Consider the following 57,671-nt stretch of genomic DNA (forward strand, 5'->3'; position numbering starts at 1 on the left):
ACTCATTGTGTCATGCCTCCTTTTTGTTATAACTGATAATATAATTCAGTTAGGCAGTTTCTGAAAATATACTTTCCAAAAAATGCTCTCTAATTAGACTTCATGACACAGTTTTTTGAACACTCTCAGATTTAAGCATAATATGGAAATTAAATATGATGAAAAACAAGAAAATAGAATAATGTAAGAGATTAAAGACAGGTAAATCAAAAAATTTCCTTAATTGGAAAATACTCCTTCTCAGTTCTGAGGATTTCGCAACGGTCTCTAATTGGTATTAGGGGAGGGACAGAGTCCCTCCCCTGACGTATTATCTAATGTTCCTTATTCAGAAGGTGTCCAGCTTGCCCAGTGTTTAAGGATATTCCATCTCCTCTTGACATCGGCTTCGGCTTCTTTCATAAGCTTTGCTGCAATCTCAGGCTTCGATACCCTCAGTTGCTGGTATCTGTTCTGAGCATAGCAGTAATCGGCCAGTGAGCCAGCCGGTTCTTTGCTGTCTAACTGCATAGGGGTTTTACCCTCAGCCTCAAGTGCAGGGTTATACCTGTATAACGGCCAATAACCTGTGCTGACTGCTTCTTTCATTATTTCTACTGACTTAGTGGTGTTTATTCCCTGTGCGATACAGGTTGAGTAGGCAATTATAAGCGATGGGCCTTTATACGCTTCAGCCTCAACAAATGCTTTTATTGTCTGAGCCGGATTGCCTCCAAAGGCCACCTGTGCAACATAAACATGGCCGTATGTTGACATGATTAAGCCTATGTTCTTTTTGCCTGTTCTCTTACCACCAGCGGCAAACTGTGCGACAGCTCCCCTAGGTGTTGCCTTTGACATCTGTCCACCGGTATTTGAATAAACCTCGGTGTCCATTATAAGAATATTTATGTTTTCACCGGAGGCCAGCACCTGGTCAACTCCGCCATAACCGATGTCATAACCCCAGCCATCTCCGCCAATCACCCAGACAGATTTTTCAATAAGATAGTCGGCAAGTGATATGAGACTCTTAGCCTCATCGGAGGTATCTCCTGCAAGGATTTTTTTAAGATCGGCAACCCTTGCCCTTTGTGCCTCAATACCCTCTAAGTTGGTCTGGTCGGCGTTTTTGATTGCATCAATGAGTGGCTTCTGCCCGGAAAACTTAGGGCTTAATGTGTCAAGAAGTTCGCCTGCCTGTGCGTTAAACTTATCAACTGTCTGCCTCATACCGAGACCAAACTCGGCATTGTCCTCAAACAGGGAGTTTGCCCAACTTGGTCCTCTGCCGTCTGCTCTCTTAGCATAAGGCGTGGTAGGCAGGTTACCGCCATAGATAGAGGAACAACCGGTGGCGTTAGCTACCATAAGTCTGTCGCCAAAGAGCTGAGTGAGAAGTTTAAGATATGGGGTCTCGCCGCAGCCTGCACAAGAACCGGAGTACTCAAACAGCGGTCTTACGAGCTGACTTCCCTTAAGGGTATTGATTTTGTATTTTGAGGGGTCTGTTTCAGGGAGATTTAGGAAGAACTTGTAGTTGTCGGCCTCTTTATAACGAATTGGCTCTTGCAAACCCATGTTGATAGCTTTAACCTCGGTGCGTTTCCCAGCTGCATCTTTCTTACGGCCAGGGCATACCTCTACGCATGACCCGCAGCCAACGCAGTCCTCAGGCGCTACCTGAACTGTAAACTTCATACCGGCAAATTCCTTACCTGTAGCATCCACCGATTTGTACTCTTTAGGCGCACTTGCCAGATTGGAGGGATCATAAGCCTTTATTCTTATAGAAGCATGCGGGCATACAAACGAACACGTGCCGCACTGAATGCAAGCGTCCGGTTCCCACACAGGGATATGCAGCGCTATGTTTCTCTTTTCGTACTGGGTGGTTGCAGTGGGCCACGTACCGTCAATCGGCATCGCAGATACTGGGAGTGCATCACCGTATCCCTCAATTATTTTAGCCGTTACGTTCTTAACAAACGCCGGAGCATCGTCAGAGACGGCTTTACGCATCGTTAACTTACTTGTGGCCTTAGCAGGCACCGGTACTTCTACAATATTGGCGATAGCCTTGTCCACTGCCGCATAGTTCATTTCAACGACTTTATCGCCTTTCTTCTGATAAGTCTTCTTGATTTCCCGCTTGATGGCTGTGATAGCCTCATCTTTGGTTACAACGCCGGAGATTACAAAGAAGGCTGTCTGCATTATCATATTGATTCTGTTACCCAGTCCTAGTTCCTCTGCCAGCGCTATAGCGTCAATTATATAAAACTTCATTTTTTTGGCAATTAACGCCTCTTGCACTTCTTTAGGTAAACTATCCCACACTTCATCTTTACCGTGGGAGGTGGTCAACAGAAATATGGCGCCCTCCTCGGCATTGCCAAGCATGTTGTATTTTTCGAGAAATGACGTGTTATGGCAGGCGATAAAGTTCGCTTTGGATATAAGGTAAGGGGATGTGATATTGCCTTTACCGAAGCGGACATGCGAGGTGGTAATAGAGCCTGACTTCTTAGAGTCGTACACGAAATAGCCCTGAGCATGATTAGTGGTCTCGCTGCCGATAATTTTAATTGTATTTTTGTTAGCTCCGACAGTGCCGTCTGCTCCAAGGCCATAGAACATCGCACGTACTGTCCCCTCGCCTTCTATGTCAAATGACGGGTCGTACTTAAGGCTTGTGTTTGTAACATCGTCGTTAATACCGACGGTGAAGTGGTTTTTGGGTTTGCTCTCCGAGAGGTTGTCAAAGACAGCTTTTGCCATAGCAGGCGTAAAGTCTTTGGAACCAAGGCCGTAACGACCGCCTACGATTACCGGATACTTCTTAAGTTTGCCGATACCTTGTTCTATAGCCTCACCGACGGCTGTTCTGACGTCAAGGTATAAGGGTTCGCCGGTAGCGCCTGGCTCTTTCGTTCTGTCCAACACGACGATGGATTTCACTGAGGCAGGTATTTCGGATGCAAATGCTGCCGTATCAAAAGGTCTGTAGAGTCTTACATGTATAACACCGACTTTTCCGCCCTTAGCGTTTAAATAGTCAACTGTACTTTGTACAACCTCACCGCCGGAGGCCATAACAACAACAATTCGCTCGGCATCAGGAGCACCGTGATATTCGAAAAGCTTGTACTGACGGCCAACTAGCTTAGCAAACTTATCCATAGCTTTTTGGACTATGCCAGGCACTGAGTTATAGTACTTATTGACAGTTTCACGACCCTGGAAATAAACATCCGGGTTCTGTGCGGTACCGCGCATAGAGGGTCTGTCAGGAGTTAGACCTCTCATGCGGTGCTCCACAATTTTGCTGTTGTCAATCATGGCCTTCATGTCGTCAAAAGTGACCTCTTCAATTTTTGCAAGCTCATGTGAGGTTCTGAATCCGTCAAAGAAATGCAGAAAAGGAATACGTGACTCTAAAGTGGCGGCCTGAGCGATGAGAGCAAAGTCCATAGCCTCCTGAACGTTTCTGGAAGCGAGGAGGGCAAAACCTGTGCCTCTTGTAGCCATAACGTCTGAGTGGTCACCGAATATGGAAAGACCCTGACAGGCAAGTGAACGCGCAGTGATGTGAAACACGGTGGGGGTCAGCTCACCGGCTATTTTGTACATATTTGGAACCATGAGAAGGAGTCCCTGGGAGCATGTACATGTGGTGGCAACAGCGCCGGCAGCAAGGGAGCCGTGCACAGCACCGGCCACACCGGCCTCAGATTGCATCATACCGACTTTTGGCACAGAGCCCCATATGTTGAGCTGTCCGGCGGCTGATTTAGAATCGCAAATTTCCGCTATCGGTGATGACGGCGTAATCGGATAAATTGTTATTATTTCGTTTGTAGCATGAACAGTATGTGCGCAAGCCGTACAACCGTCCATAGTTACCATCTTTCTACTCATATACTTCCCTCCATCATTTTAATTTGTTATTCGTTTTGACTGTCAAATCCGCCAAAATTACTAAAGCCTTTTCGTGCTTTGGTTCCCCGCTTTAAACGGCAATTATATCATGCCATTTTTAACTTAATTCAAAATACAGTTGACAAAAGTATAAATTATCACTACAAATAATTTCAAGTAATCATAAATATAAATTTAGGTTTTTAGCGTTTTTTGTTGGGTAAAATGATTACGTGTTTTTACTCAGCTATTTTAACCACTCTGCCTTCAAAAGAAAGTGCACCATCAGCAAAAAGTTTAATTGCACGGGGATATATTTCATGTTCATACTTAAGTATCCGTTCTGACAGAGTATCCTCCGTATCATTAGATAATACAGGCACTGCAGCCTGAATTATTATTGGCCCCGTATCTAATCCCTCATCTACAAAATGCACAGTGCAGCCAGATATCTTTACCCCGTACTTAAGGGCTTGTCTCTGAGCGTGGAGCCCTTTAAAGGACGGCAAAAGTGCAGGATGAATGTTCATAATCCTCATCGGAAAGGCCTCAATCAATGCTTTACCAACGAGTTTCATAAATCCGGCTAAAACGACAAGGTTGACCCCTAATGTTTGAAGTTCGGTTGTTATTTTTCTATAGTAATCGTCTTTAGTTCTAAAATCTTTCTCTAAAATGGCCATTGAGGTAATGCCGTAGGCTTTTGCCCTTTCTATGGCAAAGGCATCTGCGTTATTTGTAATAAGACACTCAATAGAAACATTCAGATATCCGCTTTTGACGGCATCTATTATAGATTGAAAATTAGAGCCGCGCCCTGAGGCCAGCACTCCCACTTTTGTCATACTATGTTCACTCCGTCAGTTTCTAAGCTTTCCTTATACAGAAGTTTCTTACTGATGCCGGTTGCAAGAGAGACCTCTTCAACTGCCTCTTTTCGTTTTGCTCCGGCACTGATTAGCCCTCTGACTTCTTTCAGTGCATCAGCAAAGGAAACGCTTACCGGCTCTATGCCAGCTACCACAGCTACATACTCACCTGCTATCGTGTGCTCTTTAATTTCCTCCAGCACATATGAAACCGAACCTCTCAGCGTTTCCTCGTACATTTTTGTGATTTCTCTGGAAAGGGACATTTCCCTGTTACCAAAGACCTCAAGCAGATCATCAAGGAACTCCAAAATCCTGTGCGGTGCCTCATAAAACACCAACGTGTTGTCAATCCCCTTAAGCTCAGCAAGCTGCTTTTTCCTGTGTGTGGGTTTACTGGACAGGAAACCGGCAAAGGTGAACCTGCCTGTGGGAAGCCCTGAGATGGAAAGAGCCGCCGTATGTGCTGTGGCTCCTGGTACTGCTATAACGTTAATTCCGGCAGCTATAGCTTCTTTTACAAGTACCTCACCAGGGTCAGATATTCCTGGAGTTCCGGCATCGGTCACAAGTGCTGCGCTGAAACCGTCATTTATCTTATCTATAACCTCCTGCGACCGTACCCGTTCCTTTTCCCTGTAGTAGCTGATCATTGGTTTAGAGATGTCGAAGTGGTTTAAGAGTTTTATCGTGCGTCTTGTGTCCTCTACCGCTATAATGTCCACCTCTTTCAGCACCCTAAGAGCTCTGAGTGTGATGTCCTCAAGGTTGCCTATCGGAGTGGATACTACATAAAGGTCGCCTTTCATCTTTTAACAGTTAGCCTCTGACATAGTGTTCTTTAAGTTTAGAAAGCCACAGGATGTGTTTTTTCTCTTCATTTATCACCTCATCCAGTATGTTCTTTTCTGTGACAGCATCTCTGAGAGCATGGAAAAAAAGCAGGGTTTCCTTTTCAAATCCCATAGCAAGCAACACAGCGCCCATAGGTTCGGTTACATTAGTCATGTGGAGCATTGCCTTGTCTTTGCCAAGAAAAAACGCAGACTCTACATAAGCCCGCATATACTCTGAAACCTCCTGCCAGCCCTCGGGCTCGTCATTTCCCAGTTTTTCCCGCAACGCTGTAAAAACCACTATGTGGGACTTCTCAGCATCTGCCAGTTTTGTAAAAAGACTGTTAAATTCAGAATCGTTTTTAAATTTAGCCGCCAACTCGGTATAGTACGAATTCCCAAGCATCTCAGTCCTCACTGCCATCTCCAGCACTTCTCTTATCGAATAACTTTCCATTCTTACCTCCTTTAGTTAATGCCTCAGGGAATGACTTTCGCATCTCCCTGTCCAGTTTTATTATATCCTTTATATCATCGCCGCTGAGTTCCCAACTGTAGGAGCCCTTGGCGTCCTTTCTGACCTTTACGTGAGTTGATTTCTTCTGAGGCGGTATGGCAGTCAGCTGGGCGTCCTTTCTGACTTCAAACGGAACACTCTGTGCAGTCGCATTATCTTGTATTGCCTTTACCTCAGCGCTTCTGTTATCTACATTTACAGATGATGCGTTTCCCCCTCCTCCTCCTTTGCTGCAAGCAGCTGAAGTTATAGAAAAGCAGCAGAGGCAAATAATTAAAAATCGTGCCATTTATAATCCTCTCACACACCACGGTAACCGTTAGTGATGGGAAAACGCCTGTCTTTACCAAAGGCACGTCCGGTTATCTTAACTCCGGGGGGTGACTGTCTCCTCTTGTACTCGCTTCTGTCTATGAGGCTTATTGCCCTCTTTACCGGCTCTGCCCCAAAGCCATGTGCTGTTATCTCCTCAAAACTCATATCATTTTCTATGTAAGCCTCAATGATTGGGTCAAGTGTTTCATAGGGAGGCAAACTATCAGTGTCTTTTTGATTAGCCCTTAGCTCTGCTGTAGGAGCTTTGGTTAAAACTGACTCAGGAATTACCGCAGTGTTTTTGTTTTTCCATATACACAGCCTATACACCATAACTTTCGGCACATCTTTGATGACGGCAAACCCTCCTGCCATATCCCCATATAAAGTGGCATAACCCACCGACATTTCAGACTTATTGCCGGTTGTTAAAACCATGCTGCCAAACTTGTTTGAAAATGCCATAAGCAGGTTCCCGCGCACCCTTGCCTGCAGATTTTCCTCTGTTATGTCACGCGGTTTATCCTTAAAAAAACTACCAAGCGAATTGAGATATGAATTAAAAATATCCGCTATCGGAATCTCATCAACCGATATATCAAGCCGCCGTGCCAAATCATACACGTCAGCTCCTGACTCATCTGATGTAAACATGGAGGGCATAAAAACTCCCCGCACATTTTCCTTTCCCAGTGCATCCACTGCAATTGCAGCAACCAGCGAGGAGTCAATCCCTCCGCTTAACCCAATCACGACGGAGTTAAAACCGTTTTTTTGTATGTAGTCACGGGTGCCGGTAACAAGAGCGGTATATACCTCCTCTTCTTCCGTATCCATTTGCGGCTTTTGAATCTGTGGCAGAACAGTCCTGGAATCAGCTTCATTGTCAGATATAAAAACATGCCTGATTTCAAAGTTATTCCCTGAATGTGCAGCTCTTTGCCTGTTTCGCGGATCCTGAAGCCTAAGGTGAAAGACGCTTTCCAAATCAAGATCGGCTACAATCAACTCCTCGGAAAATGCCGCTCCAGTCATTATTATATCGCCTCTTGGGCTGACAATGAGGCTGCGACCGTCAAACACGAGCTCATCCTGCCCCCCTGTCATGTTTAAGTATGCCACAAAGGAGCGGCAGTCAAAGGCGCGGGTTTTTAGCATTGCCTCTTTCATTTTAAATTTATTTAAGCCATACGGAGAGGCGTTAATGTTGATAACTACCTCAGCCCCGTGCAGGGCTTGTGTGTAGGGAGGCCCCTCCGGGTACCATATATCCTCACATATACTGACCCCTATCTTACACCCTGCCACCTCATAAATTGGCAGCGAACTGCCCTGTTTAAAATACCGTATTTCGTCAAATACGCCGTAGTTTGGAAGATACAGTTTATGGTAAACGTCACATAGGTTATAATTATAAAAAATTGCGGCGGCATTATAAATATCCTCTTTCATGTCAACAAATCCAATAATGGCAGCTATCCCCTGCGTATGTTTTTGAATTTCCTGAAGCGACTTTACGTTATCTCTGATAAAGCCTGGTTTAAGAAGCAAATCCTCCGGAGGATATCCAGTTATGGCAAGCTCAGGAAAAGCAACAATATCGGCACAGAGAGTCTTAGACCTCTCGATGTAATCAATGATTTTTTCCGTATTACCCTTAATATCCCCAACTGTGGGATTAATCTGGGCAAGGGCAACCCTGAGCGTCTTCATCCGTTAATTATACATCATTTTGAGAATATTAATCCGCAGATGACACAGATAAACGCAGATGAAAAAAATATAAATCTGCGAAAATCTGGGCAATCTGCGGAAAAAATCTCTATTTTTCGTCCTTTATTTATAATTTCTATGATGTGGAAAATAATCTAAAAAGCAATTACGAGAAAGTTTATAGAAACGAAAATAAGTTTACAGTTTACGCACTCAGCGCAGTTTCATACGAGCTGGATTCAATTTTTTCCACAACGCTGACAAGTTTTGGAATATCCATTATTAATGCAACAGTGCCATCGCCTAAAATTGTAGCGCCTGATATTCCCTCCACATCCCTGTAAATCCGGCCAAGAGTCTTTATAACCGTCTGGTGTTCACCTATTACGTAGTCAACAACAAATCCAACCCTCTTGTCCTCAACCTCGGTAACCACAATTTGCTCAACCTCCGGCCTGGGACCATCCACCAAAAAGTGCTCTCTTACCACTATGTAGGGTACAATGGCGCCTCTTACATTAGAAATGTGCCTGTTGTGCATTCTCGCAATGTCTTCTTTTGTTAACTCTACGCACTCTTGTACCACAGAAAGCGGAATAACAAAGAAATCATCTGCAACCTTTACCAAAAGTCCGTCTATTATGGCAAGCGTCAGTGGCAGCTTTAACGTTATTGTTGTTCCAACTCCAAGTGTGCTCTTTATATCAACAGTGCCCCGAAGTGCCTCAATATTTCGCTTCACTACGTCCATACCCACACCGCGCCCGGATACGCTTGTCAGCTTCTGTGCGGTTGAAAACCCTGGCGCAAATATTAACGAAAATATCTCCTTTTCACTTAGCTCAGCATCCGGCTGGATAATGCCCTTTTCCACGGCTTTTGCAAACAACACGTCCTTATCAAGCCCTTTGCCGTCATCCTGTATCTGAATCAACACGTTAGCGCCGGAGTGCCCGGCTGTCAAATGCACTGTCCCATATCTGCTCTTTCCGGCAGCAACTCTGACATCCGGCTGCTCTATGCCGTGATCCACACTGTTTCTTATAATATGTACTAGCGGATCATTGAGCTTCTCTATCACAGTCTTATCCAGTTCCGTATCAGCCCCGTCTGTGGTCAGGTTGACCTCTTTGCCAAGGTCTGCCGACAAGTCCCTGAGCAGTCTTTTAAACTTACTGAATGTCGAGCCTATCGGAAGCATTCTTATACTCATTGTATTGTCTCTCAGTTCCCACGTAAGCCGTTCTACCTCTTCTGAAATAGACATGAGCACGCCGTCACTGAAATCCGTAACTGTCTGGCTTAAACGAGCTTGCACTGTAACAAGCTCCCCTACCAAATCCACAAGTTTATCCAGTTTTTCCGAGGGAACCCTGATTGAAGCAGCGTCTGTCTTTTGTTTCTGTTCTTTTACCTCCTTAATGTGTTTTTGTTCGGCAAGAGCAGATGTTACATGTGACTCATCAGTAATCCCAAGCTCTACTAAGATCTGTCCTACCTTCTTTTGCTTACCCAAAACACCCTTAAGGTCATCCAGACGGACATCTCCCCTGGAAAGCAGTATCTCACCAAGTTTCAGATGCCGCTCATCCTCGTCAAATACTCCGCCCTCATCTATTGTCTCTATTTTTACCTCACATAAGTCCTCTACAAAAATAAATACATCTTTTATAGCATCAATTCCCTTATCGGTTGTAATTACAATATCCCAGTAGGTAAGACACGTCTCAGGGTCAAAGTCCTCCAAAGTCGGAATGGCATCGGTTTGGGCTACAATGGTAGCCTTGCCGACCTCCCTGAGTTCATTCAGCAGCAGGATGGGATTTGTGCCGGTAGCAAACAACTCCGGTGCCGGACGAAATCTCACCCGGTATGTGACAATGGATACGCGCCCTATTGGTGCCTCCTTCTGCGCGGTAGTGCTTGTATCGGTAGCGGTTACACTTTCAGCGCTGGCAACCTCTTTTTCATCACTGTCTTTGGCCATGACGAGCTTAAAGCCGGATATGATTTCTTTTGATCTGGCCTCATCAACCTGAGGCCCTCCCTGAGAGGCCTCTATCATTGTTCTGATTTGGTCTCTTGCCATAAGGGTTAGATTAATCAGATTCGTAGTTACCGGTATCTCACCGTTTCTAACCATGTCAAAAGTTGTTTCCACCTCGTGGGTAAATTTAGCGATATCGTCATAGCCAAACATGGCGCCAGAGCCTTTTATCGTGTGCATTGCTCTAAAGACGCGTCCCACAAGCTCAGTATCAGCCGGGTTTTCCTCAAGCTCAAGCAATGCAGACTCAAGCTCGGTTAAGAGCTCCTGAGCCTCCTCTATAAATATCTCCCGTCCCTTATCTAATCCCTCATCGCTGCTCATCCAAGCACCTTCTTAACAACTCCTAACAGTTGATCAGGTTTAAACGGTTTCACTATCCAGCCGGTAGCACCTGCCGATTTACCCTCCTGCTTTCGTGTATCCTGAGACTCTGTCGTAAGCATTATGATAGGGATAAACTTAAAGTCGGGAAGCGCTCTTATTGCCCTTATCAGACCGATGCCGTCCAGGTTTGGCATGTTAAGGTCGGTAATCACCATATTTACCGGTGCTCCCGTTATCTTAGTGAGAGCATCCTTACCGTCCACCGCCTCTACAACCGTATATCCGGCGCCTTTTAAAGTGAAGCTCACCATCTGCCTGACGCTCGCAGAGTCATCCACTGTCATTATTGTTTTACTCATATTTAAGCCTCCACGCCTATTTTTCTGACAAAGCAATGCACCATGTCAATGTGCAAAACCAGACTCATCGGCCAGCTCTTGATACCGCTTAGGCACATTTTCAAGTGTCAGTGTTTTTTCCCTTATTTCACACGATTTTTGGGCTGCTCGCAACAGTTGCAAAAACGAGAAATCCACATCAGCCACCCTGCTTAAATTCAGTGTTACTGCGCTTGCTTTATTTATCGCATTAAGCAGTGCATCCTTTACATCTTTAATGTTTTGTAAAGTTAAATCGCCTTCTAAAGCCAGCTCACCGCTTTTGTCCAACTTATGAGAAAACATAATTGCACCACCTTTTTACCTGAGAATGTGAAAGTATAACAAATCATTATTTGTAAAGTCAAAAAAGTTCAATATTATCACCAAGGTCATCTTCTTTTTGAGAATCTGAGCCGGCGGCACTTTCCTCACCCCATAAAAGCGCATCAGCCCCCTCCTCATCTTGTCCCAACGTGTCTTTATGAATCAACCGTTCCGAGTCCATGGTGTAGCGCTGAAGCATGTCGTTTAAATCAGGGGTATAATCAATATGATCGTAAATATGATCAGGGATTTTCTCTCTAACCTCATTAAGCACACTCTCTATTTCAGCGGCAACAGCGGTTAATTTGTCTCGTATTATTTTGTCAAAATTAATACTTGAGATTACGTGTGCTATTTCTGTTTCTAAGTTCTTTGCACTATGAGAAATTCCGCTCATTGCCGTCATGAGTTCCTTATCGCCTTCAAGAAGTTTTTCAAGCGCCTTATTGGTCTCCCTTGTAATCATCTCAGATGAGCTTACCTGTTGCTTAAGTCTGATGTTAAGGGATTTTGTAAAGTCTGCCGATGTAACTAAAACATCGTTTATTATTTTTGCCCCTTCATCTATCCTGTTCTGAGCGCTTTTTGATTGCTTACTGATTTCCTCTGCTAACACCCCCAGTCCATGTCCGGCTGAGCCTGTGCGGGCCACCTTGATTATGGAGTTGAGGGCTAACAAGTTCATATTGTCGCTGATGGTTCGTATATTGGTAACCTGGACTGTCATCCCATCAAGCTTGGATGAGGTTCCGGTTATGTTGTTTATCATTGAAGTTGTAGTGTAATTCACAGTGGTAAGCACATCTAAGAGCGCCTCAAGCACATGGCCCATTCGCTTTATCCTGTCTTTACCAGACTGCTCCTCATCCAAAATGGTAGTGGCATCCTCGGCCTGCGCCCCCTGAAGCTCAGACACTTTAGACAAAGAGGAGGAAATCTTATGTGCTGCTTTTTCGGTCTCTGAAAGCACAAACTGTAACTGCGAAATCTGGATCTTCAGAGCATCGTGCATCCATCGAATCAGGGTATATTTCCCCTTTTCGTCCAAATTGTAAAAGTCTGTCATTTTAGCATTTATTTCGTGCATGACCTCAGCCACATGCTCCATCTGCTGCCGTGTTATATCGTGAAACTGGATAGCCGTTACAACCTCACCCAGTTCTGGCGATATTTTGTATGCCCGGTGGCTTATTCGTTCGCAAAGCCATTTGGCCTGATCTGCCATAGCGTGGATTTTTTCAAGTATTCCTTTAATACGGCCTTTGGCGCTGGCAAGCTCATGCTCATACAGACTGACGAAGGGGGCCCTGAGGTTGTTTATCGCATCAATTGCCGTGTTTGCCTCCTTTATGCTTAACACCATGTCAGCAGTGCCTTTAATTATCTGCCGGGCAAGGCTGTCAACGACATCGGTGGTTACATTAAAGTCAGCATTACCGGCCCTTGCAGACTCTATACGCATCAGTGTCCCTATTATTGATATGGTGCGTGATAATTTTTTAAGAAACTCCTCAAGCTGCAGGATGTTATTAAGGTTCCCTAGTATATCGGTTATGCCCCTTGAGCCTTTAACAACTATATCAGCCGTTTTTTCTATTTCATTATAAACCTTTTCAAACAGCTCTCCTATCATAACGACATTAAATGCCTCACCGCTTTCCAAAGCCTGAACCAATGTGGCGGCGTGGGAGGCATTTTCAATGCAGGTAAAAGAGAAATTCTGTAAATTAGCCCCGAGCTCAAGAAATTCATTTTCAGTTTCTTTGGATACGTCAAACAAAACGGCTGCAGCGGCGTCTAAACGCGACGCCCATAAGCTGTTTAACACTAAATCTTCGCTCACTCCTGTGCCGTTTTTCCCTTTTTTTGCAGAATCATGAAACAGAATTGCAGGACTTATCGGTTAACAAAAATCCGTTAAGGTTAATTAAAATCACTTTGAAAGGCTATATCTCGCCTTTTTTGATTTTCTGGTAAAAAGTGCACTCCTTGCAGCTTTTCAACTGTTTAGCCCTTTCACATTCAGGCTCAGAACCGCTAAGAGTCCCTACGACAAGCCAGCACCTTCTACCCGCTGATTTTGTAAAAGCAGAACACTTTCTGCTTTTTTCCACTCCACAGTCATAGTACTCCCAGCAATTTTTTCTTTCTGCTCTTACCTCGTCAAATTCCTCAAGCGCCTTAGAGAAGGCCTCAAAAGCTGCAGCCGCCGTCAAAGGAACCTTTTTTACGGACATAACGCTACTCTGTTATAAACACAAAACGCTGTCAAAACAGACCCTCCATAACATAACTTTAATTACATCCTGTTAGTTACGCTATCAATATTAAAGGCATTTTGTCAAGCTATTTTTATAGTTTTCCATGTAAATCCATCATTAAAATGATTAAAGCGATTTATTCTGGTTCTATTTTACTAGCAAAGGGGCAGTTTTGAAACAAAAAAGGCACCGCCGCATCAACAAGCAGTGCCTTTCCATTAAGTGAGTATTATGTATAGTCTTACTTTATTTATTTAAGATCTGGCTGACCGATTTCTTTAAGCAGATTAGTAAACCAGCCTAATTTTGCATTAAACGGTTTGCCGCCTTTAATGCGTGTAAACTCAATGCAGCGCAGCACTCCCTTTTTCTCCTCGTCGTGGCCGATAATCCCCGGGATGCCCTTTCCAGCCATCTCTACGGCAAGGTCAGTCATGGCTTTAATCAGCATCAGGTCTTGTAGGATTGGACGTGCTGCTCTTGCATAGTAGCCGCTTTTTTGCACAAGGGTTTTACCGGCATTTGCCTTAGATAGCAATGAGTCGGCGTGCCATTGGCCTACATTTACTTTATCAAGTTTAACATGGCCAAATGCATCCCGCGGTACCTCAAGTCCTTTTGACTCAAGCTCCTTAACTATACCAAGAGCCCCTGCCCCCTCTGAGATAAATATGTTGGCACAGTCGTTGTCAGTGAGTTTTTTATCTATATAAGCGGCCAGTTTATCAATGTCGTATTCCACCTCTGGGATTAAAACGGCATCAACGTCGTATCTTTCTTTTGAAAGCCCAAAAGAATCCATATAATCCAGATGCTTTAGTTTTTCGTGGTATACCTCGGCTGTCTTAGCTGTCAGGTATCCGCAGTTACGCCCCATAACCTCGTGCACGATGAGCATACGGGGGTTTGCCGATGACTCTGCTGCAACGTTTAGAAAGAAATTAGCGCCATGCTCGGCTGCGGTGTAAGCGCCCAGAGTTTGAACTATTGGCACGATGTCGTTATCAACAGTTTTGGGGAGACCGATTACAGTAAGCTCATAGCCGTTGTCATGAAGGTACTTTGCCAAATCAGCAGCGGTTAAACTTGTATCGTCACCGCCTATTGTGTGCAACACCTCGATGCCAAGCTCTTTAAGGTTTTCTGCCGCTACCTTAAGAGGATCCTGTCCTTCTTTGACAAGCCCTTTCTTTACACAATCTTTTACATTTGTGAGTTTTACCCGGCTGTTACCCAGCGGACTGCCGCCAAACTCATAAAACACATGCGCCTTTTCCCGCACCTTCTTATTTACGGTCATAAAGTTTTTTCTTAAAAGTCCGTCATAGCCGTTGGTAAATCCTATAATTTCCGTTTTTGGGGAAATCTCCGTATAACGCTGTATGAGACCTCCCACGGCTGCGCTTAAGCAAGGGGCAAGCCCGCCTGCCGTCAGCATTGCTACTTTTTTAGGCATGTTCATCCTCCTTATTGGCTCTCTTTATGTGCTATCCCTTAACAGGGATTGATTTTCAATAATCAATATAAAAACAACGCCTAATTATACATGTTTTTTTTTATTTAGTAAAACATCTTAAACTTTCATTTTGAACGGTTTGGTCAAAGGTTGTTTCATACTCAAAGGCCGGATGTGTTGTACTTTTATCCAAGATAAAACAAAAACCTCTGCCATTATCTATATACTTTACTTCTGTGCCTGATGGCAATTACATCCAGTGCTGTATTGAAGTCGTCTATCGAATAGATAACCCTATAGTCTTCTATACGGATACGCCAAAGGTGATTGTTACCTTTTAGTTTGACGCAGCCTTTTGGCCGTGGTTCTTTTGCCAGCGACTCTATCTTAAGGAATATCCGTAAGACGAGTGGTTCGTCAAAAGATTCAAGTTCTTTACGGGCTGAGCGAGTAAGCGTAATAGAGTAATCACCCAAGAAGTTTTCCTTTTTGTATCAGTTTCCTTTTAACCGTATCGAGGGATTCTCTCGGCTCATCCTTACGCTCAGACGCTGTGAGGCTGTCATAGAAGTCCTCCCACACATTGCCGTATTTTTTAAGGTCTATGACAACAGCTGTTCTATCACCATTGTCGTCCATCATGTACTGTATCCCTTTCATGTTACACCTCTTCTAATCTTTTCAATCCCGAACTCTAAAGCACCACATAAGGTATTATAGCAATCTCTTAATTAAAAAAAATCCATGGAAATTTCATTTTGCCAAACATTCTCAAAGGCTGAAAGGCAGGTTAAAGAGTTCTACTCAACACTGTCTGATAGTTCGTATTTTTTTAGTTTTCGCCAAAGAGACACCCTGTCAAGGCCAAGAGCTTCCGCGGCTATGGTTTTGTTGCCGTTTAATTCTCTTAACACCCATTTAATGTAGGCCATTTCCTGTTCCTCAAGAGTGAGAATTCGTCCCTGCTTTTTCCTGAAGGTTTTTATACTAAGCGAACGGATATCCTCCGGCAGATGATGTTCATCGAGGATATTTCCGTTTGCCATGATAACGCCGCGCTCTATAATGTTTTCAAGTTCCCTTACATTTCCAGGAAAATCGTAATCCATTAAGATATCCAGTGCCTCTTGTGAGATTTCCCTTATGTCCTTTTTAAACATGGATGCGTATTTCTTCAGGAAATAATAGCTAAGCAGCGGGATATCGTCTTTTCTTTCACTCAGGGGTGGTAAATGAAGAGTTACCACATTCAGGCGATAGTACAGGTCCTGGCGGAAATCCCCGCTTTTTATAGAATCGGCTAAATCTCTGTTTGTTGCCGCTATGAATCTTGCATTTATTGTAACCGGCTCGGTGCCGCCTATCCTTAAAATCTCCTTTTCCTGAATAGCCCTCAAGAGCTTTGCCTGCATAACAGGAGGCATCTCCGTGATTTCATCCAAAAACAGTGTCCCATCCTCTGCTATTTCCATGAGCCCCTTTTTGACAGCAGTGGCTCCTGTAAATGCCCCTCTTTCGTGGCCAAAAAGTTCGTTTGCAAGCAGCTCTCCGGTAAGTGTGCTGCAATTGAGACCTACAAACGGTCCCGCACTTCTTGTGCTGTTTTTATGTATGAACCTTGCAAACAACTCCTTTCCTGTGCCGCTCTCCCCTATTATCAAAACGTTACAGTCTGTTGGGGATACCCGATGAGCCGTACTTAACAGTTCCTCTATGCTCTTGCTTTGAGTTATTATCCGCCTTCTTCCTGTGATATTTTCTATCTGCTCTTTCAAAGCCTTATTTTCTCTTTTAAGTAAAACCTTCTCCATCGCCTCTTTAACTACCTTTCGTACCTCATCCAGTCTGAATGGTTTTGCTATGTAGTAAAAAGCCCCCTCTTTTATTGTATTTACCGCCGACTCAAGGGTAGCATAACCGGTTATTATTATCACCTCGGTATCAGGATACTGTTCCTTACACCTTTTCAGTATCTGCATTCCATCTACAGATTCCATTTTTAAGTCTGTAAGGACAACATCGAAATCGTTCTCAGCTAAAAGCTTAAGTGCATGGGAGCCGCTTTGGGTACTCATCACATCATACGATTCCTTTTTCATTACGTGTTTAAGGTTTTCCATTGCTATTTTTTCATCATCTACAATTAGTATTTTCCGGATACGTTCCATGCTAACACCCCTGTGTTTTAATTAAATTACCCTTTGACGGAATTCTTATTTTAAATGTTGTCCCCTCGCCGGCAGTGCTTTTTACACTTATACAGCCGCCGTGGTCCCCTACTATTTCATGTACTATATAAAGTCCCAGCCCCGCCCCTTTACCCACATCCTTAGTTGTGAAAAACGGATCGAATATCTTGTGCAAAACCTCTTCAGAAATACCCTGTCCCGTATCTTTTATTTCAATATCAACAGATTCCCCCCCATAGATACATTTCTTACGCCCGGTTTTTATACACTCCCCCTCATCTAATCCCATAAGCGGTAATACAGCAACCGGGTTAAGAGCGTTAGATTTGGCACTTATTGAAATTTGCCCCTGTTCATTTATAGCATCTGCCGCATTGCTTATAAGATTTAGAAACACCTGCTGAAGTTTCTGTTTGTCGGCCAAAACTGTTATATCCTCCGCAATATCAATAACTACGGATATTTTATTGAGTAACCGGTTTCTTATAAAAACAATTACCTCCTCCACCAATTCTTTAAGAGGGATCGGGTCTTGTGAAAAATCCTTGTCCCTTGAAAAGTCAAGCAGAGACCTTACTATGTTTCTGGCTCTTACCGTTTGTTCATCTATCTGACAGATGAGTTGTTTCTTATAATCCAGGTCTGTCTCTTCAATTTCCTCTGACAGTATCTGGCAGGAGGTTGATATGTTTGAAAGGGGATTGTTAAGCTCATGGGCAACTCCGGAAAGGAGGGTCCCAAGGGAGGCAAGTTTCTCGGAATGAATCAGATGCTGGTGTTTTAGTTCTATGTCCTGAAGCATTTTATTAAAGGTGTCTATTAAAGAAAGGATCTCGCCGTCGTTTGAATTAACATAGAGCTTTGTAAGTCCTCCCTCCGATATTATTTTCATGCTGTCCTCAAGTTGTTTCAGAGGTTTTACCACCATCTTTGAAATTATGTGCCCTATGGCCGCTAACATCAGAGTTATTGCTATTATTAAGGCGGCTATAAATACCCGGGCCTTTGCAAGAGTACGCTTATGATTGGTTTTTTCAATTATTGATATATTACCTGCAGCCGTCATTATGTTTTTACCAAGAGTCCTTATCTTATTTTCTAATGCATCACGCTCTGGAAATTTGGTATCTGCGATAAACAGACTGTAAAAGTTTTCACTTAACTTGTTGTACTGTCTGAGTTTGTCCTCAATCTCATTAATTTTATCTTTGCTTACCACTGTTTCAAATATTTCTTTATTGCTATTTAGCAAGTCTAATGCCTTAAAGGTATATTTGACATTTTCCTCCCTGTCGGCAGACTTACCATAGAGAAAATAGTTTTTTTCAAAACGCCTGATCTCAAGTGTTGTATCTACAAATTCAGACACTGTCTCAAGGGAAACTATCTTTTTTTCCATAAACCCGATTTCTACAAAGGCAAATATGGAAATCAAAAAGAGCATAGCCAGAATTACAATGTAGCTGGCCACTATTTTTCTTCTTATACTGGATTTCTTTTTAAATATACCTAACATGATTTAGATTAAACCACATTCGTTGCAAAATGCAACAGGGGCTCTGGAAATGCAACAGGGGTATTTTCCCTGATTTTATTAGGTACTTATATCGGGCATTGCATAATGCAACAACCGATTGCCCCGTATTATCCCATAAATTTCAAAACATTTACAATAATCGTTATATATCAGCCAGTTACACCTTTGGCACGGTTTTTGAAATACATATAATCAGAAGAAACTTAAAGGAGGTAAAAAAATGGTATTAAAAAAGTTTTCAGAGAAGATGGATAAAATGTTTACAGCTATAACATTTGCAGAGGAGGGTGAATTCGATTCGGCAAGAGAGTTTATGGCTGACAACAGGAAGGTGCTGCTTGCCCTCACCGATAGAGGGATTGACAGGAAAACCCTGTTGTACACAATAAATACCTGTAAGAGAATAAATGCCGAACTCGATGTCCTGTACTTAACTAAAACAAAGGAAAAGAGTGCTTTTCTGGACAAATTCTTCTCGGAGCTGGATAGTGAGAGAATCAAACACAAGCTCATGGTAAAAACCGGAAGCCTGAGAAAGGAGATAGTAGCTTACACGGAATCCAACAAGGAAATTCTTTATGTCATCGTGGACTCATCAGATAACTGGGACACGGCAGATGAAGAGAAGGAAAGAGAATTCCCCGATCTGTTTAAAAATCTGAGATGCCCGCTGGTTGTAATAACAGAAAGTGCGGTAAGGACATAGTTTAATGCCAATCGGTTCTTGTGGCTAAAAACGGTAACTGATAAGAGACAAACACTATTTACAGAGGAGAGAGTAAATGTTGAAGTAAAGATTTTTCTGAAAAATAAATTTGATATATAGATGATGGCAGAATGATTTCATAAAAAAGCTGCCATCTCTATATGCGTGAATCTAACAAAATCAATCTGTTAGGTTCATATTTTAAAAGTAGTAGAAAGAATTATGGGTGTCCTTCCATTCGGTTTTTTTGATATAGGGGTAGTTTGTAAAAAAAATATTGAAAAAACTATCAAATTTGTTTATACTAACCAAAAATTAGAATAAAAGTATTTAAAACAGATTTTATCAACTGTTTTTAATACTTTTATATGTTTTTTTAAGCTAATCTTGTTACCGGGGAGATAAAATGCTCAAAAAAACCTAAAAAAATAATTTGAGGAATAATAAGGTTACGTATAATTACAAAATACAAGTAATCCAATAAGGAGGCCAATGTAGATGCCGTTTTTGAAAAAGTTTCTGTTGGTAACAATGGTAGTTGTAGTAGTGCTTAGTGTATGTACCTGTGTATTTGCGTCATCAGGAGTGGATGAACCAGTTAAAAAAGCAGCAGATGTATCCTGGTGGGTGTGGCCGCTTTCCCTGTTTGTATTAACCTTTGTGCTTGGGATTGTAGCGGTGCTTGGAGGTGTAGGGGGCGGAGTGCTTTTTGTACCAATTGTGGGAGGGTTTTTCCCATTTCACCTTGATTTTGTAAGAGGTTCAGGGTTGTTGGTGGCATTAGCCGGGGCATTGGCAGCAGGTCCGGGGCTTTTAAAAAAAGGTATGGCTGATTTACGGCTTGCCCTGCCAGTTGGGCTTATTGCCTCTGCATGTGCTGTAGTGGGTGCGATGATAGGTCTTGCTCTGCCAACTAATGTTGTTCAGATATCTCTCGGTGTAACAATACTTGGCATAGTAATTATTATCATCATGGCTAAGAAGTCTGAATTCCCTGAGGTTAAAGAGGCTGACGCCCTTTCCACAGCTCTGAGAATAACCGGTGTGTATCATGAAGTGTCAACAGGACAGCAGATTAACTGGAAAATCCACAGAACTTTTAAAGGATTTCTTCTGTTTATCGTAATAGGTGTAATGGCTGGCATGTTTGGCCTTGGCGCAGGATGGGCAAATGTGCCGACACTGAATCTCCTTATGGGAGCGCCTCTTAAGGTGGCTGTATCGACAAGCAAATTTCTGCTTTCCATAACCGATACATCGGCTGCCTGGATATACATTAATAACGGCGCCGTGCTGCCTATGATAGTGGTTCCCTCAATTATAGGAATAATGCTCGGCTCTATGGTGGGTGTTAAGATATTGGCAAAGACCAAGCCTTCTGCCGTAAGATATGTTGTTATCACAATGCTTCTTTTTGCAGGTTTAAGGGCATTGTTAAAAGGCCTTAACGTATGGAAATAATTTTTCAAATAAAGGAGAGCTAAGTTATGGGAAAAGAAGTACATGCAACTGAGGAACAACTAAGATATGCTAAAATCCTTGACATAGGAATGAAAGTTGGAATGCTTATGTTGATAGTATCTTTTGCACTTTATTTAACGGGGATATTGCAGCCTCAGGTACCGGTGGATGAACTGCCTAAGCTGTGGGGACTGTCAGTGCATAAGTATCTTGAGGTGAAGGGGTTACACGGCGGATGGTCGTGGCTGCACCTTCTTAACAAGGGTGATTTTCTAAACTTTACAGGTATAGTTTTCCTCGGAGCAGTAACAATTATGTGCTTTCTGGCAATAATCCCCATGTTGTTTAGAAAGAAAGACATTGCTTATGGGATTATTGCCCTGACAGAAGTGACAGTGCTAATTTTGGCGGCATCAGGATTGTTAAAGACAGGAGGTCACTAATATGGGAAACGATAAGTACAGAATGCACCTGATGGGAGATTTAAAATCCATCATTTTGGCTACCGATGGTTCCGATTTTAGTAAAGGCGCAATAACTGAAGGAATTAATTTTGCCTCAGCCTGCATGACCCGGTTGACGCTTTTGAGGGTTTTTGAGTTTAATCCCGAATTTGAAACATCAGGGATGGCATATGTTGATAAAATGGAGGAGGAAGCCGGTAAACATTTTGATGCTATTCGGGATTTGGCTGCCGAACAAAATGTTGAGTGCGATATAGTGGTAAGAAGATCAAATCAGCCCTATGAGGCTATAGTAGATGAGGCAAAAAAGAGAAAAGCCGACATAATAATAATGGGAAAGCACGGCAGAACCGGGCTAACCCTGATGATGATGGGGAGCCAGACGGCTAAAACCATCGCCTACTCTCAGTGCAAGGTACTGGTCGTACCTAAAGCCGCAGAAATAAAAGGTGAGAACATTATGTTTGCCACAGATGGCTCAAAGTTTAGTGAAGCTGCCGAGCTTGAGGCCATCAATATGGCTGCCAGATGTCCTTTTGTTAAGAATTTCCTTGCCGTTTCAGTTGCAACCGGTAAAGATAAAATAGCGGAGGCTGAGAACAATCTACTAAGAGTCAAGGATAATTGCGCAAAGCGTGGTGTAGCTGTTGAAACCCTTGCTCTGATTGGTGAGCCATATAAGGCAATTGTTAACGCATCCATGGAGTCAGGCGCTGATCTGGTTATAATGGGCTCACACGGCAGAACCGGACTACAAAGACTCCTTATGGGAAGCGTTGCCGAGCGTGTCGTATCACTTGCGCAATGCTCGGTGCTTATTTCTAAAATTTCGTAATATTTTGTTATACAGAAAAAGGCACTGCCCATTCATTGGGCGTGCCTTACTGTTTACTTTGCCTTCAGCACTCTTATCATATTTAAATAATAACAATTGCAACATAATAGGTGCATTATGTAACAGTGGTTTAAAAAATAAGTAGTGTCTCAGTTTTGTCCCATAGATAGGCGGAAGCTTCATATGATATAATAAAAACATGTATAGATATGGGGAATTTGACTATACGATAGTATTATAGGTAAGTTATAGCAATGAAATATAAATATGAAGATATGTCCCATAATCAATTCGAAGATTTGGTCATTGTAGTTTGTCAAAAACTCCTTGGTATTGGTGTTCAAGGGTTTTCTGAAGGACCTGATGGAGGACGTGATGCTAAGTTTATTGGCGTTGCAGAACTTTATCCAAGCAAAGCGAAACCTTGGAGCGGAACAGTGATTATACAGGCTAAACATACAAATAACCTCAACAGTAAATTTTCGGACACTGATTTTTTCAGTCCAAATGATGATTCCTCCATCATTGCACAAGAGATTCCCAAAATGATACGACTACGTCAAAACAATGAACTTGATCATTACATGCTCTTCTCAAACAGAAAACTTACGGCAAAGGCTGAATCTGATATTCGTAAGTACATATCACAAAAAATAAACCTTCAAGAGGAGTCCATCTGTCTTCGTGGTGTTGAGGAACTTGAAAGATATCTTAAACAGTTTCCTGATATTGTTGAAATAGCAGGCATTGACCCCGTCGACTCACCACTAATTGTAAGCCCTGATGAACTCGCAAAGATTATATTAGCACTTGCCGATCATCTGAGAACCGGACAGGTTGTATATAGTAACCCACCTACATCCCGTATTCCTTATAAAGATAAGAATAATATAAACAACATGACTCCAGAATATGCTAAAGCACAGCTCAAATGTTATTTGAAAGAGACCAGACAAATCGAAGATTTCCTTGCTGCCCCTGAAAATGGTGAATTACTTTCGTTATATCAAAGCACCGTAGAAGAATTTCAGCTTAAGATAATTGCAAATAGAAAGGATTATCAGACATTTGACAACATAATGGAATACCTGAGTGATTCTCTGTTTGACAGGGATGGAGATTTAAGAAAGAATAAGCGTCTTACGAGAGCAACGTTGTTTTATATGTATTGGAATTGCGATATAGGTAACGAGGAAAATGCTTAGACCAACTAAACATTCCCATCCCGATAGAACCATAATTAATGTTGCGTACATTTTGCTTAAACGTCTCAAAAAGCGCCGAATAGAGAAGTTCGATGAATTACTTAAATTTACTAAGAGCTCGGTTAAGGGTGGCGGCACTTTATTTTTATCGGCGTTGAACTTTCTCTACGTTCTTGGATTGGTTGAATATAGACGACAAACCGACTCTATCGAATATGTAGGTTCAAATGAAACTATCTAGACTTTATTCAAATAAGCCTGAGATTTTTGAACCAATTGACTTTATAGCAGGATTGAATGTTATTTTGGCTGAAATCCGATTGCCGGAGAATAAGAAAAAAGACACACACAATCTCGGCAAAACTACTCTTGGGCGTTTGATCGATTTCTGCCTATTGTCAGGAAGAGATAAAGATTTTTTCTTATTTAAGCATAAAGAAATATTTGAAGATTTTATATTTTTCATTGAGATCGAATTACTTGACGGCACATTTATAACTGTAAGACGTAGTGTTGAAAATGCCACTAAAATTAGCTTTAAGAAGCACAATGATAGGAAGCAAGACTTTTCGGAACTTCCTGAAACCAGTTGGGATCATTTAGATATACCGTTTGAAAAATCAAAAGAACTCTTGGACGGAATTCTCGATCTTCGTTCGATAAAACCTTGGCCGTATCGAAAAGGGTTGGCTTATTTACTTCGCTCTCAAAAAGATTATATAGATGTTTTTCAGCTTGATAAATTTAAATCTTCTCATAAAGACTGGAAGCCATATTTAGCTCAAATCCTTGGTTTCAATGCCGAGATCATTATGGAACACTATAGTAAAGAAGAAGAGCTATCGAGGAAACAGGACGCTGAGAAAATCATAAAGGATGAACTTGGTGCGTCCGCCGACAATCTTAGTGAAATTGAAGGGATATTATCTTTTAAGCAAATCGACACGGAAAAAAAACAGAAGTCCCTCGATGCCTTTGATTTCCGAGGTAACGACAAAGAAAAGACTGAACAACTTGTTGATGAAATCGATGATGAAATCGCAGATTTAAATTCAAGGCGGTATTACCTGATGCACAATAAGAAAAAGATTAACTCCTCACTTGAAGAACAAAGAATTCTTTTCAATCCTGAAGAAGCTAAAATACTATTCGAAGAAGTCGGTGTTTTTTTTCAAGGACAGATAAAACGTGACTTTGAACAATTAATAAAATTCAATCGTGCAATAACGGAAGAGCGAAGATCGTATTTGCTTGAAGAACGTAACGAAATTGATGCTCAGTTAAAAGTTATTGATTCTCAACTTAATGAATTTGGTAAGAAACGTTCCGATACTCTTTCATTTTTAAGTGATACCGATGCTTTCTCAAAATATAAGCAGCTAACCAATGAACTGGTCATATTGAAAGCCGAAATAGAAAATCTGGAAGATAAGCGTAAAAAACTTCATCGGCTGCATGAATTACGAAAAGAAATTCGCACACTTGATAGCGAAAAGAAACAGCTTCAAACACTTATAGAAGAGGATGTCGCAAAACTGAATTCAGACAAAGGTGCTTTGTTTGACAAGATACGTATTTTATTCAACAAGATAATTGAAGAAATTGTTGATCAAAAGGCAGTTATGAGTGTGGAGCCTAATAAAGAAGGACATCTTGACTTCAGAGCAGAGTTTTTAGATAAGGAAGGGAATACAACAAGTGCCGGTATGGGACATACATATAAAAAGCTTCTTTGTATCGCTTTTGATATGGCTATTCTTCATGCCCACGCCTCCGATCGATTCCCACATTTCGTTTTCCACGATGGAGTTTTCGAATCTCTCGATGACAGAAAAAAAGAGAACCTGCTTCGTGTTATCAGAGAATATTCGAATTATGGAATCCAGCATATTATTACTTTGATCGATTCCGATCTCCCCCAACAAATACCATCTGAAGAAACATTATTTGAAGATTCGGAGATTGTTCTCAAGCTTCACGACGAAAACGAAAGTGGCCGGCTCTTCAAAATGCCATCTTGGTAGAATGACAACAATCGAACGGCGGTTGGCTGTAGTTCGAGAAAGTAAGAATATTTCAAACTGAGACACTACCAAAAATACAACTTGCGTATTTGTGATTATTGGAGGCTGAGGGATTTAGGTAAACGTAGTGTGATACAATAAATTGGATGCAAATTATAAAGACAATAGATGAGATAAAGACGATAATCAACTCCAACAGGGAGGTGCTTGAGAGCAGATTTAAGGTCAAGACCATTGGAGTCTTTGGCTCATATGTCCGCGGAGCGCAAAATAAATGGAGCGATATCGATATTCTTGTTGAGTTTAGTGAACCGGTTGATTTAATCCAGTTTATTGAACTTGAGAACTACCTTGCCGGCAAACTTGGGAAAAAAGTTGACCTTGTTACGAAAAACGCTCTAAAACCATTCATAGGAAAGTGCATACTTGATGAGGTTGTTTACGTATGAGCAGGCGACAATACATGGACTTCATAAACGATATCTATGAGTGTATTAATGATGTCGGCGATTTCATTGAAAACATGACGTACGAAGAATTTCTTAAGGATAAGAAAACGAATTACGCAGTGCTCAGGTGTATTGAGATTATTGGTGAAGCCGCCAAACACATACCCACGGAGATTTGTGATAAGGCTCCAGATATAAAATGGAACGAGATCAGGGGCATGAGAAACAGGGTAATCCACGAATATTTCGGTGTGGATTATGTCATAGTTTGGAAAACAGCAAGGGAATACCTGCCGGAACTTAAAGCTAAAGTAGAGGCTCTCATTAAGCTGGTATCTGGATAATGCCCATCGGCGGGGAAAGAGCAGCAGTGCAAAACCCGCTAACCAAGTACACCACCGAAGCGGGTTGGACATATTTATCAGCCGAACAATGCCGGACACTCAGAGGAAACGACACAGGGCTTATACTGAAAGACATCTTTATCGAACAGGTCTCTAAACTAAATCCCTTTATGACACCGGAGCTTGCCATGGAACTGTCAAAAAAACTCCTCCCGCTTAAAACCGGCATAGAGGGTAATCTGATAGTATGGGAGTACATAAGAGGGCTTAGACAAATCCATGTACCGGCAGAAAAACGGGAGCGCGATGTAAAACTTATGGATATTAACAATACCTACAACAACACCTTCCACGTAACCGATGAATTCACATACTCAAGCGGCACGGCTACTGTCAGGGCAGACGTGCTGTTTTTAATAAACGGAATACCGCTTATAATAGTAGAAACTAAGGCAGCACACAAGGTGGAGGGGATAGCTGAGGCACTTGACCAGATACGCAGATATCACCGTGAGGGCGTGGAGCTGCTGTCCATGCTTCAGCTCTACACCTTAACACATTTAATCTGCTACTACTATGGGGCGACATGGAACACCTCACGTAAAGGACTGTTTAACTGGAAAGATGAACAGGGCGGTGACTTTGAGACAATCGTTAAAGCATTTTTTGACAAACAACGTGTATTAAGAACTCTGCATGACTACATACTTTTTATCCGGCAAGATGATGAACTTAAGAAGATAGTCCTTCGCCCTCACCAGATGCGGGCAGTTGGCAAAGCAATAAAGAGGGCGCTGTCAGACAAAAAGCGCGGCCTTATCTGGCACACACAAGGCTCCGGAAAGACATATACCATGATTACCACTGCAAAGTTGATTATAGAAAATCCCGCATTTAACAATCCCACCGTGATTATGCTTGTTGACCGTAATGAGCTTGAAAGCCAGATGTTTGCAAACCTTTCATCGGCGGGTTTTATGCAGCAAGACGTTGAGACAGACAGCAAACTGGCTCTGGAGAACGCTCTTAAAAATGACAAGAGGGGCTTGATAGTCTCGATGATTCACAAGTTTGATGGAATTAAAGAGGGTATTAACACAAGGCATAACATCTATGTGCTTGTGGATGAGGCTCACAGAACTACAGGCGGAAAACTTGGCAACTACCTGATGGGCGCTCTCCCTAACGCTACCTATATTGGATTTACAGGCACGCCGATTGACAGGCTGTCATACGGTCAGGGAACGTTTTTCACATTTGGTAAAGAAGACCCGCCTAAGGGATACCTCGATAAGTACGGCATAGCAGAGAGCATAGAGGACGGCACAACCGTTGCTCTGCACTACACCCTTGCGCCCAATGAGCTTCTTATTGACAGGGAAACGCTGGAAAAGGAGTTTTTGAATCGTTCAGAGGCCGCAGGTGTAAGCGATATAGAGGAGCTTAACAAAGTGCTGGCTAAAGCGGTAAATCTCCGTAATATGCTTAAAAACCCTGAGCGTATCGAAGAGATTGCCGCTTATGTCGCAAACCACTTCAGGGAAAACGTGGAGCCGATGGGCTATAAGGCTTTTCTGGTTGCCGTGGACAGGGAGGCGTGTGCTCTTTATAAGTCGGCACTGGATAAACACCTGCCCTCTGAGTACTCATGCGTGGTCTATAGCAAATCTCAGAATGATGAGGAGCACATGAAGTCATATTATCTTTCAGACGAACAAGAGAAGCTCATCCGTAAGGACTTCAGAAAACCCGATACCGAATTAAAAATACTGATAGTTACCGAAAAACTTCTGACCGGCTTTGATGCCCCCATCCTCTACTGCATGTATCTGGATAAACCCATGCGTGACCATGTGCTCCTTCAGGCTATTGCAAGGGTAAACCGCCCATATGAGGATAGCGCTGGCAGGGCAAAACCTTCAGGGTTTATTGTTGATTTTGTAGGATTATTCGCTAACCTTCAGAGTGCTCTTGCATTTGATTCCTCTGATATCGAAGGCGTGGTGGAGGATGTGGAGTTTTTAAAGGGAGAGTTTGCAAAGAGGATGGTACAGGCAAAGGATCAGTATCTGTCAATTGCAATGGGCAAGGCAAGAGATAAGGAGGTTGAGGCTATCCTTGAGCATTTTGTGGATGAGAAACTCAGGCATAAGTTTTTTGAGTTCTTTAAAGATATCTCAAGCATGTATGATATCATCTCACCCGATGCGTTTCTAAGGCCGTACCTTGACAACATGGAGGCGCTTACCCGCATATTTAGGATACTCAAAGAAGCCTACTGCCCAACAATCACGATAGACAGGGAATTTACCCGAAAGACCGCTCAACTTGTTTCCGATCAAACCAAGGGTGGAAACATTGGGCCAATTATAGGAATCTATGAAATCAATGAAGAGACACTTAAAAGGATTGATGCAAGCCGGGTTTCAGACAGGGAGAAGGTTTTTAATCTGATAAAAACTATTGTTAAGCATGTAACAGAGGGGGCTGACGAGCTGCCCTATCTGAGGTCAATCGGTGAGAGGGCTGATGAAATTATACATCGTTATAACGAGGGGCAGGAAATGACTCAGGCAACTATTAATGCCTTAAAAAACCTTGTTAACGAAATCAATGATGCAAAGCGGGAGCAAAATTCCAAAGGGATGCCAAATGAGGTTTTTTCAGTTTACTGGTTATTTAGAAATGAAGGCATTGCAGAACCGGAAAACAGCGCTAACGAGATGAGCGAAGTTTTTAAGACAAACCCACATTGGAGGAGTAACGGATCCCATGAGAGAGAGGTACGCAAAAAGTTATATAGCATTCTTAGCAAATGTGGACTATCCGGCTTCATTGAGTTTGGTAAAAATATAATGGACATCCTCAGGGGCCGGGGAAAATGACCGCATTTCAGCTTAAACAGGAAGTCCATCTGTGGGCAGACAAAATAAATGTCAAACCCGTAGAGGTACATATCCGTAAGATGAAAAACAAGTGGGCTAGTTGTTCAGGCAGAGGGCGCCTTACCTTCAACTCAAATATTTTGGATGAGGAGGATGGGTTTATCAACGAGGTGATAGTGCATGAACTTTTGCACCTGAAATACCCTAACCACGGACGAATGTTTAAAACCTTGCTGAAAACTTATGTTGGTTCAGAATTATAATAACACTGTGAAACATGGGCTTTCTTCTTGACATTTTTTTGCTTTATCTGCTTAAATCAACTGCTTGCTTTGTTTGACCGTTGGCAATATGAAAGAAAAAACATCCACCATCACAACGCAACCCGGCCATATAGGCCATAGACAGCGGCTGAGGCAAAGGTACATTAAAGCCGGAATCAGCTCTTTAGCCGACTATGAGGCGCTTGAGCTGCTGCTTACATACACACGCCTTCAAAGAGACGTTAAGCCTGAGGCAAAAAAATTAATAAAAACCTTCGGGAATCTTGCCGAGGTTTTAGACTCCCCGATAGAACAACTGCTTGAAATAGAAGGAATTGGTATTCAAAGCGCTGTTTTAATCAAACTTGTTAAAGACTTGAGTACCAAATACTTAAATGAAAAACAAATCTACAAAAAAACCATTAAAACCCCACTTGATGTCGTTGACTATCTGAGGACAAAACTTGGCGCTCATAAGAAAGAAACAGTTATGACATTATTTTTAAACTCTCAAAACAAAATTGTAGGCGAGGAGATAATAAGCGAGGGAATAGTAAACTACGTCTATGTTCACTTAAGAAACATATTTGAAATCGCTCTGAAATATAACTCCACAGCGATTATATACGTCCATAACCACCCGGATGGAAAAATTGACCCCTCCGATGAAGATATAAAGCACACACATCAACTTGTGGAAACTGCCAAAAACCTCAACATCACAATCCACGACCATATAATTGTAAACAGATACGCATATTTTAGTTTTAGTGAAAAAGGGTTATTATAACATGATGGACAGAAGCTCTCTTGAACTATCAGCCATATATGAAATAAGCAAGATACTTGGCTCATCGCTTGAGATTACCAAAACTCTTAAAAACGCACTCAAGGTTCTCTCCGTGTTTCTTGACATTGAAAGAGCAGCCATATCGTTAAAAGAAAATGGACAGCTCGTTATAAAAGCGGCACACGGCCTGAGTGCCGATGAGATAAAAAGCGGACGATACCTGCCCTCATCCGACATAGAGGCAAACGTGGCGAAGTCCGGATATCCTGTTGTGATTCCCAATGCTGTAGATGATTCGCAACACACTGAAAAAAAAGCATTTCTCTGTGTCCCCATGAAATCAAAAAAGGAAATCATCGGAGTCTTGAGTGCTTACAGAATTTACAGGGGTTTTACTAAAGTATCTTTGGATGAGGATTTGCGCCTGCTTAAAATCATAGCCTCGCTGATTACCCAGTGGACAGAGCTCTCTGAAAAAGTCGAAACAGAAAAGCAAACTTTGATACAGGAGCGGGAATCCCTCAAGCTTGAGCTTAAGGGAAAATACCGGATTGATAACGTAATAGGAAGCTCCGGGGCCATGCAGGATGTCTTTGAAGCCGTCCATCGTGTGGCAAAGACAAAGGCCACAGTATTGATAACCGGAGAGAGCGGCACAGGAAAAGAACTCATAGCACGGGCAATCCACTACATGGGAAAGCAAAGCAACGGTGCGTTTATAAAGTTTAACTGTGCTTCAATCCCTGAGGGACTTCTTGAAGCGGAGCTTTTTGGCCATGACAAGGGGGCATTTACGGGTGCTGTGACGGCAAGAAGGGGACGCTTTGAGCTGGCCCACAAAGGGACCATATTTCTTGATGAAATCGGAGATTTAAGCATGGCACTTCAGCCTAAAATTTTACGCATTCTTCAGGAGCGGGAATTTGAACGCATAGGGTCAGAAAAAACCATCAAAGTTGACGTCAGAGTGATAGCCGCTACGTCAAAAAATCTTCAACTTCTTGTCTCACAAAACAGCTTCAGAGAGGATTTGTACTATAGGTTAAACGTAGTGCCGATTTGTTTACCGCCTATGCGTGAGCGTACGGAGGATATTACGGAGTTAATAGAGTATTTTCTAAAAAAATTCAGCAAAGAAAACGACAGGGCTGTTGAACTCAGTGATGAGGCCTTAAGTTTGATGAAGAAATACCACTGGCCCGGAAATGTGCGGGAACTGGAGAACACGGTGGAACGAATTGTGATTATGTCGCCAGAGGATGTGGTAAGAGTAAAGCACTTGCCGCTCAATATCAGGGTACTTAATCAGTCTGCCGTTGCAAATAAAGCAACACTTTCACTTACTGAGACGGAGAGAAATAAAATAACAGAGGCACTGGAAAATGCCGGCTGGGTGCATGCCCGGGCAGCAGACCTTCTTGGCATAACGCCGAGACAGATTGGATATAAGGTGAAAAAATATGGAATCAGGAGAAAAGATATTTCATGACTGGATGGTCTTGTACTTAAAGCAAAAGCTATCGCGGGATTATACGGAGGTTCTTACCAATCTTAAAGAGGAGCACGAATTTGAGGGCATGTATCCGGATTTAATTCTCAATAACTACGGGATGACTGTCGGAGTGGTTGAGGTAGAAACTGAAAGCTCCATATCGACAGACAGCGCTAAACGGTGGAGGCAGCTTTCTGGTAAAGGCGTCAAGTTAATAGTGATGGCGCCGGAAAGGTCAAAACAAAGACTGATGGGTTTACTTTGGGATGAGGGCATAGCTGGCAGTGTCGCTTTGGGCGGCTATGAGTTGAAAGTTAACATGCCGTAATACCATTTATCGTTTATAGTTAGAACCCTAAATCCGCTATAGGTGTGTGAAAAAGAGTTAAAAGCCCTCGTGCTTAAATGTTTTCAGATTATAAAGAGTGCAAGCGGCGAGTGCCTAAAGTTAAGAGGATTAAAGTGTTCTGGCAGGAATAGAAGACTCGAAAGCGGGTAGAGTTCAGAAACTTACCTCTCTGAAAACTGTTGTCACTTGTAAAATGGATAATGCCGTAAGATAATGTATTGGCTAAGGGAGACAATAAAAAGTATCAAAACTGCAGGGATCACCGTTTTGTATAATTTTATGACATCAGCCTTAAAATACTCCCAGGTCACCACAAAACACACGTGTACGGGAGAGAGCAGGACGCCTGCGTATCCTGATAAAAAGGCAAATGAAAACGCATACGGATCAATCCCCGGTAAGTGCAAAAGCAGTGGAAACGTGCTTCCCACAAAGGCAAGCGTAAAACCGGTTAGAAATCCGGTTATAAATGGCAGGAGCACAAGAAGCGGAGCAAGTGGAATTCCCTGAGAGTTAAAGAAGCCGCTTAAGTTTGTTACAGCACCAGAGCTTTGGAGAGTCTCCTTAAATAACACTACTCCCGCAATTAGAAATATAACGTCAGGCTTAAATCCATACTTTATAACCTCATAGATTTCTCTTATGCTGTACCTATAAACAATAAAGAGCGAAAAGACCGTTATCATCATAGCCATATGTAGTTTTACCTTAAAGACTATAACAACAAAAAGCAAAAGCGATATTGGTAAGAAGCTCATTATTGCCCGTCCAGCTTTAATAACGCCTGTCTGTTTTTTATCAAACGAGCCGGTTATTCCTTTCATGCCAAAGATAAAACCAATTGCCAGCATTGAAAGTGAAGAGGCAAGGTTAAGAAAAATGAAGTGCCTGAGATCGATTTGAGTTATGATGCCAGCCAGCAGGATTCCCGGATAAAGCGGCAGAATCGGCTCCCACGGATGCCGAAACCAGTAGTTTGTAAAAGCCATATCCTCTTTTGAAAGGTTAAGCCCTTCTGAGGATTCCTCAACCATCGGGCAGGAAAAGTAAGCTCCGCCAATAGAGGGCAGCATCCCGATAAGCAATGGCATTGAAACTATAACAAACTTTTTTTTACGCAGAAGCCCCTTAACTGCAGTCATCATTTCTTTAAGCACATCCCGTTCACGCAGAATTTTTTCAACCATCCGGATAAACGTAAGGGCTATCATTAACGCAAAGGTCTCCTGAGATATTATCGCTGTGTAGGCAGTATTTGCAATTGCTTTAGGTCCCATCAGATATTCTAAAAACAGGATAACAGAAGCTAAAATCAGCACATATCCCACATCGAGTTTTTTTCTCAGGAGAAACACCATCAGCACAAACACTATCAGTATTTTAACTATATCAGACACACAGGCTCTCCCTGTCGGTTTTAGACAAAATATCTTCAACGGCACTCAGAGCCTCGGAGCGTTTGGAAATGCTGCCCTCAAGAGTCATTGCCTGCACCTGACCAAGTATTCGGCTAAAGAGCGGGGATGGTTTAAGCCCAAAGGTCTCAATAAGGTCATGGCCGGTTATGAAATGCCCGGTCATCAGACGCGGTAAGTAGGTTTCTCTGTAAAAGGAGGTTACATCATCGCAAAAAAAGGTAAATCGGTGTGCGTCATTGGAATTTAAAAACATTTCCGTAAGGGTCAGAACAAGCGAAGCAATAAAATCATCTCCCATGTCAAGCAGAAACCGTACAGTCAAGTCAATTCTCATACCGGATTTAAAAACGCTGAAAGCCGTTCCATGATGTTTGAGAATTTTATGTACAAAGTCTGCTTCATCAGTAGAGGTTTTTAAACGCATACATGTATCCAATGCTGCATCTGCCGAGGTCTTAGCGGCACAAAAAAAGGCGGTGAGTTTTAGAAACGGCAGTCTGTGTGCAGCGCCCGTGATATAAGAGTTCAAGTGGGTCATAAAGAGCGAATTGGATGTGTTGTTTATAATTTTTTCAACCTCACTATACAGTGCCACAGCTTTTACAAGATCAACGTTTGTGTTTTTTATTTCAAAAAACACCTCGGCAATCAGTCCGCACTGGTTCATTTGACTCACAGCCGCAGATGAGTTCTTTGCCCTTGTCATTTCTTTTAACTCAAAGATTACTCTTTCAGCAGGGACGTTTGCAATAAGTTTCTTTAGCTGCATGATGGCCTGGAGCGTTTGCTCATCAATATTAAAGCCCAACTCTGCCATAAATCGAAAGGCTCTCAGCATTCTTAGCGGATCGTCTTTAAGATTCTTAACTGACACCATTTTGATTAAGCCGTTTTTGAGGTCTTTATAGCCGCCGGTTACATCAACAAGGGATTCAACTCCCTTGTGAAGTGGAAAAGCCATTGCGTTTATTGTAAAATCCCTCTGGAGCAGATCGTCCTCTATGGTGTTGCCTCTGAAGGCGGTAAAATCAAAATAATAGCCGCCCTTGACGACTCTTACAGTTTTAAATTTATCATTAAGTTTAACAAAAGTCCCGCGGATTTTATCTGCAAACATTCCTGCCTCAGCATATGGGTTGTAACCGGGCAGGGCAATGTCAATATCTTTTTGCTTCAGGCCCATAAGAATATCTCTGACCGTGCCCCCCACAACCCAAACGTCACTCCGACCGGAAAGTGTTTCTTTTAAAACTTCATATAGTGTGCTTAAATCCTGTGACATAAAACTAATTTGTCACACTCATTTCCTGCGTTTGCGCAGAAATGGAAATCTCCGCTTTACTGCAATTTCAGGAGTTTTAGGGTCGTAAGCAAATTCACTTTCGCGCCAAACACAGATATTTTCAGCCAGCTCGTTATCGAGCGCTATGTGCATACCCTCGCACTCGATAACAAACGTTGGATAGCTCTGATGCAGTTTTACGGTGACGCCAGGCCGGATGCTAAGACCGTTTAACCGGTGTATGAGCTGGTCGTTAGGGCAGTTAACATAAGCAATGCGGGCGTACTTACCAATGTCAAGCTCATCAAGATGAATCACCGAGCTGTTAACCGACTTTGCAGAGAGCTCACAACATTTTCCCGATGGTATTGGAAGCCCGTGAGGACACTCCTTCGGATGCCCAAGCAGTGTGCAAATACTGTCAACAAGCTCCATTGTCACAATATGTTCAAACTCACACGCTCCATCCTCTATGTTTTTCCCCATGACATCATAAAGAAGCCTCTCGGCAAGCCTGTGAGCGCGCACTATGTGCCGTGCCCTTTCTAATCCTTTGGGGGTCAGTCCTATGATTTTGCTGCTGTCGTCAATTTCCACAAGATTATCGGAGACTAATTTTTCAATTACCTCCTCACTCAGCCCGCCGTGCGTATCCTCGCTTAACCCTCCAACCGTGTGCTCACAAATATCCGACACGGCTCCTTGCCCTTTTTCGTTTATATACCAGAGGCTCTCCAGATACTCATCAACCTCGGTGCAGTTATTATTATTCATTGAAATATCCCCCTTTCTCACACTATCATACATGGTTAAAAAATAATAAAACCTTGTTCAATGCTCCCGCTATTACAAGAGATGACGCAGTTATAAAAAACGCCATTGTTAACGCTCTCCTTAAACCTATTTCTTTAATCATAGCCCCCAGATTGGCAAAACACGGGACAAACATCGTCGTAAGCGTCACACTTACAATCGCCTGATTAAAATCCAGCCGGCCTTTGTTTACAAAGTCCATAATAACAGCTGCCGCCGCCTCACGCCGTGCTAAGACCAAAATCAGCACATCTACCATTTCATTAGGAAGCCCTAAAAAGTTGTTTATAAGCGGCGCTAAAAACACCTTGGCTATTTTAAGGAACCCAATCTTTTCAAGCGTAAACAGAAACACCGCAGAAAGCAGAAAAATAGGCAACGCTTCTTTTAAAAACATATATAGCCGATAGTAAGTCTTCTTTAACACCGCAAACACGTTGGGAATTCTTATAGCCGGAAGTGCCTGAAGATATGTGTTCTTTGTGTCATCTCTCATTAAGATGTTAAGCAGCACGCCTGCTGTGATTTCCGTTATAAGCAATACCGAAAACACAATCAAAAAAGCCTTAAACCCTACCTTGCCAAGCATTCCCATACTAAGTCCTATCTGTGGAGCACACGGCAGCGCAAAGGCTATTAAAAATATGGCTATGTACTTTTCCTTATCCGAGTTGATAGTTCTTGTTGTAAAAGTTGCCATTGTCTTACAACCAAACCCAAGCACAATAGGCATTATAGAATAGCCGCTTAAACCAACCTTAGCAAAAAGGCGGCGGGTTAAAACTGTTAAATTGGGCACATATCCCATATCCTCCAAAACATTGAATACAACAAAAAACACCGATAATATCGGAAGCACGGTTAAAATAGCTCCACCTAACCCTAAAGAGAGCAGTCCATGGCTACCCAACAAAAACTCCCTCCAAAACTGTGATGGTACCATAGAGCTAAGCTTGTCCATAACCGGCTTCCACAGATACGACTCCATCAAAGTTGATATCTCATTTGCCACATTAACTACCAAAAGATACGTAATCAGTATTATCATACAGAAAATAGGAATCCCGGTTACCACATTTCTGCTCATCTGTGCAAACGTTTTAGCCATGCTTCTTTGGTCAAAGTCCTGAGTTTTAACTATTTTGTCTGAAAGTTGATCAACCCACTCCGAACGTTTGTAGTAAACGATTTTCCCTATGCTGCCTACAAATTGAGAAGTTATGCCGGATAAGTTTTTTTGAATCTCAGCGTACTGGTTTTCGCCGAATGCTTCAATCAGGTCTTTTTCTAAAAATCGGTCGTTAAGAAGCAATAGCATTGCAGTTTTACGCTTAAAGGGAAAATCCTCAGGCAGATCATGAATTACGTTTGCAAGTCCTGCTTCAATCATATCACCATAGTAAATGGATGCTTTTGGCGCTTTGGCTCGTTCTATAGAGCTTTTTAACTTTCTTGTGCCAATTCCCCTGATTGCAATGGACTCTACAACCGGCACTCCCAGTGTAGAGGAAAGCATGGCAGTATCAATCCAAATTCCTTTTTTTGAGGTTTCATCAATAGCGTTAAGAGCTATAACCATAGGGATTCCCAGTTCCATAAGCTCTATGCCAAGCATGAGGGATTGCTTAAGGAGATTAGCGTCAAGACAAAAGAGCAGGACATCCGGCTCCTCGGAAAAAATTAGATTTCTGACTAAAAGCTCCTCCTCCGAGTTTGCAAACAGGCAGTATAGGCCAGGCATATCATAGAGTTCATATAATACGCCTCCGTGTTCATAATATGCCCTGTTTACATCAATTGTGGTGTGATGGTAGTTGGCAACAAGATTGTATGTACCTGTCAGATTATTATAAATCTGTGTTTTTCCACTGTTTGGAAGGCCAAGAATCAGCACCTTCCTCTCTTTGTCCTTTAAACGTGGAGCAGTCTTTTCATCCAATAATCCCATAAGGCAACTAAAAAGTATATATTATGTCTTAAACTATTTACAAGTGTGTGTCGTCTGGCTTGATATCACTGAAAGCCGGGGAAGGGATTTGAACCCTCGACCTGCTGATTACGAATCAGCTGCACTACCACTGTGCTACCCCGGCACTTGTCCAGTACCAATTCAATTTTATAATATTAATATCCTAACATAATTAAAATCGTTTATATAACCCTCAGATAAATTTTTACAATTCCCTGAATTTCTAAAATTTTTTACTTGACAATTTTTCTCAGGTATGTTAGCTTAGTCGTGCTTTGGTATTTACAGATGGCAGAAATTATGAGTTTGGAGAGATGATACGTGGTAGAGTTTAACGCGTTATGGTTTTTTGTACTGGTTACTAACTTTGTCGTTCTGGCAATTCTTCTAAACTTCATTTTGTTTAAGCCGTTAATTTTACTGTTCAAAGAACGCCAGCGTTTAAAGGATGAGTCTGCCAATGAGGTAAAAGCATTGAATGAGAAACGGGACGCAGCCTTTGCAAAGTTAAAGGAAGAGATGAGTGCAGCCTCTGAAAAAGCCAAAGAAGAGTTTTCAAGGTTAAGGAAAGAAGGGCTTGATACCCACAGTGAACTGATCTCAAAAGCCCAAAGTGAGGCAGTAGAAAAACTTAATGCCGCTCTCAGGGAAATTTCAACAGAAGCCTCAGCGGCCAAGGAAAAACTAAAGGCAGGGTTAGCGCTGCTTTCTGCTACCATTGTCAACAAGTTGATGTATGACCATATTAAAGAAAATTAGACTAATTAAAGGTTTTACACTTTTTTGTGTAATGTGCCTTTTTTTCATCATGGCAGTTAGTTGCTTTGCCTCTGAAGAGGCGGAACACACATCAGGCGCATCACACTGGTTCTGGATGATTGTTAATTTTGCAGTGTTTCTTTCCGTCATTATCTACTTCCTTAAGAAACCACTGTCGGAGTATTTTGCAAACCGGACGCGCATGATTGAGCAAACGCTGCAGGAGGCAAAGGAAACCAAAATCCTTGCACAAAAAGCTCTCGATGAAATAGAGAAACAGCTAAAGATGAAAGACAGTGAGATAGAAAGGATAATCCATATAGCAAAAACCTCAGGTGAGGAAGAGCGTGACAAGTTGGTTGAAAACGCAAAGCGTATGGCTGATAAAATCAAAGAAATAACCGAACAGAACATAGAGTTTGAAAAGCGAAAGGCTATTGCTGAGATTAAAAAAAGCGCAGTTGAAAGCGCAATGGGAATGGCAGAAGATACCATCAAAGAAAATATAACCGCAGAGATTAATAACAAGCTCTTTGAGGATGCCATTTCACAAATAGGCGGTAAAAATTGAAGATTAACAACAAAGTGGCAAAAAGATTTGCTAAAGCTCTTTTTGATTCCCAGGGGCTTGAGAAAACAGAAAAAGCTCTCCATGAATTGGATTCATTTAATGCAGTGCTATTGGCTGATCTTACAATAGCCTCGATATTCACTAATCCCGCTTTCACTCTTGAGGAACGCACCAACGCAGTATCTGTTATCGCAAAAAAGCTGAAAACCAACGAGATTGTTGAAAAGTTTATTAAAAATTTAACTCTGAAAAAATATATTACAGGGCTAACCCTGATTATAGAGACACTGAGGGCACTTTACATGGAAAAAGCCAAAAAAGGAAAGGTAACCGTGATAACCGCCTCAGCTCTTGGTAAGGATAAAGAGGAAAAGTTGAAGAACGCACTGCACAAGCGTTTAAATAAAATGGTTGAAATAGAATATGTGACGGATGAATCCATTTTGGGTGGATTAGTTGTAAAGGTGGGTGGGTTTGTGCTTGAGACCAGCATCAAGGGCCAGTTGAGGCTTTTAAAAGAAGCTCTATTGAAGGAGTAGCAAAATGCAGATTAACATTGAAGAGATTAGTGAGTCTATAAAAAAGGGGATTTACGGGTTCGAGGAAAAGATAGACGTAAGTGAAATCGGAACCGTTGTCAGTGTAGGTGACGGTATTGCTAAAATATATGGCCTCACAGATGTTATGGCTGGAGAGTTGTTAAGTTTCCCAAGTGGTATATACGGTATGACGTTAAACCTTGAAACTGATTCCGTAGGCGCCGTGCTCTTTGGTGATTCCAAAAGTGTTAAAGAGACAGATGTCGTAAAACGCACAGGACGCATCATGGACGTCCCTGTCGGAGATGCTCTGTTAGGACGGGTTGTCAACGCTATAGGAATGCCTATTGACGGCAAAGGCCCCATTAATACCACAGAGCGCAGACAAGTTGATGTTATTGCCCCCGGAATTATCGAAAGAAAGCCTGTTCATGAACCCCTTCAGACCGGTATTAAGGCTATTGACGCTATGATTCCTATTGGCCGCGGTCAGAGAGAATTAATCATAGGCGACCGTCAGACCGGTAAAACATCCATAGCGGTTGACGCTATAATTAACCAAAAAGACTCCGGTGTTTTTTGTATATATGTGGCAGTAGGACAAAAAAACGCAAACGTTGTCCGTGTCGCAAAAAAGCTTGAAGAGTATGGAGCGCTTGACCACACAATTATTGTTAACGCAACGGCAAGTGAACCGGCTCCCCTTCAGTACCTTGCCCCATATACCGGGTGTGCGATGGGCGAGTATTTCAGAGACAAGGGAAAACATGCTCTAATCATATATGATGACTTAAGTAAACAGGCAGTTGCATACAGACAGTTGTCACTGTTATTAAGGCGACCGCCGGGACGTGAGGCTTTTCCCGGAGACGTATTTTTCTTACACTCAAGGCTGCTCGAAAGAGCCTGTAAACTTTCCGACGCCCTTGGGGCCGGTTCCCTTACAGCGCTCCCTATCATAGAAACTCAGGCAGGAGACGTTTCTGCCTTTATCCCTACAAATGTTATCTCTATCACTGACGGACAGATTTACCTTGAACCGGATCTCTTTTATGCTGGCATCAGACCTGCCGTTAACGTGGGACTTTCTGTAAGCCGTGTCGGAAGCGCCGCTCAGACCAAAGCCATGAAACAGGTGGCAGGCACTCTCAGGCTTGATCTTGCGCAGTTTAGAGAACTTGCTGCTTTTGCCCAGTTTGGCACAGACCTTGATAAGGCCACAATTGCTCAGATAGAGCGTGGTAAAAGAATGGTTGAAATTCTAAAACAGTCACAGTACGCTCCTATGCCGTTTGAAGAACAGGTGCTTGTGCTTTTTGCAGGCGCTCAGGGACATCTTGACGATATACCGGTTGCACAGTTGAAGGAATTTGAGACTAATTTGCTTGCCTTCATGAAGTCACAAAAGCCAGCGGTACTTAAGGGAATCGCCGAAAAGAAGGCTATTGATGACGAGTTGAAGCAGAACCTTACTGATGCCATTAAGGATTTTAAGAAATCTTTCGTTGTAAATAGTTAAGAAAAAGATGGGCAATTTAAGAGAAATAAGAAATCGTATAGAGTCGGTTAAAAATACCGGCAAAATCACAAGGGCAATGCAGATGATATCTGCTGCTAAGCTCAGAAAAGCTCAGAGCGCTATGCTTGCCACAAGGCCGTACTCAGACGAGTTGGACAGGCTTATCACTGAGGTTATCCCTAATGTGCAGAAAGAGAGCTATCCACTTTTAAATCAACGGCCAAAGAAATCTGTGGAAATAATGATTCTTACAAGCGACAGAGGTCTCTGCGGTGCATTTAACACAAACGTTCTAAAGGAAACTCTACATCTTAACAAAGAGCTGTCTTCTCAGAAGCTTTCAGTAAGTTTGCTTGCTATGGGGAAAAAGGCGCGGGATGGTATGCGCCGTTTTGAGATAAAGCCGCGGCTTTCCTGGGTGGATTTTTATAAACAATTTACTTTTGACGATGTTAAAGCAGTTGCTGATGAGATAATAGGAAGATATCTTAACGAAGAGATTGACGAGTTCATACTTGTCTATAATGAGTTTAAATCTATGATGCTGCAAACCGTAAAATGTGCTAAAATGCTGCCGATTGAGGCTGTGGATACTACATCTGAGCATGATAATGCTGCTTCACAGGCAATTTCAAAATATCTGTACGAACCCTCTGAGGAGGAGTTTTTAAAAAACCTGCTTCCAAAGTATGTAGAAAACCGGCTGTTTAAGGCTATTTTAGAGTCACGGGTTTCAGAGGAGGCATCACGAATGATGGCTATGGAAAATGCCACTAAAAACACAAAAGAGCTTCTGACCGCATTGACTCTTCAGTACAATAAGGCACGTCAGGCTACCATTACATCAGAGCTTATGGACATTGTGGGCGGCGCTGAGGCTATTAGCAAATAGAGATTATCTCAATTGAGTTTATAATAAGTTTAGGAGGATATATAGATGAAAAAGGGAAAGGTGGCGCAGGTAATTGGGGCGGTTGTTGATATAGAGTTTGACGGACCTTTGCCTGAAATCCTGAATGCCTTGTTGGTACAAAGACCGTCAGTGCCTGAAAAGAATCTGCAGGAGATAAATTTAACGCTTGAAGTAGCATCCCATATTGGTGACAACATGGTCAGAACCATAGCCATGTCCTCAACCGATGGTCTAGTAAGAGGGATGGAGGCCGTGGACACTGGCCAGCCAATTACGGTGCCTGTTGGTAACGAGGTGTTAGGGCGAATCATAAACGTAATAGGTGAACCGATAGACCAAAAGGGGCCTATAAACGCTAAAGAAAAGTGGGCAATCCACAGGGATGCACCGGCTTTTGTTGAACAGGAGCCTACGACTCAGGTATTTGAAACAGGCGTTAAAGTGTTTGACCTTATGATACCGTTTGTACGGGGTGGTAAGGTTGGAATGTTTGGCGGCGCTGGTGTTGGTAAGACCGTTGTTATCATGGAAATGATTCATAACATAGCTATGGTGCATGGTGGCGTTTCTGTGTTTGCCGGTGTCGGTGAGAGAACCAGAGAGGGAAACGACCTCTACCGCGAAATGAACGAATCCGGAGTTATCAACAAAGCGGCGCTTGTCTATGGGCAGATGAATGAACCCCCGGGTGCAAGACTCAGGGTAGCGCTTACTGCACTTACATCTTCGGAATATTTTAGAGAACAGGGGCAAGATGTGTTGCTCTTTATAGATAATATTTTCAGATTCACACTTGCAGGTGCTGAAGTGTCGGCACTCCTTGGCAGAATGCCATCAGCTGTTGGTTATCAGCCAAACCTAGCCACAGATATGGGTGAGCTTCAGGAGAGAATCACAACCACTAAAAAAGGTTCTATAACCTCAATGCAGGCCATATACGTCCCTGCCGATGACCTTACCGACCCTGCAGTTGCCACAGCCTTTACACATCTTGACGCTACGGTTGTTTTGTCAAGAAAGATTGCCGAGCTTGGCATATATCCCGCTGTTGACCCATTGGATTCCACATCAAGAATTCTTGACCCCCTTGTCTTAGGTGATGAACACTACGCAGTGGCAAGACGAGTACAGATGATTTTGCAGCGGTATAAGGAGCTTCAGGACATTATAGCCATCCTTGGTATGGAGGAGCTCTCAGAAGACGATAAAATAACAGTGTCGCGTGCCAGAAAACTGCAGAGATTTTTGAGTCAGCCATTTCACGTGGCAGAGACTTTTACCGGTACTCCCGGAAAATATGTTAAACTCTTTGACACAATAAAGGGCTTTAACGCTATTGCAGAAGGCGGATACGATGACATGCCTGAACAGGCTTTCTGGATGGTTGGGACCATAGAAGAGGCTGAGGAAAAAGCAAAAACTCTTGGCTGGTCAAGGGGCAAATAAGTGGAGGAGGGAAAACTCGCACTTAAGATAATAACCCCTGACGGCTTTTCAATAACCGAGGATGTTGACGAGGTTGTTGCTCCAGGCACTGAGGGTGAGTTTGGGGTGCTTTACGGCCACACCCACTTTATCACAACGCTTTCAACCGGTATTCTTACCTTCAGGCAAGGCAAAACCGTTAAAAAAGTACAAGTTGCATCTGCATACGCAAAAGTAGAACCCGATAATGTTCTGATTCTTTCAGACAGCGCCGGGTATGTGGAGTAAGCAGACAAACCATTTATGAAATTACCGGAATTGCTTGCTCCGGCAGGGAATTCAGAAAAGCTCCGAGTGGCTCTGCACTACGGGGCTGATGCAGTGTATTTAGGACTCTCTGAGTTTAGCTTAAGAGCTAAGTCAGGAGGGTTTTCTGAGTTTGAGCTAAAGAACGCCATAGAGTTGACTCACAGAACGGGTAAAAAAGCATACGTCACCATCAACATTTTCCCTCATAACAGAGATATTGGTTTAATAAAAGATCATATCAGTTTTTTGGCAGCCACGTCTCCGGATGGCCTAATAATTTCAGACCCTGGTGTGTTTGATATGATGACAAAGTTTGCCCCTCATATCCCTGTTCACATAAGCACTCAGGCAAACATTACTAATTATAGAAGCGCGCAGTTTTGGGAAAGATTAGGGGCCTCACGTTTGGTGCTTTCAAGGGAGTTATCAATAGAAGAGATTTCAGAGATACGAGAGCAGGTTAGCATAGAGCTTGAGTGCTTTGTTCACGGCTCAATTTGCATATCTTATTCGGGCAGATGTTACATTAGCAGTTTTTTAGCAAACCGCTCAGCTAATGAGGGGCTCTGTACAAATTCCTGCAGGTGGCAATACACGCTTATGGAGGAAAAGCGCCCGGGTGAATACTTTCCCGTCTATGAAAACCAACGCGGTAGCTACATCCTGAGTTCTAAAGACTTATGTATGCTCCCGCATTTGGATAGACTCTACAGGGCTGGTGTCAACTCCTTTAAGATAGAGGGCAGAATGAAGGGAATCAATTATCTCGGAGGTGTAACCGGAGTTTACAGAGAAGCAATAGATTCGCTCCCGGATATTCTGTACAAAGTAGAGGAATCATGGTTAAATACTATTAAAATGTCATCAAACAGGGGCTTTACAACAGGCATGTTTTTGGGAGAGCATCCTCAGAATAATTATAATCACGAAAGTTCCGAAATATATGCGGCAACACACGCACTTGTTGGTATAATCAGAGCAGTCAACCCTGATGGCACTGGGGAGGTTGCACTTAGAAATAATTTAAAAGCCGGTGACAAAATTGTTTGTCAAATTAAAAATCAACCAAACACAGAATTTGAAGTCTCTCACATAAAAGATATAGAAGGAAATGAGGTAATATCAGCTCATAATGAACAGTCAGTAACTATTCCCTTACCAGCCAAAGCGTCAGTAAACGACTTAATTCGTCGAAAAAGTTAAATTATAATGTGGACGCATTAACATATGAATAACACAACTCTTCTAACAGCATTTGTTATTGACCTAATGATTGGCGACCCCGGGTGGATTCCACATCCTGTAAGAGCGATAGGGGTTTTGATTGAACGCTCAGAAAAAATTCTCCGGAATTTCACAAAAACAAAGCGAGGTGAGTTTTTTTGTGGAGCTGTCATGGCTATATTTGTAGTTTTAATAACTTATGTAGTTTTTTATTTAATGTCTTACTGGATAAATACTGTCTTTGGCAATTACTTTATAGCTAGCAACAGAATTGCTCTTTCAGATATAATTATTGGCGTTATTGGTTCATTTTCATTGGCATATACCGGACTCAGGGACTCAGTGGTTATTATATTAAAGCGGTTAATGGCTGGCGATACTGAGGGAGCACGAAATGCTCTGAGCTCTATCGTGGGGCGTGATACAAAACGGCTGGACTCTGATGGAATAGTGAGAGCTGCAATAGAGAGTCTTTCAGAAAATCTCTCAGACGGTGTGATTGCCCCCATGTTTTATTTAGCAATCGGTGGACTGCCTTTAGCGTTTGCATATAAGGCTATAAACACAATTGACTCTATGGTTGGGTATAAAAATGACAGGTATCTATATTTTGGGAGATTTGGGGCAAAACTGGACGATGTGGCAAATTATATACCAGCGCGTTTAACAGCTTTATTTATTATTGCTGGCACTATTGCATTAAAGTTACCACTTATGATACAATATTCGTTAATTTGTATAGTTAAAAGAGCTGGGGGTACAAAGAGTCGGATGGTAAAGAATCGTCGGCTGTCTATTCGTAACAGTATGAAGGTATTATTAAGAGATGGCGGTAAGCATCCAAGCCCAAATGCCGGGAGGCCTGAGGCTGCTATGGCAGGTGCGCTTTCAATTGCCCTTGGTGGGGCTTCATACTATGGCGGCAAAGTAGTTGTCAAGCCTGTCATTGGAAGTGCTGATGAGACAGTTGATTTTACAAAAATATACGATGCACTGAATATTTCATTTTTAGCGGCATTAATCGGGTTTGTCTCGATTGCAGCATTATCAGTTTTTCTGAGGGTATCAGTATCTTGAAACTCTGTGAAATCAAGTGTTCTATGTTAAACAAGCTGCTCTATATTACAGCATCGGTAGTTTCTTTGTTGTTTTGTGGTAATTTGTACGCAAATGACGGCGGGAATGCCAAACAGCAGTCGCATATAGATTCTCTTTCCGGAAATGTCTTTACAGATAACAACAATAATTTTAATGTAATACTCGTAGATAAGCATACAAGCACTCTTTACTCTGTAATAGTTAAAGACACAGTTCCATACATAGTGCAGGACTATAAGGTAATCACAGGCGGAAATAACGGCTCAAAGGTAAAAGAGGGGGATTTGAAAACCCCTGAAGGCTTTTATTTTGTAACAAAGTATATTCCTCCGGATAAGCTGGACCATAAACTGTTTGGTGATGGAGCGTTAACACTGAATTATCCCAACATAGTGGACAAAAACATGGGACGCACTGGGCATGGCATATGGATTCACGGCATGGGTGAAGAGAGAAACGACAACAAGACCAAAGGCTGTGTTGCACTTCAGAACAAGGATTTCGAGCAGTTGAAAACCTTTCTTATACTGGGCACACCGGTAATTATCTCTGAGCATCTTCATTTCCTTAACAAAGACGAGTACATGAAAAAGAAAAAGAAATACATGGATATATTCAAAAAATTTATAACCAGTTGGGAGAAGGGAGATTACGAGGGTTTTGCCAGTTTTTTTGATACAAAGTTTAAAGGAGAGGCTAATGGCAACACTGCCCAACAGTATTTAGCTGAAAAAAAGAAGCTTATGAAGATATACCCTCACAGAAAAGTGGTAACCTCCGACTTAAACATTTTTACAGAGAATTCAAGTGCGATAATGTACAAGTTTAATCAGCTCTACTGTGCCGATAATGTGCTTTCCTATGGTACAAAGCTCCTGTATTTGACGGGCGGGGGTGCGCGTGGTGATGAGTATAAGGTGGTTGCTGAGGAATTCAACAAAATGGATGTTGATCCGATAATAGCCCAGCATGTAACCCATCTTGTGTCCAAATGGAGGGCAGCCTGGGCTGCAAAAGATATTGAAAAGTATATGAGTCATTACTCAGCAGCGTTTTCATCTGACGGTATGAATGCAAAACAGTGGAAAGCTCATAAGAAGGGGTTATTTAAGGCTTCACGAAGTTTAAAGGTACACATAAAGGATATAAAATTCAAGGTTCTCTCAGGTAAGCGGATAGAGGTAACTTTCATACAGGAGTACACCTCTGACACAGTTTCAGATAAGGGCCTAAAAACATTAGTGCTGCATGGCTGTCCGGGTGATTATAAGATAATCGAGGAAAGCTGGAGACACATCTAAAGGCTGACCTACTTAATCATATCCATTACGAGCACAATAAAGACAATAGTTATATAGATAATTGAGTACACAAACAGTATTTTGTCACTTTTACTTTCTGAGAAATAAAACTTAACAGCAAACACAATATAGATAATTCCAAGCACTGTACTTGTGATGAGATATATGTAGCCAGCCATAGCCAAAAAATACGGTAGCACACTAAGGGGCAAAAGTATAATGGTGTAAATCAGAGTTAAGGTTTTGGTTTTCATAATACCCTTTGAAATTGGTAGAATGGGAATCCCTGCCCGTGAGTAATCCTCCTTATACTTAAGTGCATAGGCCCAGAAGTGGGGATGCTGCCATATAAACATAATGGCAAACAGTACAAATGCCTGAATATCCACTATTCCTTTAACTGCCACATAGCCAATGACAGGGGGAAGTGCTCCGGTGATGCTACCTACGTGAGTGACAAGGTGAGTGCGCCGTTTCATTAACACCGTGTACGGGATAACATATATAAACGCACTTATAAACGTAAGGATGGCAGAGAGAGTGTTTATATAAATCAAAAAAATTGTAATTGCGGTAACTATAAGCACCAGGCCAAATATCAGTGCCGATGTGGGATAGATGCGTCCTTGTGGAATAGCTCTGACCATCGTACGCTTCATCAGAGAGTCTATGTCTTTATCAAAAAAGTTATTTAAAACAGCAGAACCGGCAGCCGAAAGCCCTATCCCAAGCATCGTGGGCAGGATGAGATGAAACGTTGGGAATCCCCTCTGAGCCATATACATACCGTTTAAGGCCGTTACCAGAACAAGCAGCACGATGCCGGGCTTCATAAGAACCACATGGTCTCTGACTATTGTTCTGTATCTTGTCATTAAAGTATGTCCTGATAATTATAGCATTTTTTCATTGTTTTAACCGTCTATATCAAAACAAAACCAAACTCCATAATTTGTGTTATCCTAACGGGGATACATTAAATGTTAATTGTGGATGATTGGAAAATGACAGATAGTTTGAAAAAAATTGCTACACTGTTTTTATTTCTCATTTTTGCTATTGTTCTCTATAAATACACACTTAAAGAGCCATACCATTTTGATTCGGTTCTTTACATGAAAAGTGTTGATGTTTTTAAAGAAACCTCCCGATTTGAGTGTTTCTTTGGCGCCAGGTGTTTAAGTTCATATATTTTAATCCCGTTTTCTATTTTTATTGGCGCAAAAACCCTTCCGGCTACAACTGTTATTACGGCTCTTTTGGCTTTGTTTTTTTACTATCTCTGGATACGCCGGATATTTAGTTTTAACGAGGGATTTCTTGCAGCCCTTCTTTTTTTCTTTATCCCCGCAAGCATAATAACCATAACTCACGTTAAAGAGGATTTTACAGCATTTATGTTTCTTTTTGCGGCATTTCTAATGGCTTCAAAGGACAAACCGTCGTTTTTAAGACCTGCCTCCGGGCTCTGCTTTGGGTTAGCGTTGGTCTCAAAAGACATGCCAATTATATTTGTCCCGTTTTACTTTTCATATCTCTACATTATGGGCGCAGAGATTGAACAATCATATAAAAAACTGTTGACTAAGGAAAACATTATAATAGGCTGCAAAAACATCCTGACAGCCTTATTACTTTCTCTTATAGTATCGTTTGCTATAGACAGACACCACTTCATAGATCTATTTCATAAAACGGCATCCCCTTATGACGGACAGTTTATGGGAGTCTTTTCACAGATACTCCCTATTGGGTTAGCCTCATGGGAGCACGGTGTCGGTTCTTTTTTATTTTACTTGCAGTTTGTCTCTCTTATAGCTCCATTTTTTGCTAAAACCAAAAAGGAAACATTAATTTATATATTATTTTGTATCCAGTTTATTGCTCTTTCGATTTTTATTTCTAATCTTACGGTTGTAAAATACAGGCACTTTGTGTGGACTTCATTTCTGTGCCTCCCACCTATGCTCTTTACAGTCAGAAGTTTTTTTATGGGTTTTAAGCTTAGCAAAAGAATTACTGTATCAGTCCTGTATGTGGTTTTTGTAGCAACTGCGGCAGCACTTTTTTGGTCAACATATCCCGCCCTTGATCTGCACAGCCGATATAACACAGTCTCGGCTATTTATAAAAACTCAGACATTGATAAAAACAACTCTGTCGTTTCCGGTGTTGACGACTGCGTGTTTGCCCGGTACTTTAACGGTCTTACCTGTGTGGTACATCCTATAGACCCCACGGAAAGCGAAGCATCAGACTTTTCACAAGAGATTGATAAGTATTTGGATGAGAGGAAAAATGTGTATATCCTTCCGGATTTCTTTTCGTACGACAGATATAAAAACATGGAAAAGCAGTTTGTTCCGAAATTTAAGTTTTTAACCGGTAAGAACGTCCTCTATAGTGATTTTCACTACATGGACTATGGCTTTACCCTTAAGCAGTATGAACATAAACTTTCTCATACGTACTCAGTGAGAACCGGCAGCCAATGTGGAGCCCCATATAATAAAACCGCCGAGGAGACCATTAAAGACGAACACGGCCAGCCGTTGCCCTTTGAAATATACACATATAATATAATGTGCACACGAGTTTCCACCGCAGTTAAAGTCTATGTTTATAAGCACAGAGTGATAACAGACCTCAATATGGGAATGATTGTAAAGGTTGAAAGACCGTAATTATGATGAGGAAAGTAGTGTACGGGGAAGGACTCTGTCCTTCCCTTTAGTGGAGGAAAGATCCCTGCAAAACAGATTAAAAACCATTGTCAAAATCTTTTAAAAGCATGTATAGTTAATTAAGAACTCAGCAAAAAAGGAAGAAATATTGCTAACAAGATTTAAAGTATCCGGGTTTAAAAACCTTGTAGATGTTGACATTAGGTTTGGACCTTTTACGTGTATAGCCGGAGCTAATGGTGTCGGGAAATCAAACCTGTTCGATGCCATCCTTTTTTTTTAGTTCTCTTGCCGAAATACCATTTGTTGACGCAGCTATGTCGGTTCGAGATGAAAATGGCAGAGCTACGGATGTAAAAAGCATATTTCACAGATCGGGCAATTCTACAGATAATGTGATTACAATGGAAGCAGAGATGATAGTTCCTGAAGCAGACATTGACGATCCTGGTCAGAATGCAAAGGCAAGTATTACGTTTCTTAGATATTCTATCGAACTTGGCCTTAATGAAAATGAAGACACAGGCTCTCAAGGCAATATTCAGCTGTTCAAAGAGGAACTTTATCGCATAAAAAAGGGTGATGCCTCCAAACATCTGCTCTTTCCACATAAAAAGTCTTGGCGTGATTCTGTAATTACAACAGCAAGTAAAGGGGGAAGCCCATTTATTTCAACTGATAAAAGCGGTTCAGATGATAGTATAAAAATACATCAGGATCGTGGAGATAATAAGGGAGGCGGAAGAACTGGTTCAGTTTTAGCTAAAAATCTAACCAAAACCGTACTATCCACTTTAACAAATGCAGCTGAGACACGCACTGCAATAATAGCAAAAAGAGAGATGCAGTCATGGAGATTATTGCTCCTTGAGCCAACTGCTCTCCGTAAACCCGATAAATTTAATGCGCCAAAAAAGTTAGGCTCTGATGGCTCTCACCTTCCATCAACGTTATACCATTTGCCGCGAACGAGAGAGAATTTTAATAAAGAAAATCAGGTTGAGATCGAAAATCAGGTTTACACAGAGGTTGCAAACCGGCTCTCAGAGTTAATAGATAACGTCTATGAAATTAGTGTTGACCGTGACGAAAAACGTGAGCTGCTTACGCTTGTACTCACTGATCGAAGTGGTTCCACTTTTGCAGCAAGAGATCTGTCCGATGGAACCCTCCGTTTTCTGGCTGCATCAGTGCTTGAGTTGGATACTCAGGCGCAAGGACTCATCTGTTTGGAGGAGCCAGAAAATGGTATTCATCCTGAACGGATTCCGGCAATGATAAGGCTGCTTAAAGATATAGCCACTGACACTGAATTCCCCGAAGGCTCTGATAATCCGCTTCGTCAAGTCATAATAAACACTCACTCACCAGCCGTTGTTGCTCAGGTTCCAGATGACTGCCTGATTATTGCACAACTTAGAGAAAACAAACGTGATAATAACCGTTTTAAAAGTGTTCGTTTTAGCTGTTTAGATCAAACATGGAGAGCTGAAAAGCAGAAAGGAATTGAAATCGTTAATAAAGGGAAGCTGCTTTCGTATTTAAACCCTGTAGCTGCAAAAGATGAGAAAATGGAAGAGGGGCAACGGGTAATAGACAGAGATGACATGCAGCAATTGCTTCACTAATTCTTCTGAACATTTAAAATGAACGAGATTAAGTACACATTGTTATCAGATGGCAGCTCTGATAAAAGACTTATTCAGATTCTTAACTGGTTGCTCAATGAACACTGTCCTAAATTAACAGTAATTCCAATTCTAATTCATGAGAGCATTAATAATCCAGGGCCAGACAACAGTAGAGAGTACCCGCTCTTTATTATTTTCTAAGTCAAACAATGATTTTTCAAAGTGATTTTCAAAAGAGTCGAAACAATCAAAAAAGTGACTATGGAAATATTTTTCACGGAAATCATCCCATATATGTTCAACAGGATTAAGTTCTGGTGAATATGGGGGGAGATACTTAAATTTCATATTGGATGGAATCTTAAGAGATTTTGTCTTGTGCCAACCTGCGTTATCAAGTATCATGACTACTCTGTGGTTGGGATGCCTATATGCGAGCTCATCAATGAAAATCTGCATACAATCAGTGTTAACATGTGGTAGAGTGTATCAATGCTTCCGTCTTCAACAGAAACAGCGGCATAAATATATTCTTGACTTACTGTAGCGCTACAGAGAGGGCGAGTTGGTTTTGGACACCAGCAGCGCCTTATATCAGAGATAAGACCAAAACGGGCTTCATGTGGATTTCTTTTGTCCGGTGCAATCTTATGCCAGCCATTCCTATGTAGAAGGTTATACACTGATGCTAAAGCTGTCTTACGGCCTAACTTTTCATCCAACGATTTTTTGACCTCTCCAACAACTAAAATGCCTCCATTTGTAGCCTTCTCAAAAAATGGAGTTAGAAATGCCTTTTCCTCTTCATTACTCATGTTTTCCCGCCGCCTACCTCCTCGCTTAGCCTTGTTTGTTATACATGCCCCTCCACTTTTTATAAATTGTGTCCGCAAACGACATGCCCAACCTTTTGACACACCTATGACCGACGCCGTTTGCTCTATTGAAAATCCATATTCCAGTGGCAATACTACCGCTTGTGCTTGCTTGAAGTCCCCTACTGTCTTTGCTTTTGATAGAATCTCTTTGGCTTGTTCCAAGTGTCTCCATCCTTGTGACTTTCTTGACATACACTTACCTCCTTTCTTGTAAGTGTATTATTTCATATTTGATTTCGAATTGGAATAACTACAGTTTTAAAATAAAACTACAAAGATGTGTTATTTTCAAAAAAACCATTGCGAAATATATCTGTAAATACTTTTTATACCGAGTTGAGACTATTGCAAAAAAAATTTAATGCTTATTGGGTTAACTCCTGTCGAGGGCTTCATGACGTTTACGGATGTAGAGAAAATGACTGGATCCCGCCTCCACTCAAAAGGGGATTCCCCTGCAAGTGCGGGATGACAATGGAGGAAGGGATTCCTTTTTTGTCATTCATGGAAGGCAGAAATCCAGTCTTTTATTATGTCTCTCTGTCCGAGTTAGTTTTATTTAGAAGTTATACGTTAAATTAAGGCCATATGTGACTGTGGAGTCAATTGCACCATTAGGGTTATATGAGACACCGTCAACTCCTCTTCCGGCCTGGCTTGAGAGAGGAAACGTGTACATAACCACAGGCTGTGCGGACATACTCTTCGTTATTGGTATCGTTAAGCCTGTCATTAACATGCCGTCGTGAAAGGCACTGTATTTACTTCCGGTGTAATCACCTATGCCGCCCTCCACAGAGGGTGATATCTCGTAAGTTCTCCAGTAGTTGGAACTGCCAGCCATATAACCAAAGCTTGCTCCTAAATCAACTGTCATACCTTCTACTTTCGGAATCGGTATTGAGTGGCTGAAAGCCAGATTAAAATACGTTCCCGGATAGCCGTCAATGTCTCTGTAAATTGAAAGCACAGGTTTCGTGATTACATCAAATGCACCGGCGACAAATAACTCCTGAGTCTGTTTTGCATACTGAACTCCATAGTAAACATAGCCGCCTGTCAGGCTGAATATACCCCATGAGCGTGTGTAGCTAAGGGTTATATCAGTTTCGTTATAACTTTTATTACCTGGGTTGTTTGGAACAAAACTCTGAGTGGCGGTTTCGTTTGTGTCCAAATTACCCCAGAATTTAGCCGAAAAACCCTTATAAGCAACCGCTATTGATGGCTGTAAAACAAGACTGTGAGAGCTTATTTCATATCCTCTGAATACATACCTGTTAAATCCGCTTAATACAAGGGTAGTTGTAGCGTTATCGGGTCCGGCAGTACCTTCGGGAGGAATTGAGGCTGTGGCCTCCTCCTTAGCTGCAGGTACATCCTTTGCCTCATCTGCATAGACAGGAATGCTGCATAGTACAAATAATACTAATAATACAATATAATGCTTTTTCATTCTTTTCTCCTTTGGCTTAATAGTATAGCCCCACACTATGTTTTCTTAGAGGACGTCATGTCCTATTTCACCCAAAGTTAGGCGATTGAAGCCTACCTGGTATTTAACTCATCCAAAGCCATATTTAACTTCACAACGTTAATGACAGGGTCTCCAAAAATTCCAAACTGCCGCGGCTCAGAGTGTTTCTCAACAAGGGATGCAACGATGGATTCACTCAGCCCTCTGTATTTTGCCACCCGGTGTATCTGATAAAGTGCTGCCGCAGGGCTTATGTGCGGGTCAAGTCCACTTCCTGATGACGTGATAAGATCCATCGGGATTGGTTTGGTGTTTTCCGGGTCAGCCGCCTTTAACGCTGAAATCCTGTCGGCAAGCGCTTTTTGAAGATCTGGATTGTTCTGGCCAAGGTTTGAACCCGATGAGGATGCAGCATTGTACGGATACGGGGTCGTTGCAGACGGTCTGCTCCAAAAATACCCTGGTGTGCTAAATGGCTGTCCGATGAGAGAAGAGCCGACTGTTTTTCCGTTTTTTACTATAATGCTCCCATTTGCCTTATCCGGAAACACAGCCTGAGCAATCCCTGTCATAGCAAGAGGATAAATAATCCCTAAAATAACCGTAAAAACAACCAGCGAAACAATTGAAGTCCGTAAAACTGCCATAATTTATCTCCTCCCTTAGAATATTTTTAATACACTGATTAACATATCAATTGCTTTTATCCCTATAAACGGTACTATCACGCCTCCTAAGCCATATATCAGGAGATTGTTCCTTAAGAGCGCCGAGGCGCCAAGCGGACGATATTTTACACCCCTCAAGGCAAGTGGAATCAAAGCTACGATTATAAGCGCATTAAAGATCACGGCGGACAAAATAGCGCTCTGCGGGGTTGCCAACTTCATAACATTAAGAACGCCAAGAGCCGGATAAATACCCAAAAAAGCTGCCGGCAATATAGCAAAGTACTTTGCAACATCGTTAGCAACACTAAAGGTGGTTAAAGTTCCGCGGGTAATCAGTAGTTGCTTTCCAATTTCAACAATCTCTATGAGTTTGGTAGGGTTAGAGTCCAGATCAACCATATTGCCAGCTTCTTTAGCCGCCTGAGTACCAGTGTTCATTGCAACAGCTACATCAGCCTGAGCAAGAGCCGGGGCATCGTTTGTGCCATCCCCTGTCATAGCCACAAGTCTGCCTCCTGCCTGATGCTCCCGTATGAGTTTTAATTTAGCCTCAGGAGTTGCCTCAGCTAAAAAGTCATCAACTCCGGCATCGGCTGCAACAGCAGCAGCAGTAAGCGGATTGTCTCCTGTAATCATGACGGTTTTGATTCCCATACGCCTGAGCTGCGCAAACCGTTCCTTTATCCCTCCTTTTACTATATCCTTCAGACGGATTACTCCCAACACTGTTGTCCCCTGTGCCACAACCAAGGGAGTAGCACCCTCACGGGCTATCTCATCAACAATGATTCTTGCCTCAGCCGGAAATACCCCACCCTGGTTCTTTACATAATCAGCAACGGCATCACTTGCGCCTTTACGTATTTCTTTCCCGTCCAGGTTTACGCCGCTCATGCGGGTGTGTGCGGAAAATGCTATGAATTTGGCATGAAGTGTGTTTATATCACGCTCTCTGATTCCGTACAAGTTCTTAGCAAGCACAACAATACTGCGTCCCTCAGGGGTTTCATCGGCAAGGGAGGCCAGTTGTGCCGCATCGGCAAGCGCTTTTACATCTGTCCCACGCATTGGGATAAACTCCGTGGCCTGTCTGTTGCCGAGCGTTATGGTGCCTGTTTTATCTAAAAGCAAAACATCCACATCTCCGGCGGCTTCAACGGCACGCCCCGACATAGCTATCACATTAGCCTGTATCATTCTGTCCATACCGGCAATTCCTATTGCCGAGAGCAGCCCGCCAATTGTTGTGGGAATAAGACAAACCAAAAGGGCTGTCACTATAGTTACCGAAACCGGAGTTCCCTGTGAAATAGCCTTAACGCTGAAAAATGAAAATGGCACGATTGTAACTGTGGCTATAAGAAAGATGATGGTTAATCCGGCAAGCAAAATATCGAGGGCTATCTCGTTAGGGGTTTTTTGCCTTTTTGCGCCCTCAACCATAGAAATCATCCTGTCAATAAAGGTCTCGCCGGGGTTTGCGGTTATCTGGATTATTAACCAGTCGGAGACTATCATCGTACCTCCTGTGACAGCACTTCTGTCACCACCGCTTTCTCTTATAACGGGGGCACTTTCTCCGGTTATGGCACTTTCATTTACCGATGCGACTCCCTCCGTTACCTCACCGTCACTTGGGATAATATCCCCCGCCTTTACAATCACGTAGTCCCCTTTTCTCAGTTTTGACGATGATACTACAGTTACTTTTGCGTTACGATCCGGCGTAGGTATTAAGTTTGCCTGAATATCCCGCCTGCTGCTTCTGAGGTTTTCGGCCTGAGCCTTCCCCCTGCCCTCTGCCATTGACTCAGCAAAGTTAGCAAATATCACAGTAAACCAAAGCCACAAGGAAACTGCCAATATAAAGACGGGCGGTTCACCCAATGGTTTAAAAAGACAAGTGATAAAAAGCGCTGTGGTAAGAACGCTTCCAACTTCTACTACAAACATAACCGGCTTACGCATCTGGTATAACGGATTTAATTTAACAACCGATTCTATAGCAGCGGTGATGATAAGGTGCCAATCGAAAAGATTTTGTTTTATTTTTTTTGTCATAATTTAATCCTCATATTGTTTTATTTAATGGCCGTTAAGTGCTCTGCAATTGGTCCTAAGGAAAGGGAGGGCAGAAACGTTAGTGCCCCAACTATAATAATTATTCCTATTAAAAACACTACAAAAAGAGGCGTATGGGTAGGTAATGTTCCTGAACCAACCGGCACGTGTTTTTTCTCTGCTAATGAGCCCGCTATCGCAAGCACTGGGACAATGACGCCGAACCGCCCCAATAACATAACAATTCCAAGCACTATGTTATAGAAAAGAGTATTAGCGGAAAGGCCGGCAAATGCACTGCCGTTGTTGTTGGCACATGATGAAAACGCATACAGAATTTCTGAAAATCCGTGGGGGCCGGGATTAGCTATACCAGCTACTCCGTCTTTTGCAATAACTGCTACAGCCGTACCCAAAAGCACACACACGGCAGGAATCAGTATTACAAGCGATGACATTTTCATCTCAAACGACTCGATTTTTTTCCCAAGATACTCTGGCGTTCTTCCGACCATAAGGCCTGCGACAAAGACTGAGATAATGGCAAACACTATCATACCGTAAAGCCCGGAGCCAACACCGCCAAAAATTATCTCTCCCAATTGCATAAGAAAAAGCGGAATAAGTCCGCCTAACGGGCTGAAAGAGTCGTGCATAGAGTTAACCGAACCATTGGATGCGGCAGTTGTAACGGCAGCCCAGAGGGCTGAGTTTGCTACCCCAAGGCGCACCTCTTTTCCCTCCATATTGCCGTCAGAGGTTACGGCGGCACTCAGTGTTTTAACATAAGGAGCATCAATCGTTTCGCTGTAATAGCAAAATATCAGCAAGGGGATAAGAATGATAAACATAGCCGCAAGCAGTACCCATCCCTGGCGGGTATCTTCCACCATTTTGCCAAACGTATAGCAAAGGGCTGCAGCGATAAGTAAAATTGCAAGGGACTCCAGAAAATTGGAAAGCGGAGTGGGGTTTTCAAACGGATGTGCGGAGTTTACGTTAAAAAATCCACCCCCGTTTGTGCCAAGCTGCTTTATTGCAATCTGAGAAGCCGCAGGGCCAAAAGGAATCTGCTGTTCTTTCATCTGAGCAGGTTCCGTCTTGTCTTTACCTGAGGCATCTTTAACGGTATTGCCTTTAGAATCCACAACCGGTTTGTCGTACGATACGGTTTGCATAAGAGATGCGGTA

54 protein-coding genes and 1 tRNA gene (1 of these 55 running past the window's edge) are annotated in these 57,671 nt (G+C 42.3%); 27 read left to right on the forward strand and 28 right to left on the reverse strand.

Annotated elements, in window-relative coordinates:
- Positions 1–324: 324 nt before the first annotated feature.
- The 16 genes from nifJ to HQK88_07460 form a co-directional block, all read right to left on the reverse strand.
- Entirely contained in the window at positions 325–3,900 is a 3,576-nt protein-coding gene (gene nifJ, locus HQK88_07385; GenBank protein ID MBF0616625.1) for a pyruvate:ferredoxin (flavodoxin) oxidoreductase, read from the reverse strand.
- Between the two features lie 239 nt (positions 3,901–4,139).
- Complete coding sequence (locus HQK88_07390) at positions 4,140–4,745, reverse strand: phosphoribosylglycinamide formyltransferase (GenBank protein ID MBF0616626.1); 606 nt, start codon at positions 4,743–4,745, stop codon at positions 4,140–4,142.
- Complete coding sequence (rsmI, locus tag HQK88_07395) at positions 4,742–5,578, reverse strand: 16S rRNA (cytidine(1402)-2'-O)-methyltransferase (GenBank protein MBF0616627.1); 837 nt, start codon at positions 5,576–5,578, stop codon at positions 4,742–4,744. The genes HQK88_07390 and rsmI overlap by 4 nt, the downstream gene beginning before the upstream one ends.
- Before the next feature lie 10 nt (positions 5,579–5,588).
- Complete coding sequence (locus tag HQK88_07400; GenBank protein ID MBF0616628.1) at positions 5,589–6,062, reverse strand: ferritin family protein; 474 nt, start codon at positions 6,060–6,062, stop codon at positions 5,589–5,591.
- On the reverse strand, positions 6,013–6,411 hold the full coding sequence (locus HQK88_07405) for a hypothetical protein (GenBank protein MBF0616629.1): 399 nt from the start codon (positions 6,409–6,411) through the stop codon (positions 6,013–6,015). The genes HQK88_07400 and HQK88_07405 overlap by 50 nt, the downstream gene beginning before the upstream one ends.
- Positions 6,412–6,422: 11 nt before the next feature.
- Positions 6,423–8,150, reverse strand: coding sequence for an NAD+ synthase (locus HQK88_07410; GenBank protein MBF0616630.1), 1,728 nt, complete (start codon positions 8,148–8,150; stop codon positions 6,423–6,425).
- Between the two features lie 205 nt (positions 8,151–8,355).
- Positions 8,356–10,521 carry a chemotaxis protein CheA gene (locus HQK88_07415; protein MBF0616631.1) on the reverse strand — a complete coding sequence of 722 codons (2,166 nt, stop codon included), beginning with the start codon at positions 10,519–10,521 and terminating at the stop codon, positions 8,356–8,358.
- Complete coding sequence (locus tag HQK88_07420; GenBank protein ID MBF0616632.1) at positions 10,518–10,883, reverse strand: response regulator; 366 nt, start codon at positions 10,881–10,883, stop codon at positions 10,518–10,520. The genes HQK88_07415 and HQK88_07420 overlap by 4 nt, the downstream gene beginning before the upstream one ends.
- 45 nt (positions 10,884–10,928) lie before the next feature.
- Positions 10,929–11,207 carry an STAS domain-containing protein gene (locus HQK88_07425; protein ID MBF0616633.1) on the reverse strand — a complete coding sequence of 93 codons (279 nt, stop codon included), beginning with the start codon at positions 11,205–11,207 and terminating at the stop codon, positions 10,929–10,931.
- 58 nt (positions 11,208–11,265) lie between these two features.
- Positions 11,266–13,056 (reverse strand): hypothetical protein, encoded by a 1,791-nt coding sequence (locus tag HQK88_07430; protein MBF0616634.1) that lies wholly within the window; start codon positions 13,054–13,056, stop codon positions 11,266–11,268.
- Positions 13,057–13,174: 118 nt separating this feature from the next.
- Positions 13,175–13,465, reverse strand: a complete 291-nt coding sequence (locus HQK88_07435; GenBank protein MBF0616635.1) for a hypothetical protein — start codon at positions 13,463–13,465, stop codon at positions 13,175–13,177.
- A 274-nt stretch (positions 13,466–13,739) separates the two neighbouring features.
- Positions 13,740–14,951: a pyrophosphate--fructose-6-phosphate 1-phosphotransferase gene (locus HQK88_07440; GenBank protein MBF0616636.1), complete on the reverse strand. Its 1,212-nt coding sequence runs from the start codon at positions 14,949–14,951 to the stop codon at positions 13,740–13,742.
- A gap of 209 nt (positions 14,952–15,160) precedes the next feature.
- A complete protein-coding gene (locus HQK88_07445) occupies positions 15,161–15,421 on the reverse strand; it encodes a type II toxin-antitoxin system RelE/ParE family toxin (protein ID MBF0616637.1) in 261 nt (86 codons plus the stop codon).
- On the reverse strand, positions 15,414–15,605 hold the full coding sequence (locus tag HQK88_07450; GenBank protein ID MBF0616638.1) for a hypothetical protein: 192 nt from the start codon (positions 15,603–15,605) through the stop codon (positions 15,414–15,416). Before HQK88_07450 ends, HQK88_07445 begins: the two co-directional genes overlap by 8 nt.
- Positions 15,606–15,745: 140 nt before the next feature.
- Positions 15,746–17,113 (reverse strand): sigma-54-dependent Fis family transcriptional regulator, encoded by a 1,368-nt coding sequence (locus tag HQK88_07455; protein ID MBF0616639.1) that lies wholly within the window; start codon positions 17,111–17,113, stop codon positions 15,746–15,748.
- Position 17,114: 1 nt separating this feature from the next.
- A complete protein-coding gene (locus HQK88_07460; protein MBF0616640.1) occupies positions 17,115–18,650 on the reverse strand; it encodes a HAMP domain-containing protein in 1,536 nt (511 codons plus the stop codon).
- A 241-nt stretch (positions 18,651–18,891) separates the two neighbouring features.
- On the opposite strand from HQK88_07460, the gene HQK88_07465 reads away from it, so the two are divergent.
- The 14 genes from HQK88_07465 (at position 18,892) to HQK88_07530 (ending at position 31,917) form a co-directional block, all read left to right on the forward strand.
- Positions 18,892–19,377, forward strand: a complete 486-nt coding sequence (locus HQK88_07465) for a hypothetical protein (protein MBF0616641.1) — start codon at positions 18,892–18,894, stop codon at positions 19,375–19,377.
- Between the two features lie 498 nt (positions 19,378–19,875).
- Positions 19,876–20,838 carry a sulfite exporter TauE/SafE family protein gene (locus HQK88_07470; protein MBF0616642.1) on the forward strand — a complete coding sequence of 321 codons (963 nt, stop codon included), beginning with the start codon at positions 19,876–19,878 and terminating at the stop codon, positions 20,836–20,838.
- A gap of 26 nt (positions 20,839–20,864) precedes the next feature.
- On the forward strand, positions 20,865–21,281 hold the full coding sequence (locus tag HQK88_07475) for a hypothetical protein (GenBank protein ID MBF0616643.1): 417 nt from the start codon (positions 20,865–20,867) through the stop codon (positions 21,279–21,281).
- A 1-nt stretch (position 21,282) separates the two neighbouring features.
- Complete coding sequence (locus HQK88_07480) at positions 21,283–22,137, forward strand: universal stress protein (protein MBF0616644.1); 855 nt, start codon at positions 21,283–21,285, stop codon at positions 22,135–22,137.
- 254 nt (positions 22,138–22,391) lie between these two features.
- A complete protein-coding gene (locus tag HQK88_07485) occupies positions 22,392–23,342 on the forward strand; it encodes a restriction endonuclease (protein ID MBF0616645.1) in 951 nt (316 codons plus the stop codon).
- Positions 23,335–23,583, forward strand: coding sequence for a hypothetical protein (locus HQK88_07490; GenBank protein ID MBF0616646.1), 249 nt, complete (start codon positions 23,335–23,337; stop codon positions 23,581–23,583). Before HQK88_07485 ends, HQK88_07490 begins: the two co-directional genes overlap by 8 nt.
- Positions 23,570–25,366, forward strand: a complete 1,797-nt coding sequence (locus HQK88_07495; protein MBF0616647.1) for a DUF2326 domain-containing protein — start codon at positions 23,570–23,572, stop codon at positions 25,364–25,366. Before HQK88_07490 ends, HQK88_07495 begins: the two co-directional genes overlap by 14 nt.
- Positions 25,367–25,512: 146 nt before the next feature.
- Complete coding sequence (locus HQK88_07500; GenBank protein ID MBF0616648.1) at positions 25,513–25,815, forward strand: nucleotidyltransferase family protein; 303 nt, start codon at positions 25,513–25,515, stop codon at positions 25,813–25,815.
- On the forward strand, positions 25,812–26,159 hold the full coding sequence (locus HQK88_07505) for a DUF86 domain-containing protein (protein ID MBF0616649.1): 348 nt from the start codon (positions 25,812–25,814) through the stop codon (positions 26,157–26,159). The genes HQK88_07500 and HQK88_07505 overlap by 4 nt, the downstream gene beginning before the upstream one ends.
- The gene (locus HQK88_07510; GenBank protein MBF0616650.1) at positions 26,159–29,044 is read left to right on the forward strand and encodes an HsdR family type I site-specific deoxyribonuclease; all 2,886 of its coding nucleotides are present in this window, start codon (positions 26,159–26,161) and stop codon (positions 29,042–29,044) included. Before HQK88_07505 ends, HQK88_07510 begins: the two co-directional genes overlap by 1 nt.
- Positions 29,041–29,307: a M48 family metallopeptidase gene (locus tag HQK88_07515; protein MBF0616651.1), complete on the forward strand. Its 267-nt coding sequence runs from the start codon at positions 29,041–29,043 to the stop codon at positions 29,305–29,307. The genes HQK88_07510 and HQK88_07515 overlap by 4 nt, the downstream gene beginning before the upstream one ends.
- An 88-nt stretch (positions 29,308–29,395) precedes the next feature.
- Positions 29,396–30,097 (forward strand): DNA repair protein RadC, encoded by a 702-nt coding sequence (gene radC / locus HQK88_07520; GenBank protein ID MBF0616652.1) that lies wholly within the window; start codon positions 29,396–29,398, stop codon positions 30,095–30,097.
- Between the two features lies 1 nt (position 30,098).
- Positions 30,099–31,586 (forward strand): sigma 54-interacting transcriptional regulator, encoded by a 1,488-nt coding sequence (locus tag HQK88_07525; protein ID MBF0616653.1) that lies wholly within the window; start codon positions 30,099–30,101, stop codon positions 31,584–31,586.
- Complete coding sequence (locus HQK88_07530) at positions 31,558–31,917, forward strand: hypothetical protein (protein ID MBF0616654.1); 360 nt, start codon at positions 31,558–31,560, stop codon at positions 31,915–31,917. The genes HQK88_07525 and HQK88_07530 overlap by 29 nt, the downstream gene beginning before the upstream one ends.
- 203 nt (positions 31,918–32,120) lie before the next feature.
- Here the strand turns inward: HQK88_07530 and HQK88_07535 are convergent, their stop codons facing one another.
- The 5 genes from HQK88_07535 to HQK88_07555 form a co-directional block, all read right to left on the reverse strand.
- Positions 32,121–33,335 carry a DUF401 family protein gene (locus tag HQK88_07535; GenBank protein MBF0616655.1) on the reverse strand — a complete coding sequence of 405 codons (1,215 nt, stop codon included), beginning with the start codon at positions 33,333–33,335 and terminating at the stop codon, positions 32,121–32,123.
- Entirely contained in the window at positions 33,328–34,638 is a 1,311-nt protein-coding gene (locus HQK88_07540) for a CCA tRNA nucleotidyltransferase (GenBank protein ID MBF0616656.1), read from the reverse strand. The genes HQK88_07535 and HQK88_07540 overlap by 8 nt, the downstream gene beginning before the upstream one ends.
- An 18-nt stretch (positions 34,639–34,656) precedes the next feature.
- Complete coding sequence (locus tag HQK88_07545) at positions 34,657–35,412, reverse strand: metal-dependent transcriptional regulator (protein ID MBF0616657.1); 756 nt, start codon at positions 35,410–35,412, stop codon at positions 34,657–34,659.
- Between the two features lie 25 nt (positions 35,413–35,437).
- The gene (locus HQK88_07550) at positions 35,438–37,399 is read right to left on the reverse strand and encodes a ferrous iron transporter B (protein MBF0616658.1); all 1,962 of its coding nucleotides are present in this window, start codon (positions 37,397–37,399) and stop codon (positions 35,438–35,440) included.
- A gap of 73 nt (positions 37,400–37,472) precedes the next feature.
- A tRNA-Thr gene (locus HQK88_07555) sits at positions 37,473–37,544 on the reverse strand.
- A gap of 197 nt (positions 37,545–37,741) precedes the next feature.
- On the opposite strand from HQK88_07555, the gene HQK88_07560 reads away from it, so the two are divergent.
- The 10 genes from HQK88_07560 to HQK88_07605 are packed head-to-tail and all read left to right on the forward strand — an operon-like array spanning position 37,742 to position 47,078.
- Positions 37,742–38,179: an ATP synthase F0 subunit B gene (locus tag HQK88_07560; GenBank protein MBF0616659.1), complete on the forward strand. Its 438-nt coding sequence runs from the start codon at positions 37,742–37,744 to the stop codon at positions 38,177–38,179.
- A gap of 49 nt (positions 38,180–38,228) precedes the next feature.
- The gene (locus tag HQK88_07565; GenBank protein MBF0616660.1) at positions 38,229–38,750 is read left to right on the forward strand and encodes an ATP synthase F0 subunit B; all 522 of its coding nucleotides are present in this window, start codon (positions 38,229–38,231) and stop codon (positions 38,748–38,750) included.
- A complete protein-coding gene (gene atpH / locus HQK88_07570) occupies positions 38,747–39,289 on the forward strand; it encodes an ATP synthase F1 subunit delta (GenBank protein ID MBF0616661.1) in 543 nt (180 codons plus the stop codon). The genes HQK88_07565 and atpH overlap by 4 nt, the downstream gene beginning before the upstream one ends.
- A 4-nt stretch (positions 39,290–39,293) precedes the next feature.
- The gene (locus tag HQK88_07575) at positions 39,294–40,808 is read left to right on the forward strand and encodes a F0F1 ATP synthase subunit alpha (GenBank protein MBF0616662.1); all 1,515 of its coding nucleotides are present in this window, start codon (positions 39,294–39,296) and stop codon (positions 40,806–40,808) included.
- 7 nt (positions 40,809–40,815) lie between these two features.
- The gene (gene atpG, locus HQK88_07580) at positions 40,816–41,700 is read left to right on the forward strand and encodes an ATP synthase F1 subunit gamma (protein MBF0616663.1); all 885 of its coding nucleotides are present in this window, start codon (positions 40,816–40,818) and stop codon (positions 41,698–41,700) included.
- Between the two features lie 45 nt (positions 41,701–41,745).
- Positions 41,746–43,167 carry a F0F1 ATP synthase subunit beta gene (gene atpD, locus HQK88_07585; protein ID MBF0616664.1) on the forward strand — a complete coding sequence of 474 codons (1,422 nt, stop codon included), beginning with the start codon at positions 41,746–41,748 and terminating at the stop codon, positions 43,165–43,167.
- Complete coding sequence (locus HQK88_07590) at positions 43,168–43,434, forward strand: hypothetical protein (protein MBF0616665.1); 267 nt, start codon at positions 43,168–43,170, stop codon at positions 43,432–43,434.
- Between the two features lie 15 nt (positions 43,435–43,449).
- Positions 43,450–44,658 (forward strand): U32 family peptidase, encoded by a 1,209-nt coding sequence (locus HQK88_07595; protein MBF0616666.1) that lies wholly within the window; start codon positions 43,450–43,452, stop codon positions 44,656–44,658.
- A 24-nt stretch (positions 44,659–44,682) separates the two neighbouring features.
- A complete protein-coding gene (gene cobD / locus HQK88_07600; protein MBF0616667.1) occupies positions 44,683–45,756 on the forward strand; it encodes a cobalamin biosynthesis protein CobD in 1,074 nt (357 codons plus the stop codon).
- A gap of 23 nt (positions 45,757–45,779) precedes the next feature.
- On the forward strand, positions 45,780–47,078 hold the full coding sequence (locus HQK88_07605) for a L,D-transpeptidase family protein (GenBank protein ID MBF0616668.1): 1,299 nt from the start codon (positions 45,780–45,782) through the stop codon (positions 47,076–47,078).
- Between the two features lie 8 nt (positions 47,079–47,086).
- Here HQK88_07605 and cyoE read toward each other — a convergent pair whose 3' ends face one another.
- Positions 47,087–47,953, reverse strand: coding sequence for a protoheme IX farnesyltransferase (cyoE, locus tag HQK88_07610; protein ID MBF0616669.1), 867 nt, complete (start codon positions 47,951–47,953; stop codon positions 47,087–47,089).
- 129 nt (positions 47,954–48,082) lie between these two features.
- On the opposite strand from cyoE, the gene HQK88_07615 reads away from it, so the two are divergent.
- The 3 genes from HQK88_07615 to HQK88_07625 all read left to right on the forward strand — a co-directional run bounded on the left by HQK88_07615 (position 48,083) and on the right by HQK88_07625 (position 51,390).
- The gene (locus tag HQK88_07615; protein ID MBF0616670.1) at positions 48,083–49,762 is read left to right on the forward strand and encodes a hypothetical protein; all 1,680 of its coding nucleotides are present in this window, start codon (positions 48,083–48,085) and stop codon (positions 49,760–49,762) included.
- A 148-nt stretch (positions 49,763–49,910) separates the two neighbouring features.
- Positions 49,911–50,045 carry an AAA family ATPase gene (locus HQK88_07620; GenBank protein MBF0616671.1) on the forward strand — a complete coding sequence of 45 codons (135 nt, stop codon included), beginning with the start codon at positions 49,911–49,913 and terminating at the stop codon, positions 50,043–50,045.
- Positions 50,026–51,390, forward strand: coding sequence for an AAA family ATPase (locus HQK88_07625; protein ID MBF0616672.1), 1,365 nt, complete (start codon positions 50,026–50,028; stop codon positions 51,388–51,390). The genes HQK88_07620 and HQK88_07625 overlap by 20 nt, the downstream gene beginning before the upstream one ends.
- Before the next feature lie 132 nt (positions 51,391–51,522).
- Here HQK88_07625 and HQK88_07630 read toward each other — a convergent pair whose 3' ends face one another.
- From HQK88_07630 to kdpA, 6 genes are all read right to left on the reverse strand, one after another.
- Positions 51,523–51,852 carry a transposase gene (locus HQK88_07630; protein ID MBF0616673.1) on the reverse strand — a complete coding sequence of 110 codons (330 nt, stop codon included), beginning with the start codon at positions 51,850–51,852 and terminating at the stop codon, positions 51,523–51,525.
- A complete protein-coding gene (locus HQK88_07635; protein MBF0616674.1) occupies positions 51,801–52,463 on the reverse strand; it encodes a hypothetical protein in 663 nt (220 codons plus the stop codon). Before HQK88_07635 ends, HQK88_07630 begins: the two co-directional genes overlap by 52 nt.
- Before the next feature lie 367 nt (positions 52,464–52,830).
- The gene (locus HQK88_07640) at positions 52,831–53,727 is read right to left on the reverse strand and encodes a hypothetical protein (GenBank protein ID MBF0616675.1); all 897 of its coding nucleotides are present in this window, start codon (positions 53,725–53,727) and stop codon (positions 52,831–52,833) included.
- A 92-nt stretch (positions 53,728–53,819) separates the two neighbouring features.
- Positions 53,820–54,398, reverse strand: coding sequence for a potassium-transporting ATPase subunit KdpC (kdpC, locus tag HQK88_07645; protein ID MBF0616676.1), 579 nt, complete (start codon positions 54,396–54,398; stop codon positions 53,820–53,822).
- Between the two features lie 12 nt (positions 54,399–54,410).
- Complete coding sequence (gene kdpB / locus HQK88_07650; protein MBF0616677.1) at positions 54,411–56,480, reverse strand: potassium-transporting ATPase subunit KdpB; 2,070 nt, start codon at positions 56,478–56,480, stop codon at positions 54,411–54,413.
- Positions 56,481–56,500: 20 nt separating this feature from the next.
- Positions 56,501–57,671 carry the 3' portion of a potassium-transporting ATPase subunit KdpA gene (gene kdpA / locus HQK88_07655; GenBank protein ID MBF0616678.1) on the reverse strand. The gene runs 617 nt beyond the window's last position, so 1,171 of the gene's 1,788 nt are visible here — the last part of the coding sequence; its start codon lies off the right edge, out of view; it ends in the stop codon at positions 56,501–56,503.

Source organism: Nitrospirota bacterium (assembly GCA_015233895.1).
Taxonomy (GTDB): Bacteria; Nitrospirota; Thermodesulfovibrionia; order Thermodesulfovibrionales; family Magnetobacteriaceae; genus Magnetomonas.

Coding starts and splice junctions, on each gene's coding strand:
- HQK88_07540 (MBF0616656.1), bottom strand. CDS start 34,638: ATGTCACAGGATTTAAGCACACTATATGAAGTTTTAAAAGAAACACTT.
- HQK88_07605 (MBF0616668.1), top strand. CDS start 45,780: ATGTTAAACAAGCTGCTCTATATTACAGCATCGGTAGTTTCTTTGTTG.
- HQK88_07575 (MBF0616662.1), top strand. CDS start 39,294: ATGCAGATTAACATTGAAGAGATTAGTGAGTCTATAAAAAAGGGGATT.
- HQK88_07465 (MBF0616641.1), top strand. CDS start 18,892: ATGGTATTAAAAAAGTTTTCAGAGAAGATGGATAAAATGTTTACAGCT.
- HQK88_07470 (MBF0616642.1), top strand. CDS start 19,876: ATGCCGTTTTTGAAAAAGTTTCTGTTGGTAACAATGGTAGTTGTAGTA.
- HQK88_07510 (MBF0616650.1), top strand. CDS start 26,159: ATGCCCATCGGCGGGGAAAGAGCAGCAGTGCAAAACCCGCTAACCAAG.
- rsmI (MBF0616627.1), bottom strand. CDS start 5,578: ATGAAAGGCGACCTTTATGTAGTATCCACTCCGATAGGCAACCTTGAG.
- cobD (MBF0616667.1), top strand. CDS start 44,683: ATGAATAACACAACTCTTCTAACAGCATTTGTTATTGACCTAATGATT.
- HQK88_07530 (MBF0616654.1), top strand. CDS start 31,558: ATGGAATCAGGAGAAAAGATATTTCATGACTGGATGGTCTTGTACTTA.
- HQK88_07460 (MBF0616640.1), bottom strand. CDS start 18,650: ATGTTAGGTATATTTAAAAAGAAATCCAGTATAAGAAGAAAAATAGTG.
- HQK88_07500 (MBF0616648.1), top strand. CDS start 25,513: ATGCAAATTATAAAGACAATAGATGAGATAAAGACGATAATCAACTCC.
- HQK88_07420 (MBF0616632.1), bottom strand. CDS start 10,883: ATGAGTAAAACAATAATGACAGTGGATGACTCTGCGAGCGTCAGGCAG.
- HQK88_07435 (MBF0616635.1), bottom strand. CDS start 13,465: ATGTCCGTAAAAAAGGTTCCTTTGACGGCGGCTGCAGCTTTTGAGGCC.
- HQK88_07490 (MBF0616646.1), top strand. CDS start 23,335: ATGCTTAGACCAACTAAACATTCCCATCCCGATAGAACCATAATTAAT.
- HQK88_07640 (MBF0616675.1), bottom strand. CDS start 53,727: ATGAAAAAGCATTATATTGTATTATTAGTATTATTTGTACTATGCAGC.
- HQK88_07410 (MBF0616630.1), bottom strand. CDS start 8,150: ATGAAGACGCTCAGGGTTGCCCTTGCCCAGATTAATCCCACAGTTGGG.
- cyoE (MBF0616669.1), bottom strand. CDS start 47,953: ATGACAAGATACAGAACAATAGTCAGAGACCATGTGGTTCTTATGAAG.
- atpG (MBF0616663.1), top strand. CDS start 40,816: ATGGGCAATTTAAGAGAAATAAGAAATCGTATAGAGTCGGTTAAAAAT.
- HQK88_07440 (MBF0616636.1), bottom strand. CDS start 14,951: ATGAACATGCCTAAAAAAGTAGCAATGCTGACGGCAGGCGGGCTTGCC.
- nifJ (MBF0616625.1), bottom strand. CDS start 3,900: ATGAGTAGAAAGATGGTAACTATGGACGGTTGTACGGCTTGCGCACAT.
- HQK88_07415 (MBF0616631.1), bottom strand. CDS start 10,521: ATGAGCAGCGATGAGGGATTAGATAAGGGACGGGAGATATTTATAGAG.
- HQK88_07550 (MBF0616658.1), bottom strand. CDS start 37,399: ATGGGATTATTGGATGAAAAGACTGCTCCACGTTTAAAGGACAAAGAG.
- HQK88_07545 (MBF0616657.1), bottom strand. CDS start 35,412: ATGAATAATAATAACTGCACCGAGGTTGATGAGTATCTGGAGAGCCTC.
- HQK88_07405 (MBF0616629.1), bottom strand. CDS start 6,411: ATGGCACGATTTTTAATTATTTGCCTCTGCTGCTTTTCTATAACTTCA.
- HQK88_07495 (MBF0616647.1), top strand. CDS start 23,570: ATGAAACTATCTAGACTTTATTCAAATAAGCCTGAGATTTTTGAACCA.
- HQK88_07450 (MBF0616638.1), bottom strand. CDS start 15,605: ATGAAAGGGATACAGTACATGATGGACGACAATGGTGATAGAACAGCT.
- HQK88_07475 (MBF0616643.1), top strand. CDS start 20,865: ATGGGAAAAGAAGTACATGCAACTGAGGAACAACTAAGATATGCTAAA.
- HQK88_07390 (MBF0616626.1), bottom strand. CDS start 4,745: ATGACAAAAGTGGGAGTGCTGGCCTCAGGGCGCGGCTCTAATTTTCAA.
- HQK88_07595 (MBF0616666.1), top strand. CDS start 43,450: ATGAAATTACCGGAATTGCTTGCTCCGGCAGGGAATTCAGAAAAGCTC.
- HQK88_07485 (MBF0616645.1), top strand. CDS start 22,392: ATGAAATATAAATATGAAGATATGTCCCATAATCAATTCGAAGATTTG.
- HQK88_07400 (MBF0616628.1), bottom strand. CDS start 6,062: ATGGAAAGTTATTCGATAAGAGAAGTGCTGGAGATGGCAGTGAGGACT.
- radC (MBF0616652.1), top strand. CDS start 29,396: ATGAAAGAAAAAACATCCACCATCACAACGCAACCCGGCCATATAGGC.
- HQK88_07480 (MBF0616644.1), top strand. CDS start 21,283: ATGGGAAACGATAAGTACAGAATGCACCTGATGGGAGATTTAAAATCC.
- HQK88_07425 (MBF0616633.1), bottom strand. CDS start 11,207: ATGTTTTCTCATAAGTTGGACAAAAGCGGTGAGCTGGCTTTAGAAGGC.
- kdpB (MBF0616677.1), bottom strand. CDS start 56,480: ATGACAAAAAAAATAAAACAAAATCTTTTCGATTGGCACCTTATCATC.
- HQK88_07565 (MBF0616660.1), top strand. CDS start 38,229: ATGGCAGTTAGTTGCTTTGCCTCTGAAGAGGCGGAACACACATCAGGC.
- HQK88_07525 (MBF0616653.1), top strand. CDS start 30,099: ATGATGGACAGAAGCTCTCTTGAACTATCAGCCATATATGAAATAAGC.
- HQK88_07625 (MBF0616672.1), top strand. CDS start 50,026: ATGCCATCCTTTTTTTTTAGTTCTCTTGCCGAAATACCATTTGTTGAC.
- HQK88_07615 (MBF0616670.1), top strand. CDS start 48,083: ATGACAGATAGTTTGAAAAAAATTGCTACACTGTTTTTATTTCTCATT.
- HQK88_07515 (MBF0616651.1), top strand. CDS start 29,041: ATGACCGCATTTCAGCTTAAACAGGAAGTCCATCTGTGGGCAGACAAA.
- HQK88_07635 (MBF0616674.1), bottom strand. CDS start 52,463: ATGTCAAGAAAGTCACAAGGATGGAGACACTTGGAACAAGCCAAAGAG.
- HQK88_07630 (MBF0616673.1), bottom strand. CDS start 51,852: ATGCAGATTTTCATTGATGAGCTCGCATATAGGCATCCCAACCACAGA.
- atpD (MBF0616664.1), top strand. CDS start 41,746: ATGAAAAAGGGAAAGGTGGCGCAGGTAATTGGGGCGGTTGTTGATATA.
- HQK88_07455 (MBF0616639.1), bottom strand. CDS start 17,113: ATGGAACGTATCCGGAAAATACTAATTGTAGATGATGAAAAAATAGCA.
- HQK88_07505 (MBF0616649.1), top strand. CDS start 25,812: ATGAGCAGGCGACAATACATGGACTTCATAAACGATATCTATGAGTGT.